The organism is Oleiagrimonas soli, assembly GCF_000761445.1.
GTDB lineage: Bacteria > Pseudomonadota > Gammaproteobacteria > Xanthomonadales > Rhodanobacteraceae > Oleiagrimonas > Oleiagrimonas soli.
Genome location: NZ_KN196470.1, coordinates 409,586 through 467,256, shown reverse-complemented (window position 1 = coordinate 467,256; position 57,671 = coordinate 409,586). Strand labels below are relative to the sequence as shown.

Annotated in this window: 47 protein-coding genes (2 of these 47 running past the window's edge); 21 read left to right on the top strand and 26 right to left on the bottom strand. The window is 66.7% G+C overall.

Annotated features, from left to right (window positions below):
• Nucleotides 1-170, bottom strand: the 5' end (the start) of a protein-coding gene (locus LF63_RS01970) for a DUF4440 domain-containing protein (protein WP_152569219.1). It extends 355 nt beyond the left edge of the window; only the first 170 of its 525 coding nucleotides appear in the window; its start codon is at nucleotides 168-170; the stop codon falls past the left edge of the window.
• A 271-nt stretch (nucleotides 171-441) separates the two neighbouring features.
• Between LF63_RS01970 and LF63_RS01965 the strand changes: the two genes are divergently transcribed.
• Both LF63_RS01965 and LF63_RS01960 read left to right on the top strand, forming a co-directional pair.
• Nucleotides 442-807, top strand: a complete 366-nt coding sequence (locus LF63_RS01965; RefSeq protein WP_152569218.1) for a hypothetical protein — start codon at nucleotides 442-444, stop codon at nucleotides 805-807.
• An 83-nt stretch (nucleotides 808-890) separates the two neighbouring features.
• Complete coding sequence (locus tag LF63_RS01960; RefSeq protein ID WP_043099253.1) at nucleotides 891-2,192, top strand: glycosyltransferase; 1,302 nt, start codon at nucleotides 891-893, stop codon at nucleotides 2,190-2,192.
• A 332-nt stretch (nucleotides 2,193-2,524) separates the two neighbouring features.
• Here LF63_RS01960 and LF63_RS01955 read toward each other — a convergent pair whose 3' ends face one another.
• Together LF63_RS01955 and LF63_RS16075 are read right to left on the bottom strand one after the other, a co-directional pair.
• Nucleotides 2,525-3,499 carry a hypothetical protein gene (locus tag LF63_RS01955; RefSeq protein WP_152569217.1) on the bottom strand — a complete coding sequence of 325 codons (975 nt, stop codon included), beginning with the start codon at nucleotides 3,497-3,499 and terminating at the stop codon, nucleotides 2,525-2,527.
• Nucleotides 3,500-4,140: 641 nt separating this feature from the next.
• Nucleotides 4,141-5,229 carry a hypothetical protein gene (locus LF63_RS16075; RefSeq protein WP_184655051.1) on the bottom strand — a complete coding sequence of 363 codons (1,089 nt, stop codon included), beginning with the start codon at nucleotides 5,227-5,229 and terminating at the stop codon, nucleotides 4,141-4,143.
• A gap of 353 nt (nucleotides 5,230-5,582) precedes the next feature.
• On the opposite strand from LF63_RS16075, the gene LF63_RS01945 reads away from it, so the two are divergent.
• The 3 genes from LF63_RS01945 (at nucleotide 5,583) to LF63_RS15685 (ending at nucleotide 7,370) form a co-directional block, all read left to right on the top strand.
• The gene (locus tag LF63_RS01945; RefSeq protein ID WP_152569216.1) at nucleotides 5,583-6,059 is read left to right on the top strand and encodes a hypothetical protein; all 477 of its coding nucleotides are present in this window, start codon (nucleotides 5,583-5,585) and stop codon (nucleotides 6,057-6,059) included.
• A 400-nt stretch (nucleotides 6,060-6,459) separates the two neighbouring features.
• A complete protein-coding gene (locus LF63_RS15690) occupies nucleotides 6,460-6,813 on the top strand; it encodes a hypothetical protein (RefSeq protein WP_152569215.1) in 354 nt (117 codons plus the stop codon).
• A gap of 32 nt (nucleotides 6,814-6,845) precedes the next feature.
• A complete protein-coding gene (locus tag LF63_RS15685) occupies nucleotides 6,846-7,370 on the top strand; it encodes a hypothetical protein (protein WP_152569214.1) in 525 nt (174 codons plus the stop codon).
• A gap of 458 nt (nucleotides 7,371-7,828) precedes the next feature.
• Here the strand turns inward: LF63_RS15685 and LF63_RS01940 are convergent, their stop codons facing one another.
• Both LF63_RS01940 and gltB read right to left on the bottom strand, forming a co-directional pair.
• Nucleotides 7,829-9,253, bottom strand: coding sequence for an FAD-dependent oxidoreductase (locus tag LF63_RS01940; RefSeq protein ID WP_043099247.1), 1,425 nt, complete (start codon nucleotides 9,251-9,253; stop codon nucleotides 7,829-7,831).
• Nucleotides 9,254-9,551: 298 nt separating this feature from the next.
• Nucleotides 9,552-14,006, bottom strand: coding sequence for a glutamate synthase large subunit (gene gltB / locus LF63_RS01935; protein ID WP_043099245.1), 4,455 nt, complete (start codon nucleotides 14,004-14,006; stop codon nucleotides 9,552-9,554).
• A 296-nt stretch (nucleotides 14,007-14,302) separates the two neighbouring features.
• On the opposite strand from gltB, the gene LF63_RS01930 reads away from it, so the two are divergent.
• Nucleotides 14,303-16,387, top strand: a complete 2,085-nt coding sequence (locus tag LF63_RS01930; protein ID WP_043099243.1) for an alpha/beta hydrolase family protein — start codon at nucleotides 14,303-14,305, stop codon at nucleotides 16,385-16,387.
• 72 nt (nucleotides 16,388-16,459) lie between these two features.
• On the top strand, nucleotides 16,460-16,882 hold the full coding sequence (locus tag LF63_RS01925) for a YchJ family protein (RefSeq protein ID WP_200877524.1): 423 nt from the start codon (nucleotides 16,460-16,462) through the stop codon (nucleotides 16,880-16,882).
• A gap of 126 nt (nucleotides 16,883-17,008) precedes the next feature.
• On the opposite strand, the gene LF63_RS01920 is transcribed toward LF63_RS01925, so the two are convergent.
• The 6 genes from LF63_RS01920 to LF63_RS01895 form a co-directional block, all read right to left on the bottom strand.
• Nucleotides 17,009-17,878, bottom strand: coding sequence for a methylglyoxal synthase (locus LF63_RS01920; protein WP_043099241.1), 870 nt, complete (start codon nucleotides 17,876-17,878; stop codon nucleotides 17,009-17,011).
• Nucleotides 17,879-17,957: 79 nt separating this feature from the next.
• Nucleotides 17,958-19,247 carry an SGNH/GDSL hydrolase family protein gene (locus tag LF63_RS01915; protein ID WP_161782311.1) on the bottom strand — a complete coding sequence of 430 codons (1,290 nt, stop codon included), beginning with the start codon at nucleotides 19,245-19,247 and terminating at the stop codon, nucleotides 17,958-17,960.
• 60 nt (nucleotides 19,248-19,307) lie between these two features.
• Complete coding sequence (locus LF63_RS01910) at nucleotides 19,308-20,939, bottom strand: glycoside hydrolase family 43 protein (RefSeq protein WP_043099237.1); 1,632 nt, start codon at nucleotides 20,937-20,939, stop codon at nucleotides 19,308-19,310.
• 85 nt (nucleotides 20,940-21,024) lie between these two features.
• Nucleotides 21,025-23,844, bottom strand: coding sequence for a TonB-dependent receptor (locus tag LF63_RS01905; RefSeq protein ID WP_043099234.1), 2,820 nt, complete (start codon nucleotides 23,842-23,844; stop codon nucleotides 21,025-21,027).
• Nucleotides 23,845-24,048: 204 nt separating this feature from the next.
• Entirely contained in the window at nucleotides 24,049-25,230 is a 1,182-nt protein-coding gene (locus tag LF63_RS01900) for a glycoside hydrolase 5 family protein (RefSeq protein ID WP_052394568.1), read from the bottom strand.
• Between the two features lie 144 nt (nucleotides 25,231-25,374).
• Nucleotides 25,375-26,481, bottom strand: coding sequence for an aldose epimerase family protein (locus tag LF63_RS01895; RefSeq protein ID WP_200877523.1), 1,107 nt, complete (start codon nucleotides 26,479-26,481; stop codon nucleotides 25,375-25,377).
• A gap of 573 nt (nucleotides 26,482-27,054) precedes the next feature.
• On the opposite strand from LF63_RS01895, the gene LF63_RS01890 reads away from it, so the two are divergent.
• The 8 genes from LF63_RS01890 to LF63_RS01855 all read left to right on the top strand — a co-directional run bounded on the left by LF63_RS01890 (nucleotide 27,055) and on the right by LF63_RS01855 (nucleotide 34,738).
• On the top strand, nucleotides 27,055-27,771 hold the full coding sequence (locus LF63_RS01890; RefSeq protein ID WP_052394566.1) for a FadR/GntR family transcriptional regulator: 717 nt from the start codon (nucleotides 27,055-27,057) through the stop codon (nucleotides 27,769-27,771).
• Between the two features lie 4 nt (nucleotides 27,772-27,775).
• Nucleotides 27,776-28,705, top strand: coding sequence for a 2-dehydro-3-deoxygalactonokinase (locus LF63_RS01885; RefSeq protein ID WP_043099232.1), 930 nt, complete (start codon nucleotides 27,776-27,778; stop codon nucleotides 28,703-28,705).
• 3 nt (nucleotides 28,706-28,708) lie between these two features.
• Nucleotides 28,709-29,347, top strand: a complete 639-nt coding sequence (locus tag LF63_RS01880) for a 2-dehydro-3-deoxy-6-phosphogalactonate aldolase (RefSeq protein WP_043099230.1) — start codon at nucleotides 28,709-28,711, stop codon at nucleotides 29,345-29,347.
• Nucleotides 29,344-30,492 carry a galactonate dehydratase gene (dgoD, locus tag LF63_RS01875; RefSeq protein ID WP_043099228.1) on the top strand — a complete coding sequence of 383 codons (1,149 nt, stop codon included), beginning with the start codon at nucleotides 29,344-29,346 and terminating at the stop codon, nucleotides 30,490-30,492. Before LF63_RS01880 ends, dgoD begins: the two co-directional genes overlap by 4 nt.
• Nucleotides 30,493-30,509: 17 nt before the next feature.
• Nucleotides 30,510-31,274 carry an SDR family NAD(P)-dependent oxidoreductase gene (locus LF63_RS01870; RefSeq protein ID WP_052394564.1) on the top strand — a complete coding sequence of 255 codons (765 nt, stop codon included), beginning with the start codon at nucleotides 30,510-30,512 and terminating at the stop codon, nucleotides 31,272-31,274.
• Nucleotides 31,275-31,282: 8 nt separating this feature from the next.
• On the top strand, nucleotides 31,283-32,176 hold the full coding sequence (locus LF63_RS01865) for an SMP-30/gluconolactonase/LRE family protein (RefSeq protein WP_235205256.1): 894 nt from the start codon (nucleotides 31,283-31,285) through the stop codon (nucleotides 32,174-32,176).
• 97 nt (nucleotides 32,177-32,273) lie between these two features.
• Entirely contained in the window at nucleotides 32,274-33,662 is a 1,389-nt protein-coding gene (locus LF63_RS01860; protein ID WP_043099225.1) for a sugar porter family MFS transporter, read from the top strand.
• Nucleotides 33,659-34,738 (top strand): glycoside hydrolase family 43 protein, encoded by a 1,080-nt coding sequence (locus LF63_RS01855; RefSeq protein WP_052394562.1) that lies wholly within the window; start codon nucleotides 33,659-33,661, stop codon nucleotides 34,736-34,738. Before LF63_RS01860 ends, LF63_RS01855 begins: the two co-directional genes overlap by 4 nt.
• Here the strand turns inward: LF63_RS01855 and LF63_RS01850 are convergent.
• The 6 genes from LF63_RS01850 to adh all read right to left on the bottom strand — a co-directional run bounded on the left by LF63_RS01850 (nucleotide 34,720) and on the right by adh (nucleotide 42,004).
• On the bottom strand, nucleotides 34,720-35,949 hold the full coding sequence (locus LF63_RS01850) for a nucleoside recognition domain-containing protein (protein ID WP_043099224.1): 1,230 nt from the start codon (nucleotides 35,947-35,949) through the stop codon (nucleotides 34,720-34,722). The genes LF63_RS01855 and LF63_RS01850 overlap by 19 nt on opposite strands.
• A 39-nt stretch (nucleotides 35,950-35,988) precedes the next feature.
• Complete coding sequence (locus tag LF63_RS01845) at nucleotides 35,989-36,636, bottom strand: MarC family protein (protein ID WP_200877522.1); 648 nt, start codon at nucleotides 36,634-36,636, stop codon at nucleotides 35,989-35,991.
• A 343-nt stretch (nucleotides 36,637-36,979) separates the two neighbouring features.
• Nucleotides 36,980-37,363 carry a DUF779 domain-containing protein gene (locus LF63_RS01840; protein ID WP_043099222.1) on the bottom strand — a complete coding sequence of 128 codons (384 nt, stop codon included), beginning with the start codon at nucleotides 37,361-37,363 and terminating at the stop codon, nucleotides 36,980-36,982.
• Nucleotides 37,364-37,418: 55 nt separating this feature from the next.
• Nucleotides 37,419-38,621: a c-type cytochrome gene (locus LF63_RS01835; RefSeq protein WP_043099220.1), complete on the bottom strand. Its 1,203-nt coding sequence runs from the start codon at nucleotides 38,619-38,621 to the stop codon at nucleotides 37,419-37,421.
• Nucleotides 38,622-38,632: 11 nt separating this feature from the next.
• The gene (locus tag LF63_RS01830) at nucleotides 38,633-40,330 is read right to left on the bottom strand and encodes a methanol/ethanol family PQQ-dependent dehydrogenase (protein WP_043099219.1); all 1,698 of its coding nucleotides are present in this window, start codon (nucleotides 40,328-40,330) and stop codon (nucleotides 38,633-38,635) included.
• Between the two features lie 153 nt (nucleotides 40,331-40,483).
• Complete coding sequence (adh, locus tag LF63_RS01825) at nucleotides 40,484-42,004, bottom strand: aldehyde dehydrogenase (protein ID WP_043099217.1); 1,521 nt, start codon at nucleotides 42,002-42,004, stop codon at nucleotides 40,484-40,486.
• Between the two features lie 248 nt (nucleotides 42,005-42,252).
• On the opposite strand from adh, the gene LF63_RS01820 reads away from it, so the two are divergent.
• Complete coding sequence (locus LF63_RS01820) at nucleotides 42,253-44,151, top strand: sigma-54-dependent Fis family transcriptional regulator (protein ID WP_043099216.1); 1,899 nt, start codon at nucleotides 42,253-42,255, stop codon at nucleotides 44,149-44,151.
• Here the strand turns inward: LF63_RS01820 and LF63_RS01815 are convergent.
• A complete protein-coding gene (locus LF63_RS01815) occupies nucleotides 44,137-44,907 on the bottom strand; it encodes an NRDE family protein (RefSeq protein ID WP_043099214.1) in 771 nt (256 codons plus the stop codon). The genes LF63_RS01820 and LF63_RS01815 overlap by 15 nt on opposite strands.
• 107 nt (nucleotides 44,908-45,014) lie before the next feature.
• On the opposite strand from LF63_RS01815, the gene LF63_RS01810 reads away from it, so the two are divergent.
• Together LF63_RS01810 and LF63_RS01805 are read left to right on the top strand one after the other, a co-directional pair.
• A complete protein-coding gene (locus LF63_RS01810) occupies nucleotides 45,015-46,172 on the top strand; it encodes a murein hydrolase activator EnvC family protein (protein WP_052394558.1) in 1,158 nt (385 codons plus the stop codon).
• Nucleotides 46,173-46,198: 26 nt separating this feature from the next.
• Entirely contained in the window at nucleotides 46,199-47,545 is a 1,347-nt protein-coding gene (locus LF63_RS01805) for a S41 family peptidase (RefSeq protein ID WP_043099212.1), read from the top strand.
• 17 nt (nucleotides 47,546-47,562) lie between these two features.
• Here LF63_RS01805 and tatC read toward each other — a convergent pair whose 3' ends face one another.
• The 4 genes from tatC to LF63_RS01785 all read right to left on the bottom strand — a co-directional run bounded on the left by tatC (nucleotide 47,563) and on the right by LF63_RS01785 (nucleotide 49,773).
• The gene (gene tatC, locus LF63_RS01800) at nucleotides 47,563-48,324 is read right to left on the bottom strand and encodes a twin-arginine translocase subunit TatC (protein ID WP_043099211.1); all 762 of its coding nucleotides are present in this window, start codon (nucleotides 48,322-48,324) and stop codon (nucleotides 47,563-47,565) included.
• Nucleotides 48,314-48,739, bottom strand: coding sequence for a Sec-independent protein translocase protein TatB (tatB, locus tag LF63_RS01795; protein ID WP_043099209.1), 426 nt, complete (start codon nucleotides 48,737-48,739; stop codon nucleotides 48,314-48,316). Before tatB ends, tatC begins: the two co-directional genes overlap by 11 nt.
• Before the next feature lie 18 nt (nucleotides 48,740-48,757).
• Complete coding sequence (locus tag LF63_RS16390) at nucleotides 48,758-48,994, bottom strand: twin-arginine translocase TatA/TatE family subunit (protein WP_043099208.1); 237 nt, start codon at nucleotides 48,992-48,994, stop codon at nucleotides 48,758-48,760.
• Nucleotides 48,995-49,077: 83 nt separating this feature from the next.
• Nucleotides 49,078-49,773: a lipid-binding SYLF domain-containing protein gene (locus tag LF63_RS01785; RefSeq protein ID WP_043099206.1), complete on the bottom strand. Its 696-nt coding sequence runs from the start codon at nucleotides 49,771-49,773 to the stop codon at nucleotides 49,078-49,080.
• Nucleotides 49,774-49,883: 110 nt separating this feature from the next.
• Between LF63_RS01785 and hemH the strand changes: the two genes are divergently transcribed.
• From hemH to LF63_RS01770, 3 genes are all read left to right on the top strand, one after another.
• Entirely contained in the window at nucleotides 49,884-51,002 is a 1,119-nt protein-coding gene (gene hemH, locus LF63_RS01780; RefSeq protein ID WP_081945043.1) for a ferrochelatase, read from the top strand.
• Nucleotides 50,999-51,844 carry an alpha/beta fold hydrolase gene (locus LF63_RS01775; protein ID WP_043099204.1) on the top strand — a complete coding sequence of 282 codons (846 nt, stop codon included), beginning with the start codon at nucleotides 50,999-51,001 and terminating at the stop codon, nucleotides 51,842-51,844. Before hemH ends, LF63_RS01775 begins: the two co-directional genes overlap by 4 nt.
• 61 nt (nucleotides 51,845-51,905) lie before the next feature.
• Nucleotides 51,906-52,397, top strand: coding sequence for a GFA family protein (locus LF63_RS01770; protein ID WP_235205254.1), 492 nt, complete (start codon nucleotides 51,906-51,908; stop codon nucleotides 52,395-52,397).
• A 453-nt stretch (nucleotides 52,398-52,850) separates the two neighbouring features.
• Here the strand turns inward: LF63_RS01770 and LF63_RS01765 are convergent, their stop codons facing one another.
• From LF63_RS01765 to LF63_RS01750, 4 genes are all read right to left on the bottom strand, one after another.
• Nucleotides 52,851-54,602 (bottom strand): dipeptidyl-peptidase 3 family protein, encoded by a 1,752-nt coding sequence (locus LF63_RS01765; RefSeq protein ID WP_052394556.1) that lies wholly within the window; start codon nucleotides 54,600-54,602, stop codon nucleotides 52,851-52,853.
• 99 nt (nucleotides 54,603-54,701) lie between these two features.
• Entirely contained in the window at nucleotides 54,702-55,877 is a 1,176-nt protein-coding gene (locus tag LF63_RS01760; RefSeq protein ID WP_043099202.1) for an ABC transporter permease, read from the bottom strand.
• Nucleotides 55,874-56,608, bottom strand: coding sequence for an ABC transporter ATP-binding protein (locus LF63_RS01755; protein ID WP_043099199.1), 735 nt, complete (start codon nucleotides 56,606-56,608; stop codon nucleotides 55,874-55,876). The genes LF63_RS01760 and LF63_RS01755 overlap by 4 nt, the downstream gene beginning before the upstream one ends.
• Nucleotides 56,605-57,671 carry the 3' portion of an alpha/beta hydrolase gene (locus LF63_RS01750; protein WP_043099198.1) on the bottom strand. 499 nt of this gene lie beyond the right edge of the window, so the window shows 1,067 of its 1,566 coding nt (coding positions 500-1,566); its start codon lies off the right edge, out of view — the gene reads right to left on this strand; it ends in the stop codon at nucleotides 56,605-56,607. Before LF63_RS01750 ends, LF63_RS01755 begins: the two co-directional genes overlap by 4 nt.

Genomic DNA, 57,671 nt, shown 5'->3' with positions numbered 1-57,671 from the left:
GAGCTGCAGTGGTTGAAGGAATCGAACAAGCCGGTGTCGAGCTTCGACACCGTGGCGTATAGGGGCGATTGCTCGGACACCTGACCGTCGTGTTGCGCAGGCGCGGCGAGGACGATGCCCGACGCGAGGCATGCCAGCGTGAAACCCATCCGTGATGCGATCTTCTTCATGTCCACGTCCTTCGGCGCAAAGCATCATCCTACCGGCCGCATCCCACCGCACGTCAGTCACCAAAGTCATGCCCTCGCTGCACACCGGAATCGACCCGCGCGCATAAAAAAGCCGCCCGAAAACCGGGCGACTCAAGGCGCGTCCTGCGCCGGATGCGGATATCGGCATACGACGCCGAGCGCAAGCCGAAACGATGACAACGGCGTTTGGTACATTCATGCGGATGTCGAACGAACCTGTTCTCTCACCTGCCCACCGGGATACCCGATCATGAAAAGACTTGTCGTTATGTGCATCGCCGCATTGACGGTGCTGGGCGCACCCCTTTCCGCCCACGCCATGACCATGCGCCAATATCACCAACTGATGAAGCAACATCCGGACAGCGCCAAGCTGTACATCCTCGGGGTCGGGGAAGGTCTTGCACTGGCTAACGCGGCGCTGATATCCAAGAAGCGTCCGAACATCTTCTGCGTGCCGAACAAGCTTTCTCTGAACATAGACAACTACACGCGCATCCTGGACTCCGAATACGAGGAATTCCGCAAGGCCGCCTCCGAGGATGTCGCCGACTCGAGAACCGTCAGCATCGTCCTCTACATGGGACTGGTCGCGACCTTCCCCTGCAAGAAGTAACGCGCCCCCCCTGCCGTTCGCTCCGGCGACATGCAGCCGATTTGCCAGCCAGTGCATGCCCGTCCAAACGGCAGAACGAATCCATGACACGCACCCGCAACCCTCCGCACATTGTCCTCGCCACGTTCGGTACGCACGGCGACCTGCATCCGTTCATGGCGCTGGCGCTCGCGCTGCAGAAGCAAGGCGCACGCGTCACGCTGGCGGCGGCGAGCGAATACCGCGAGAAGGTCGAGGTCGAGGGTCTGACGTTCGCGCGGATGCGGCCGGACATGCAGGCGGTCGTCGACAGGCTCGGCATGGACGAACACGCGTTGACGCTGCGCATCGCCCGCCAACCGCAATTCCTGCTGACCCACATCGTGATGCCGGCGCTGCGCGACGCCTACGAGGACATCATGGCGATCAGCGCCGATGCCGACGCGCTGGTCACGCACTCGGTGGCCTACGGCGCCAAGCTCGCCGCCGAGAAGCGCGGGCTTCCGGACTTCAGCATCGCGTTGCAGCCCATGGTCTTCTGGTCGATCTACGACCCGCCGATCGTCGCCAATGCGCAACGCTTGTCGCGCTGGGTGTATCGCTGCGGCCCGAGGCTGACGCGTGCCTTCATCGACCTCGGCAAGCGCGTGGGTCGGCGTTGGGCGCGACCCATCGACGCCCTGCGGCGCGAACTCGACCTGCCGCCCGCCGACGCGCACCCGCTGTTCGAGGGCGCGTTTTCGGACGATGGCGTGCTGGCGCTCTACTCGCCGTTGTTCGGCGCACCGCAATCGGACCATCCGGCACGCACTGACATCGTCGGCTTCGCCTTTCACGACGGCGAACAGGGCGCGCCGGCCAACCTCGATCCAACCACGCAGGCCTTCCTCGACGCCGGCCCGCCGCCGCTCGTGTTCACCCAGGGCACGTCCGCCGTGCATGACGCGGAAGTCTTCGTGCGCGAAAGCCTGGCCGCGGTGCGCACGCTGGGCATGCGCGCGGTGTTCGTGCTCGACGACGAACGCGCCGCGCGCTGGGCGGCGGAGGCTTCGGAGCGCGTGCACATCACCGGCTACGCGCCCTACGCCCGACTGTTTCCGCAGGCCAGCGCCATCGTGCATCACGGCGGCATCGGCACCACCGCGCAGGCGCTGCGCAGCGGGCGGCCGCAGTTGGTGGTGCCGCATCTGGTCGATCAACCCGACAACGCGGCGCGCGTGGTGCGGCTAGGCGTGGGGCGCTCGCTGGCGCGGCATGCGTATCGTGCGGAGCGGGCTGCGACCACGCTTGGGGGGATGCTTCGGGATGACGCGGTTATTCGGCGTGCGATGGACGTCGGTGAAGTGGTGGCGCGAGAGGATGGGGCCGAGATGGGGGCGCGCCGAATTCTTGATTGGTTGGGTTGAAGCTGCTTTTCGAGCAGTTGAAAAGCGGTTCCGATCTGCTGGCTCCGGCCGGGTTCATTTTCTTGCTCGCTGTGCAGACCGGTCACATGCGTCACCCATGTAACCGGCCTGCACACTTGTCCCATAGAAGTCACCAAGACAAGGACACCCCAGCATCCGCGCCCTACGCGCCTACGGCGCTACGGGTTCGCTCCGGGCTCCGGGGGTTCGTCGACAGGTCATCCTGCCCTGACGACGAACTGGCGCACGTCCCTGTGCGCCACCCTGCGGGCCTGATCCTCCACCCTCCGCCGCTACCGAAGGGGATGAGGTCGCAAACCGGGCGTTTCGGATTACTGCAAAAACACCGGCTGGAACGAGAACACGTTCTTCGTGTCGGGATCGACCGTCATCTCCACCCAGCTGTTGTCGGCGTTGCCGAACACTTCCACGCGGGTGAAGTTCGGCTGGGTCTGACCGTCGTCCTTCACCATCGCCTTGTCGATGCGGAAGTAGTGAGAATCGCCATGCACCAGGACCACCTGACCGTCGAAGTGCTGGGTCTCGTCGATCATGGCGTGGAAGAAATCGGCGAAACCGTTGTAGGTCGGGTCCAGCGTCGGCAGGAAGGCGTCCTGGTAGTTGCCATCGGCCACGTCGATGCCGCCGTACATGTCCGCCTGGATGGCGATCACGACGCCGGCCAGGTGCCGTTGCCGCGCCACGGCGAACGAATCCGACAGCCACTGCAGGTTGGCTTCGTTGCGCGCGCGGTATTCGGCGGTCGCTGCCGCGCAATCGGCCGCGGTGCGCAGGGACTTCTTGGTGCACTCCGCATCCGTGGCAACGAAGTTGTTGTTGCTGCCAATCACGTTCAGTGAAATGAACATCACGCGATCGCGGATCCAGCGGCTGTTCTCGCTGTAGGCCTGACCCGGCGCGCCCTGACGGTCGAGCCGCATGGGATGCAGGCCCTGACTGACGTTCTTGCTGAAGAATGCCTTGCGCAGATAGGCGAGTCGTTCCAGCGGGTCGTAACTGCCGTTGTTGGTGCGATGGCAGTCGGTCCACTCGTTGTCGCCCAGGCTGTAGACCGTCGGCGCATGCACGCGGTTGAAGCGCGTGATCACGTCCTGGCCGATGGCCTGGTCGGTGCACAGACTGTGACCGTTCTTGGTGTCGCCGACGAAGATGGTGAAGTCCAGGTCATGATCGTTGAGCGAGTCGATGGTCTGGGTTTCCTGCGCGGCCTGCACAGCCGGATCGTCGGCGTAGAACTGATCGCCCCAAAGCGCGACATGCATCCGGCCGTGGTCATGGTCTCGCATGGGACCGTGTTCGTGCCCGTGGGCCTGAGCGAACAGCGGCAGAGTCAGCGCGGCTGCCAACATCACAACGTTCAGCTTGCTTCGAGAAAGCATCGTCATTCCCTTCCGTGTGGGTCATTGAGTGATGGAACCTGAGGTGCTCGGGGACCGTATCGACGGCGCGTGACAGGTCGATGAACTTCGCGCGCGACTCGGGCTGGGTGTGAACGGATTCACACGCTTCGGGAGGGATGTAGGTGCCCGGTTGATATGAGCGGTTCCGACCGGCTGCGCCGGCCGGGTGACTTCTATGGCTTGTCCCATAGAAGTCACCAAGACAAGGAACCCCGGCGCCCGCGCCCTTCGGAGCTACGCTCCTACAGGTTCGCTCCGGGTTCCGGGGGTTCGCCGACAGGTCATCCTGACCTGACGACGAACTGGCGCACCTCCCTGTGCGCCACCCTGCAGGCCTGATCCTCCACCCTCCGCCGCTACCTAAGGGGTCTGGATTGAACAGCGGACATTCCTTGTATGCGCCTCCGCAGGCTCTAAAGATGCGATGGATGCGGAGGCCCGGAGAACCAAGCCAGACGGTCGTACGTGAACCTGGAATCGTTCTTTTCGTGGCGCGCGCAAGCATTCCCTTGCGCGCGCCACCGTACTCACTGCACTTGCACGTTCACATCGTCGATCACGAACGAGGTCTGGTACGAACCGTCCTCGGTGCCCGTGAAGCGCAAGGTCACCGTCTTGCCGATGTACGGCGAAAGATTGAAGGTGTGCTGGCTGTAGCCTGAATTCGCGTTGAGGTTGGAATACGTGTACAGGTTGGCCAGCACGTTGCCGCTGCTGTCGAGGAGCTGCAACTTCAGCGTGTCGTACTTCGTGGATGTCGTCGTCTCGGCCGTGTCGATGTGCATCCAGAAGGTCAGCGTGGCCGACGTCATGCCCGACGGAATGGCGATCTGCTGACTGAGCGTGTCGGTATGGCTGGAGCCATAACCGTCCATCCAGGCGAACCACGATCCACTGTGCGCCGTCTCACTGCTGCAACTGCTGTTGCTGCAGAGCACGCTGCTGGAAAGCGACCACGGCGTCGCCGTACCGGATTCGAAGCCGGGATTCTGGACCAGCTGCGAGCTTCCGCCGCCGCCACCGCTGGACGGATTGAAGATGATGTTCAGCACCGGGTGCAGTTCAATGGCATTCGGCGCCACGCCCGTCTGCCCGTGGTCGTAGTCGAAGAAGCCCACACCCTCGACCTCGACCGGGATGCTGGTGCTCTGGAAGGACGTCGTGGCGTTGAACTTGGCGTCGAATTCGGATCGGGCGTTGGTGATATCCGCCTTGAACGGACTGCTCGATCCCACGCAGGCCGGGTCCGGAATCTCGGCGATCATGGTACGGCCCTGGCTGTCCTGCAGGATCAGGTGGTAGTCCGAGTCGCTCTCCAGCTTGTACCCGGTCAGCGTGGCGTCGACGATGAACGCCGTGGTCTCCGTCGGCTGCACGCGCGCGTTGGACGGAATGGTGGTCGGCGCCGGCAGCGAGGTCAGGTAGGCGATGGTCTGCCGGACTGGGTTGTTGAGATCGACCAGACCGGCATCCGGATCGGTCCCGGTCTTGACCGACCAGCGCTCGACACCGCAACTGCCGGTGCTGGCGGCACTCGCCTGCCACGTTGAAAATATCCCCAGGGTGAAGATCGCCGCGACGACAAGCACACGGCGGACTGCAATGGTCCCATGCATGATGTAACGCTCCTTGAAATAAGCCCGATCAACGCGCGCCGGCGGCAAGAACTTGCCCATCGTGATCCAGCGCGCACCTCCCCCTGTACGGGCGAGCATGCGCTTGTTCCATGGACGTTTTGCGTCAGTGGGAAGTCAGCGATGTGTGTTCTGTCGCTTGCGTCACATTCGCGATTGGTTGACGCTGGCATCCGGACACCACGTGCCGGCCCGCTGATGCCTCGATACGGAATGCAGGCCACATTCGCCCTGCCATAACGGGTTCGACGACGATGCGACCTTTTGCTTCTGTGTGGTGAAGAGCGGTTCCGACCGGCTGACGCCGCTTACTCGATTAAACACAAGGAGGTTTTATGAATCACGCCGATGAAAGATTCGTCGCAGCACGACCACCTGACCACGATGATCCGATTGTTTACCGCGTTACGAAGTGGGCTCGCGGCTTCACCATAATTGCGGCACTGACTCTTGGTTCAGGATGGACATATATGACATTTTTTCCTCCTTATGCGCATGGCCGGCTTGTCTTCAACCCCCTCATGATCAGCACTGATGTTCTGTTATTGGCCGGATTCGCATACGCCATCATATGGTCGCTTACTGCACGTATATATTTGTACGCAGATCAATTCGAGCAGCATACACCGCTCATTCACAGGGTACTCAAGCTTGATGACATCGCCGGACGCATGTACACCAAAGGCAGTGGAGCGCACTATCCGATGATCGTGCCGAAATCTGGAAGGCCATTCTCCATCGACACCGCTGCGTATGGACTCGATGAACGCTTCAATCACTGGTTCTTGCATCTGCGAGACCTAAATAGATAGATCTCGAACAATCCCCCATCATTTAGCGTGAATCTACATCCGTAAAAATTGTCTCTGACACCATTTTTCTTTCATTTTTCTTTTGAGAACGGTGACTGGCGCGATCCTCGCGAAAAAACGCAGCGGAAGTCGGCCCCATGGCTACGTGGCACCGATCTCCCCGGCAGCGGGGCGATGGGCGCTTATGGCTCTATTGACAGGCGGCGGCGAAATGGTGACACCTTTTCCATTTTCCATGTAGGACATCCCCTACACGAGAAATCGGCATCACCCTATTCTATACATTACAATAGTCATATACGGTAACGAAGCAGGATTAAGTGGTAAGCCGCAGGATTTTTCTCGAGCCACCACTAGACCTAGCAAATCCAGCAAACTCAAACACCCAAGGAATATTTCGATGATCAAGAAAATTGTCGCACTTAATGCCATTATTCTCGCATCAATTTTTTCCGCCACCGCAGCTCACGCCCAGAGTACCAGCACCAGCAACATCTACATCACCAACATTTCAAGCGGATGGAGCGCAAACACATTTAGCATTGGAACCGCGGAAACGGTAATCAACCCAGCCGGCTGCCCGCATACAGATGTGTATTCTGTGGACGGAACTGCTCCAGGATTCAAGCTTCACGTCATGGCAAGCATCACAGCTTTTCAAAACAACCAAAAAGTTCAAATTACTGTTTCAAATACCGAATGCGCCTCTAATGGACGTCCAGAAATTATTGGTGTCCGAGTCTATGGAAACTAAGAAACCTAGGACACCACAAAAGGAGAGCATTCATGAAAATGCTTAAGTGGAAACTTTTCATGGCGACTGCACTTGCACTTGCAGCTGCCTGCGCTCAAGCAAAGTCGACCACAGTCACCTCACTATCAATTGACGGAAAAACAATTCCAGGGCAAACGATCAACCTGCACATTATTTTGACTGGAAAACATCTTGTTTATGCTGGAGGCTGCTCATTTTACCCAGGGGAAATAAAAACATCTAAAGACAACACAAACATAAACGTAACAAATCCGACAACGCAAAATAGCAACACAATCTCGACAGAAACAGTTCCCGCGGCGTCTGGAACAGGCTGCTACGATTCCACCACAGGATTATGGTACGCAGTCAAAGTTTATGGCGACCACACAGATTTTTTTGTCCCATACAAGCTACCAACTGGCGTAGCCACCTATCAATTTAGCGCAACATTTTCGGGCGATAGCGATAGCAATGGATCCAACGCATCTCCAGTGACCGTGCATGCACGCTACCCTAATAATGCGGCAGTAATGAATTTTTTTCTATCTGACTAAAAATCGTAAAACCACCTTCCCAAAAAATAGGTGGAGACGGAGACAATTAAATTTCCTCATTAACCTCATACCCCCTCCCCTTTTAGTAGGTGGCAGTGAAAGGCAGGACCAAATCGCAGGGGTAAATAGGGGACGGAGACAATTAATTGGTGCTGTAACGCCCCAAGCTGCAACCCCTCCCCTTCGGTAGCGGCGGAGGGTGGAGGATCAGGCCCGCAGGGTGGCGCACAGGGATGTGCGCCAGTTCGTCGTCAGGTCAGGATGACCTGTCGGCGAACCCCCGGAACCCGGAGCGAACCTGGAGGCCCGAAGGGCCGGAAGGCGCGGACGCGGGGTGCCCTTCTTTTGGTTCGTTTTCTTGGGCAAGCAAGAAAATGAACCCGGCCGGCGCAGCCGGTCGGAACCGCTTTTAGCGATCAGCAAGCAACGGAAAACGCCGAACGAAGCCGCCCAAAGCCTCAGGCCGCCTGCAACTCCGCCCGCAACATCCGCGCCATCGCATGCCCCGCCTCACGCCCGTCCAGCACGGCGCGCACCACAAGATCCGCCCCCCGCACCATATCCCCACCGGCAAAAATCCGCGGATGCGACGTCTGATGCGGCAAGCGCCCCTCGCCGCCGGTGATCGTACGGCCGGACACCAGATGCTCGATGCCCGCCTGATCCATCCATTCGGCCGGATCGACCTGGAAGCCGAAGGCGATGATGACCACGTCCGCCGCCAGCACTGTCTCGCTGCCGATGACGTTCTGCGGTCGGGCGCGGCCGGTGCCGTCGTCGACCAGGCGCGTTTCGACCAAGTCGACGCCCTCGACCTGGGTGTCGCCGACTACGCGCAGCGGCTGACGATGGAACAGGAAATTCACGCCTTCCTCGCGCGCGTTCTGCACTTCGCGGCGCGAGCCGGGCATGTTGGCCTCGTCGCGGCGGTAGACGCAGCTGACTTCGGACGCGCCGAGGCGAATCGCGGTGCGCACGCAGTCCATGCCGGTGTCGCCGCCGCCGAGCACGACCACGCGCTTGCCGGCCACGTCGAAACGCGGGTCCAGCGGCTGGTGGTGCAGGATGCGACGCACGTTGGCGATCAGGAACGGCAGCGCGGCATGCACGCCGCGCAATTCGCGACCGGGCAGCTCGCCATCGATGGCTCGGTATGCGCCGGTGCCGAGGAACACGGCGTCGAACTGGTCGAGCAGGTCCTCGAAACGGCGATGGATGCCGATCTCGGTGTTGAGGTGGAAGTGCACGCCCATGTCTTCGAGCACGCGACGGCGCATGCGGATGACCTGTTTGTCGAGCTTGAACGGCGGGATGCCGAAGGTGAGCAGTCCGCCGATTTCCTCATGGCGGTCGAACACGTGCACCTCGACGCCGTTGCGCACCAGCACATCGGCGCAGGCCAGACCGGCCGGTCCCGCGCCGACCACCGCCACGCGGCGGCCGATGGAGCGCACGCGACTGAGGTCGGGCCGCCAGCCCTGGCGCAGCGCCTGGTCGGTGACCCAGCGCTCGATGCCGCCGATGGTGACGGCGCCGAAGTCGCCCTGCTCCAACGTGCAAGCACCTTCGCACAGGCGGTCCTGCGGACACACGCGACCGCACACTTCGGGCAGCGGGTTGGTCTGGTGCATCAGCTCGGCGGCGGCGGTCAGGTGACCGTTGCGCACCAGCTTGAGCCAGTCGGGAATGTAGTTGTGCAGCGGGCAGGCGTGCTCGCAGTACGGGTTGCCGCAGTCGATGCAGCGACCGGCCTGCTCGCCGGCGTCGTCGGGCAGGAAGTCGCCGTAGATTTCGTCGTGCCCGGTGATACGCACCTTGACCGGCACGCGCCGTGGCATCTGCCGCGGGATGTCGATGAAGCGGAACAGGGATTCGTCGCTCATGCGCGCGCCCTCCTGTTCTGTGCGGTGTGAACCGATGCTGTCGCCGCACGAACGCTGCGGACCGCTTCGCTCACACGCGGAGAGCTTCCTCTATCCGTCATCCCGGCGAAAGCCGGGACCCAGTGCCTATGGACGCCACGGAAGTCACTGGGTCCCGGCTTTCGCCGGGATGACGGCCGTTGGGAGTGCCCGTGGTACGGCGTTGCAGCGTGTGGACCAAAGCCAAAGCGATACCGGGAAAGCGGCCTAGCGAGGTTTTCGCATACGGAATTCCCGCGCACGAGTGGGTGCATCGGCATCATGCGGCCCTCCGCAGTTCCTCGGCCAGCGCTTCCAGACTGGCGGCGCGCGGCTTGACCAACCAGAAGCGGTGCAGCACGCCGCGGAAGTCGTCGTACAGACGCTTGCTCCAGGCGCTGCCGGTGAGTTCGGCGTGGCGGCGGATCAGTTGGCGCAGGTGCTGCATGTGGTGCTCGGTGCCTTCCGGGGTGATGTGGACGATGTCGACCAGCTCGTGGTTGTAGCGGTCGACGAAATCGCGGTCGAGGTCGAGCACGTAGGCGAAGCCGCCGGTCATGCCCGCACCGAAGTTGAGGCCGGCGCGACCCAGCACCGCGACGACGCCGCCGGTCATGTATTCGCAGCAGTGGTCGCCGGCGCCCTCGGTGACGGCCAGCGCGCCGGAGTTGCGCACCGCGAAGCGCTCGCCGGCGGTGCCCGCGGCGTACAGTTCGCCGCCGGTCGCGCCGTACAGGCAGGTGTTGCCGAGAATCGGCGCCTCGTGACTGGCGTAGCCGGCGTCCTCGGGCGGACGCAGCACGATGCGGCCGCCGGCCATGCCCTTGCCGACGTAGTCGTTGGCTTCGCCGGTCAGCTCGATGTGCAGGCCGGCGGCGTTCCACGCGCCCAGGCTCTGCCCGGCGCTGCCGGCCAGCGTCAGGGTCAGCGGCGTATCGGCCATGCCGGCATCGCCCCACTGCCGCGCGATGGCGCCGGACAGGCGCGCGCCGACGGCGCGGTCGGCGTTGCGGATGGCGTAGGCGAAGCGTCCGCCGCTGCCGGCGGCGACCGCGCCGGCGGTGTCGGCCTGGATCGCCTCGACCAGGGCCGAGGTTTCGCGCACCGGATTGCGGGTGCGAATGCAGTACGGCTTCATGTCGCGCGCACCGCCTTCCTGCGCCAGCAGCGGCGCCAGATCGATCTTGTCCAGACCGGCCAGCTGCGCGTCGATGCGCTCCAGCAGTTCGGTGCGGCCGATGATCTCTTCCAGGTTGTGTGCACCGAGCCGCGCCAGCCACTGGCGCACGTCCTCGGCGATGAAGCGGAAGAAGTGCTCGACCATTTCCGGCAAGCCGACGAAGTGGTTGCGGCGCAGCAGTTCATGCTGGGTGGCGACGCCGGTGGCGCAGTTGTTGAGGTGGCACACGCGCAGGTACTTGCAGCCCAGCGCGACCATCGGCGCGGTGCCGAAGCCGAAGCTCTCGGCGCCGAGGATGGCGGCCTTGATGACGTCCAGGCCGGTCTTCAGACCGCCGTCGGTCTGCAGCCGCACGCGGTCACGCAGGCCGTGCTTGAGCAGCGTCTGGCGCGTTTCGGACAGGCCCAGCTCCCACGGCGTGCCGGCGTACTTCAGCGAGGTCAACGGACTGGCGCCGGTGCCGCCATCGTGGCCGGACACGGTGATGAGGTCGGCGCCGGCCTTGACCACGCCCGCGGCGACGGTGCCGACGCCGGCATGGCTGACCAGCTTCACCGAGATCAGCGCGTCCGGATTGACCTGCTTCAGATCGTGGATCAGCTGCGCCAGATCCTCGATGGAATAGATGTCGTGATGCGGCGGCGGCGAGATCAGGCCGATGCCCGGCTTGGCGAAGCGCAGCTTCGCGATCATCTGGTTGACCTTGTGACCCGGCAGCTGGCCGCCCTCGCCCGGCTTGGCGCCCTGCGCGATCTTGATCTGCAGCACCTCGGCGTTGACCAGATAGGCCGGCGTGACGCCGAAACGGCCGGAGGCGACCTGCTTGATCTTCGACATCTTCTCGGTGCCGTAGCGCGCCGGGTCCTCGCCGCCCTCGCCGGAGTTGGAGCGTGCGCCGAGGCGGTTCATGGCGATGGCCAGCGCCTCGTGCGCTTCCGGCGACAGCGCGCCCAGACTCATGCCGGCCGAGTCGAAGCGACGCACGATGGACGACAGCGGCTCGACCGCCTGCAGCGGCAGCGGCGTCTCCGCCTCCACCGGACGCAGCAGGTCGCGCAGCGCGGACGGCGGACGCCGGTCGACGTGATCGGCGTAGCGCCGGTAGGCCGCCGCATCGCCGGTGCGCACGGCTTCCTGCAGCGAGGCGATCACGTCCGGGTTGTACATGTGGTACTCGCCTCCGTGCACGTACTTGAACAGACCGCCGGCGCGCAGCGCCACGCTCTCGTCCCAGGCTTCGGCGGCGAGCTGGCGCTGGTCGCGGTCGAGGTCGTCGAAGCCGGCACCGCCGATGCGCGCGGGCGTGCCGGGGAAGCACAGGTCCACCACCTCGGGCGCGAGACCGATGATCTCGAACAATTGCGCACCGCGGTAGCCGGCGATGGTGGAGATGCCCATCTTCGACAGAATCTTCAGCAACCCCTTGCGGATGCCGCGACGGTAGCTGCGGCCGACCTCGAACGGCGCGGCCTTGTCCTGGCGGATGAAGCCGGCGCGGCCGAGGTCGAGCAGGCTCTGGTAGGCCAGCCACGGGTACACCGCCGTCGCGCCGTAGCCGATCAGGCAGGCGAAGTGGTGCGCGTCGCGCGCGGTGGCGGTTTCCACGATCAGGTTGCAGCGGCAGCGCAGGCCGGCGTCGATCAGCCGCGCGTGCACCGCACCGGTCGCCAGCAGCGCGTGCACCGGCACGCTGTCGCGGCGCGGGTAGCGGTCGGTCAGGAACACCAGCGCGGCGCCGTTGCGCACCGCGTTCTCGGCTTCGTCGCAGAGACGACGCAGCGCCGATTCCAGCGCTTCGTTACCGCTGCGGCACAGGTCCAGCGTGACGGTGTGTCCGGCGAACGGCTCCACCGCCAGCAGCTGGCGCAGCTTGCGCTGCGAGAGCACCGGCGAGTTCAGCAGAATCTGGCGCGCGTTCTCCGGCGCCAGCTTGAAGAAGTTGCCCTCGGGGCCGATCTGCGTGGTCAGCGACATCACCAGCCGCTCGCGCAACGGATCGATGGGCGGATTGGTGACCTGCGCGAAGCCCTGACGGAAACGGTCGTACAGCGCGCGCACCTGGCGCGACAGCGCGGCGATGGGTGTGTCGTCGCCCATCGAGCCGGTCGCCTCGCTTTCGGTCTCGGCCAGCACCTTGAGCACGGACTCGCGCTCCTCGCGGCTGAGGCCGTACAGCTTCTGCAGGCGGCGCAGTTCGTCGACCGGCAGCGGCTGCGCGGCCAGGCTGGGATCGATCAGATCCGATTCCAGGTATTCCACACCGGCGCGCAACCAGTTGCGGAACGGCGCGCGCGCGGCGTTGATGGCGTCGATGTCGACGTCCTGCAGCAGGCGGTCGGCCTTGAGGTCGACGGCCAGCATCTGCCCCGGCCCGAGCCGCCCCTTGGCGACGATGCGCGAGGCCGGCACGTCGCGGATGCCGGTTTCCGAAGCGACCAGCAGCACCTGATCGTCGGACAGCGACCAGCGCGCCGGACGCAGGCCGTTGCGGTCGAGCGCGCAGGCGGCGTAGCGCCCGTCGCACATCACCAGACCGGCCGGGCCGTCCCACGGTTCGGTGTGCAGCGCGTAGTACTCGTAGAAGGCGGCCAGATCCTCGTCGAGGTTGTCGTTGGCCTGCCACGCCGGCGGCACCAGGATGCGCATGGCGGCGAGCATGTCGATGCCGCCGGCCAGCAGGATTTCCAGCGCGTTGTCGAGGCTTTCCGAATCGGAGCCGTGCTGGCGCACCAGCGGTCCCAGCTCGGTGAAGTCCATGTGCGGCGAAGCCAGCACCGGCGCGCGCGCCATCATCCAGCGGCGGTTGGCGCGGATGGTGTTGATCTCGCCGTTGTGCGCCAGCACGCGGAACGGCTGCGCCAGTCGCCACTGCGGCGTGGTGTTGGTGGAAAAACGCTGATGGAACACCACGGCACGGGCGCGCAGCGCCGGATGGCGCAGATCCTCGAACACGTCGCGCAGACGACCGGGCGCAGCCATCGCCTTGTAGGCGACCGCATGCGTGGACAGCGAGACCACGTAGCAACCGTCGTCGTCGTAGACGGTCTCGGCACGTCGGCGGGCGCGCAGCAGGGCACGCTCGAAGGCGGCCGTGTCCATGTCGTCCGGCGCGTCGACGAAGATCTGGCGGATGCGCGGCATGGTCGCCGTCGCCATCGGTCCGCACGGTTCGGTGTCGACCGCCACGTCGCGCCAGCCGGCCACGCGCAGGCCGCACTCGGCCAGCTGCGCTTCCAGCACCTGCGCGTGGCGCAACGCGTCCTCGCTCTCGAAGAACACCAGACCGGCAGCGAAGCGCGGCGCCGGCGCGATGCCGTCGGCCTTGGCCAGCGCGCGCAGCCAGTCCTGCGCGCCGTGGATCAGCACGCCGCAGCCGTCGCCGCTGACGCCGTCGGCGTTGACCGCGCCGCGGTGGGACAGCCGCGCGAGGGCGACGAAGGCATCGTCGACCAGCTCCGCGCTGGTGCGGCCGTCCACATGCACCAGCAGGCCGAAGCCGCAGGCATCGTGCTCGAAGGCGGGATCGTAGAGCGTGCGAGTGCGGGATGCGGTCAAGCGATACCTCGAATGGGGCGGACCACCGCGTGCGTCCGGCCGTAGAGGCAAGTCGCTCCTGAGCACGTGCGTCGCGGTACGTGAGGGGAATCACCACTAAAGCACAGGCCCCGGGTTACGTCAAAATTCCAAATAGACGTATAGATGGGCGTATGAACGGTGTTTTTTGCTGAACGGACGCGTCCGCGAAGGGCGCATCCGTGCCCGGGGCGACAGCCCGGGAAACCCGACCAATGGCACAGGAGCGTCCCCCGGGGGTGTGCTAGCGTCAGTCGGTCATGTCCCCGGGAATCCCCATGAAAACCAGAACCCTGCTTGCCTGCATGCTGGCGGCCGCCTTCGTGCCCGTCGCCGCCTACGCCGACGCCCCCGCCCAGCACGCCTCGGATGCCACCAGCGCCAAGATCGCCGCGATCCTGAAGACGCTGGGCAAGACCACCCAGTTCGGCGGCGTCTCCGTCTCGCCGGACGGCAAGACGCTGGCCTGGACCTTCCACGACAAGGACGGCGACCACCTGCAACTGGCCGACGCCAAGGGCCGTCACGTGCGCAGCGTGAAGGTGACCGGCGCCGACAAGGGCTGCAGCGACATCGCCCGCCCGCTGTGGTCGCCGGATGGCGGCCGCGTCGCCTTCCTCGGCAACTGCGGCAACGACAAGCATCCGGATCAGGCCGACATCTTCGTCGCCGACGCCGCTTCGTCCGCACCTACCGCGCATGCGGTCACGAAGCTCGACGGCTACGCGCACGAGCTGAGCTGGGCGCCGAACGGCAAGCAGTTCGGCCTGCTGTACGTGGCCGGCGACCGTCACCGCGTCGGCGCCACCGCCGCCACCAAGGCGCGCGTGGGCGTGATCGGCGTCAGCAACATCTCGCACCAGCAGTTCAACGTCGTCGGCATGGACGGCGTACCGCATGCGATCACGCCGAAGTCGCTGTTCGTCTATGAGTACAGCTGGTCACCGAAGTCCGACGCCGTGGCGTTCGTCGCCGCGCCGCCGCCGGGCGAGAACAACTGGTGGGTCGCCAAGCTGTACGCCCAGGACACCGCCAGCGGCAGCGCGCCGCGCGTGGTGGTCGATCCGGGCACGGTGAAGGGTTCGCTGCACGGCCTGCAGATCGCGCTGCCGCGCTGGTCGCCGGACGCTTCGCGCATCGCCTTCATCGGCGGTCTGATGAGCGACCAGGGCGCGACTGGCGGCGATCTCTACGTGGCGCCGTCGAAGGGCGGCGCGCCGGTCGACGTGACGCCGGGCATCCACACCTCGCCGTCGTGGCTGACCTGGACCGGCAACGACCGCCTGCTGGTCGCCGCCATCGCCTCGGGCAAGACGCGCATCTTCAGCTTCACCCTCGACGGCGACAAGGCCGCGCACGAACAACCGCTGCTGACCGACGATTCCGGTCTCGGCGACGGCAGCGTGGCCTCGGCCGTCGCGGTGGCCGCCAACCACACCCGTTTCGCCTTCATCCGCAGCACCTTCGCGCATGCGCCGGAGATCTACAGCGGCCGTTTCGCCACCGACCGTGATGGCCAGCCGACGCGCGTCGCTCAGGCCCCGCGCGCCGTCACCCACGTCAACGATGGCCTCAAGCCGCTGTGGGGCAAGGCCGTGTCGGTGGAGTGGACCAACGAAGGCTTCCACGTGCAGGGTTGGCTGCTGCTGCCGGCGAACTACGATCCGCACAAGACCTACCCGATGATCGTCAACGTGCACGGCGGTCCGGTGTGGAACGTGCGCTCGGGCTGGGGCGGCAACGGCCTGTACTCGGCGTTGGGCTACTTCGTACTGATGCCGAACCCGCGCGGCAGTCTGGGCGAAGGCGCGGCCTACACCCAGGCCGTGCGCAAGGACATGGGCTACGGCGACCTGCGCGACATCCTCGCCGGCGTCGACAAGGTCGAGAAGCTGTACCCGGTCGACGACAAGCGCCTGGGCATCAGCGGCTGGAGCTACGGCGGCTTCATGAGCATGTTCGCGCCGACGCAGACGCATCGCTTCCGCGCCGCGGTGGCCGGCGCCGGCCTGTCCAACTGGCAGAGCTACTACGGCCAGAACATGATCGACCAGTGGATGCTGCCGTTCTTCGGCAAGTCCGTGTACGACGACCCGGCGGTGTACGCCAAGAGTTCGGCGATCAACTTCATCAAGCAGAACAAGACGCCGACGCTGGTCGTGGTCGGCGAGCGCGACGCCGAATGTCCGGCGCCGCAGTCGTTCGAGTTCTGGCATGCGCTGCGCGCCATGGGCGTGCCGACGCAGCTGGTGGTCTACGCCGGCGAAGGCCACGGCTTCCACAAGAAGGAAGACCGCATCGACGTGCTGAAGCGTTCCGCCCACTGGTTCGCCAAGTACCTCGGCGACGGCGCCGACAAGTAAGTCCGGACCGCGAGTCCTGCGCCGCCCGGCGCAGGACTCGCCCGACCGCGGCAAACGCGGCATGATGCGCGTATGGCCCGCGCCCACGCTCTGAAAGCCGTCGACACCTCCACGCCCTGCCCCTGCGGCAACCCGCTCGGCTACGCGCAATGCTGCCAGCCGCTGCACCGCGGCGAACCCGCGCCCAGCGCCGAAGCGCTGATGCGCTCGCGCTACAGCGCCTACGTGCTGCGCGATGAAGACTACCTGCTGACCAGCTGGCACCCGTCCACGCGCCCGACTTCGCTGCGCCTGGGCGTGCAGCAGCCCGCGCCGAGCTGGCTGGGCCTGAACGTGAAGGCGCACGAGGACGGCGGCGACGACCGCGCGACGGTCGAATTCGTGGCCCGCTTCCGCGTCGGCGGCGGCCGCGCGCAACGCCTGCACGAACGCAGCCGGTTCCTGCGCGAGGACGGCCGCTGGTACTACGTCGACGGCGACATCCTGAGCGACTGACTACTCGCAGCGCGCACGCCGAACGCTGCCCGCGCAGTCATCGCGTGCGATGCATGACGCATGCATCGCGAACGCCTTCCGTTCGCCACCTACCGCAACCGGTGCAACTCGCCCGGCGACCTGCGCTCAGAACGCCTCGCGCTTCTTCACCGCCTCGATCCAGCGCTGCGCGACGATGGGCGTGGTCATGCACATGGCTTCGTCGGTGACGGTGGTCACCGCGCGTTCCAGCAGGCGGATGTCGGCTTCGTGCTGGCGCGCCACGTGCGGGTCCTCGAAGAAGATCACGCGCTGGCAGCGCTGATCGAGAATGCGGTCGGCGATCTGCGCGTCGCCGCCCAGCGGGCCGCTGTTGTAGCGCACCACCCACTCCTTGTCCTTCGGCCAGCCGCGCGACCAGGCCAGCTCGTTGAGGCCCTGGCCGGTGGTGCCGGTGGCCACGCGCGTGGCGAAGCGCGACAGCAGATCGAAGTGTGCGCCGGCGAAGTCGAACATCTCCTGCTTCAGCGCGTCGTGGGCGATCAGCGCCACGGTCTGGCGCTCGAACGCGAACAGGCGGTCGGCGGCCGGCAGCGGTTCCAGCCCGGCGTGCATGCGCTGGCATTCGATGAAGTCGATGGCGCCGGCCACCGTCGACACGAACGGTTTGTGGTGGATCACGCACTGGCGCTTGAGCGCCGCGGCCTCGGGATAATCCGACGACGGATCGACCGGATCGATCAGGTAGATCGCGCCGTCCAGCGTGCGCGTCTCGCCCAGACCGACCACTTCGGCCACCAGCTTCATCAGGCCGCCGTGGCGTCCATACGGATAGCGCTTGAGCGGCGGATAGCCCTGCAACATGCCCTCGCCGAGCATCGCGTCGTAGGTACGACCGACCACGTGCAGCTCCATCTGCAGCTCGCGGATGCCGTCCGCGCACACGCGCAGCCAGCGGTACAGTGCGGCGTCGCGATTGGCGTGATGGAGCTGGTTGACGGCGAGACCGATGCGCATGGAGATGCCTGCTGGATGACGACCGGCTCATCCTAGCGCAAGCGCATGCCCACGCCATGACGCGCGCATGGCGATTCCGCTACCCGCGCATCGATCTACGGCAACCGAACCAGCGCAGCGGAATGGCCTCGCCCATCGCGCGGTAGCCGGCGTCGTTGGGATGCAGGTGATCGTCGCTGTCGAACGCCGGGCGGAGGTGCTTCGGATGCGCCGGATCGCGCATCAAGGCGTCGAAATCGACCACGCCGTCGTAGCCGGCGCGATGCCGGATCCAGTCGTTGATCTGCTCGCGCGCGCGCTCGCCCTGCGCGGAATACGCGCCGCCCAAGGTATCGGCGAACGGCGTGATGGTCGCGCCGTAGACACGCAGCTTCGCGGCGTGCGCCTTGCGGACGATCTGTCGCAATCCGGCAATCACCTGCGCCGCCAGCGCGTCGCCGTCGACGACCTTGCCGGCGACCTTGGCGACCATGGTCGGCTCGCCGATGTCGTTGATACCGCCCAGCACCAGCACCGCGCGCACGCCCGGCTGCCCCAGCACGTCGCGGTCGAAGCGCGCGGCCATGCTCGGTCCGTTGCCGTAGGTACCGGCGTAAGCCGCCGCCTCGTTGCCGTCGATGCCGGCATTGAGCACGGCATGCGCACAGCCCTTCTTCCCGCGCAGGCGCTCGAACAGGACGTCCGGGTAACGCCGGTCGCGGTCGGGCGTGGAGCGGTAGCCGTTGGTGATGGAGTCGCCCAGCACCACGATGGCCGAGGTCGCGCGCGACGACCACGTCTCGACGCCGGCCAGCCAGTAGGTCGACGACGACGTGGCCGCCACCGGCATGCGCGTGCGGGCAGTGAAGTCGCCCGTGGAGGACACGTAGTTCGTGCGGCGCGCGTCCAGATGCCAGGTGCTTGGCGTGACCGTGCCGTCGATGTACAGGCTGACCGCCAGCTTCTCGCCCACCCGCACCTTCATCGGCAACGCGTCGCTGTAGAAATCTGCACCGGCGGGAATCGTCACCGATACGCGGCCGCCGAAGCGCAGCGCGTGCAGCGTGTCCGTCACGGCGACATCGCCGTCACGCTCTTTCCATGTGCCGACGCTGGCCGCCGCGATGGTCAGCGGCGCATCGCCGTAGGCGTTCGACAGCCGGATGCGCAGCTTCGTCCCCGCGGCGGTCACGCGCACGATCTGGCGCAGGGTCTGGTGCGCGATCCGCTGGGCGGCGATCGGCTTGGCCCGGTAGGCATTGGCCGGCACCGGCGCGGGAATCATCGCCGTCATCCAGGCGCCCAACCAATGCCCTTGCGACCTGTCTGGCGTTGCCGCCGGACAGGTCGACACGACCATGCCGAGCACCACCGTCAACAGCGCGGACATAGCGTGAGCCTGGATTCGACTACGGTCGCGCATGGACTCTTCCTCTTTCAAACACCGTGATTATGGATCGGAAACGGCGTCATCCGCCGCCTCGTTGCTGGCATGGAAATGACGGTAGGCGGCGCGCACATCGACGACGACCAGCCCCGGCTGGCCGTTGACCAGCGACACGGTGCGCCGCTGCTCGACCTGATCGTCATGGCCTTCGTCGACGCTGAACGTGAACGACTCGCCGTGTTTGCGACAGTCCAGCGCATGCCATGCCGCAGGATCGAAATCCGACGGCAGCGGCGTGTTGCGCCACCCCTGATCCCGACCGTGGACCACCGCGTGCGTCGCCAGCACCTTGTACACCGGGTCGATGAACATTTCCGCATGATTGCGGGCGTCGTCGTAAGCGCAGTAGATGCCGTACTTGGGAAACGCCTGCGTCGTGCCTTTCGCTTGCATCGCTACCTCGACGTGGGTGTGCAGATCGGGCGCGTTCGGATTGCTGCGCCGAAACGCCTGATCCCAGGCGCCGCCCAGCGCACTCAACGCCGAGAGTCCCTTCGGATAGCTCCACGCACCGACGACCTGCCCGGCCTGCGGATGACCTTCGGCCGCATCGCCCCAGGCCGGCCCGAACGGCCGCGCCTGCAGGCGTCGCGGACCGTCGCCGCCTTCGCCGGACGGACGCGCCAGCGCCACGCCGGGGTCCACCGGATAACCCAGCATCGGCGCGCCGTGCGCATCGAAGAACATCTGCTGCATGCGGATATCGCGGCAATCGTAGGCCGGCGTGCAGTCGAGACGGTCGATGCCGTGGTAGAGATTCCAGTACTGCCGGTCGTCCGGCGAGGGCACGAAGACCACCGAACCCGGACCGTACACGCGGCCGTGACGGTCGAAGATCGGCCCGCGCTTGCGCCACGACGACGCCTGCAGCGGATCGGCGCCAGGCCGGAGCGACAGCAGCCCGACGGCGTAGTCGTTGGCGACCCAGCTGGCGCTGCCGGAATAGGTGATGTACGTGCGTCCGTGACGCGTGTAGCCGACCGGACCTTCCTGAATCGCCGCGCCGCGCGTTTCCCAGGCGCGGGCCGGCGTGGAAATGAAGGCGGTCCTGCCGAGGGTCAGCGGATCGCGCATGCGGGCCAGGCAGATGCGCTGCGGAAACGTCGAGTCGGCCTGGTTGGTGCACGACCAGGTGAGGTAGCGCTTGCCATCGGCCGCCATGAACACGTTCGGGTCGATGGCCCAATGACCGCTCGATTCGACCAGCTGACCGTGCGGCAGGCCGGTGTCGGCCTCGCGGAACGTGCCCAACTGCCCGTCCGTCCCGCTCGATACCAGCGCGAACAGTCGGTGATGATTGTTGTCGCCATCGTCGGCCGCGTAGTAGATGAACCAGCGCCCGTCGATGAAATGCAGTTCCGGCGCCCAGATGTCGCGGCCGTTGGAGTCGGTGTCCGCATGATGCGTCCAGACGCCGATCCACGGCGCGGACGCCAGACCGGTCAGCGAGCGCGAACGCTTCACGCAGATGTCCGCGACGCCGCAGCCGGACTCGATGTAGTAGTAGACGCCGCCGACCCGCGTGATCCACGGGTCCTGGCTGCGGAACACCGGGTTGGTGAAGGTCTCCGCCGCGCCGGCCTGCGCCAGTCCGGTCAGACCGAGCAGCAGGACGGCCAGTCGCAGCGCATTCATGACCACCACGACCTCCTCCGCGACACGTCGGGCGACGCGCCATGCCGGCGCGCCGCCTTGTTCGTCGCTGCCATGCAGCCTCGCGTCACAGCTTCAGCCGCACGCCCAGTCCCACCGAGCGATCCTGATAGCGATAATCCTGCGGCAACCCGGTGCCCGGACCGGCATAGGAATGGAAGTTCGCATGGTTCAGGTTGGTCGCATTGAGCACCACGGTCAGATGCTTGTTGACGTCGTAGCTCAGCGAGAGGTCGAGCATGTTCGCCGGCTCGTCGTACATCTGCGCGTTGTTGCCCAGCACGCTCGAGGCCGCCAGGAAGAATTCCGGATAGCGGCTGCGGTAGTTGTAGGCCAGACGCGCGGAGAAGCCGTACTTCTCGTACATCAGCACCAGGTTGTAGTTGTTCTTCGAGACGTTCTGGAACGAGGTCGTGACGAACCCGTCGTCGATCTGCGAAGGCGTCTTCAACTGACTGTCGATGTAGGTGTAGTTGGCCTGCACGCCCAGACCGCTCCAGGCGCCCGGCAGGAAGCTGAAGAACTGCGTGTAGGCCAGCTCCACGCCGTCCAGATGTCCCTTGCCCGCACTCTTCGGACCGGAGATCAGGTAGTTGGTGCCGTTGATGTTCTCCTCGAACGTGTAGTTCTCGATGTAGCCGGTGATGTCGTGATAGAACACGCCGCCGGTCACCGAACCCACGTCACTGAAGTACCACTCCAGGGTCGCGTCGTAGCTGTTGGACTTGGTCGGCTGCAGGTTCGGGTTGCCGCCGCCGCCGGTGGCGATGGTGTTGGCCGTTGCCGGACTCAGCGTCAGAGACGGATTCAGCTGCCCGAACGCCGGGTATTGGATCGTCTTGCCCGCCGACAGGCGCATCTGCAACTGGTCGGTGAAGTGCAGGTTGAACGTGGCGTTGGGCAGCACGTTCGTCTCGTCGGTGTTCAGGCCGATCGGCGAATACAGACTGCTCGCCGTATCGAACGTGTAGGCGTTCAGATTGCGCTTCACCTTCTCCACGCGCACGCCGATCAGGCCGTCATACGGAATACCGAACAGCTCGTTGGCGTAGTTGATCTGGGCATAGGCGGACAGGGTCTTTTCGCCGATGTTGAAGTATTGCCCCTTCTGCGCGGGCAGCTTGCCGGTGGGCAGACCGTAATAGGTGCGCAGCGCGTCGGCGTTGTTCTTCAGGTAGTCGTAGCAGCCGGTGATGGCCCCGTCCGGCACCACAGGGATGCGCGGAATCTGGCAGAAGTACGAGTCGCCGAACAGGTTGTAGACATTGTTGGCCGGGTTCGGCGAACCGTCCGCCAGGTACGCACCGCCCGGGGGACCCATGCCGAGCGACGCGCCCGTCGCCTTGACCTCGGTGTCGGCGTAACGCAGACCGAAGTCGAGCGAGCTGACGAAGTTGCCGCCGAAGTAGTAATTGCCGTCGCCGCGCCACGCGGTCTGCGTGGCCTTGTTGTTGTTCCACTGCTGGTACAGACCGTTGAGGTAGAACCGCGACGGATCGAGCTGTGGATTGCCGGGGAAGTTGAAGCTGTTCGGCGCGTTGTAGTTGAAGCTGAGCGGCGTGTTGTACGCATCCATGAACTGGTCGACGACGAAGTTGTCGTTCTCGTAGCTCGATGCGTTGTGGCTGAGGTCGCTCGACAGCGTCAGGTTCTCGCCGTGCCACTTGATGCCGAAGGCGTTCTGACTGTTGTGGCCCCAGTCCTGATGCGCCTGCGTGCTGGTGAAGGCGTAGAAGTTGCCGTTGAACTGCGCGCCGGAAAGCGGACAGATCGTCTGCCCGGCGTACGGTGAACTGGTCAGACCGATCGGGAAGCACGGCGCGCCGGCGGTCACCTGCGTTGGCGTGACCACATTGACCGGCACCGTGCCGTAGAACGGCTGGTCGTACTTTTCCGAGAGCCAGGTGTACATGCCCTCGAGGTACATCTCGGTGCTGTCGTTGGGCTTCCACTGCAGCGCGTAGTTGGCTTCCGGACGCTTGCGCCAACCGGTGTTGTAGTTGGCGCCGAAGGAGTTCGGGCCGACGATCAGGTTGCCGTTGCTGGTGCGCACCGGATTGCCGCTGCCGTCGGTCAGCACGCGTGTCAGGTTGTCGTCGACGAAGGCCGCGTTGTAGTCGTAGTGCATCGTCGTGATGCCCATGTTGAGCAACGCGCCGAATTCACCGTGATCGGCGGTCTTCCAGCGATTGCTCACCAGCAGGCTGGCTGTCGGATCGGTATGACCGCCGTATTTCTGATGCACGCCGGTCAGCGTCGCGGCGATCTTGCGGCCCTTGAAGTCGAACGGACGGAAGGTGCGGATGTCGACGGTGCCGGCGATGCCGCCGGTGACCATCTGCGCATCGGTGGTCTTGTAGACCTTCAGTGCGCTGACCGCGGTCGCCGGCAGATCCTGGAACGAGAACTGGCGCCCGCCGGCATTGAAGATTTCGCGGCCGTTCAAGGTGGTGACCACGTTGGGCAGGCCGCGCACGACCACGGTCGAGGTCTCGCCCGTGAAGCCCTGCGCGACCTGCACGCCGGTCACGCGCTGCAGCGCGTCGGCGACGGTGTTGTCGGGCAGCTTGCCGATGTCCTCCGCCACCACCGAGTCGACCACCATGCGCGCGTCACGCTTGATCGACTGCGCACTTTCCAGACTCTGCCGCAGCGGCGTCACGGTGACGGCCTGAAGCTCGGTGAACGATTCCGATTGCTTTTTCTTGTCCCGGGTCTTCTTCTTGGCCTGGGTGTCGGGCGTGGACGTCGACTGCGCCGTCGCATCCGATGCCGCGCGCGTCGTGGCGGTCGATGCGGCGTGTTCCGGCGTCGCGGCCTGCACCTGGGCAAGCGCCGCGGCGATCATGGCCGCCAGCAGCGTGACGGTGTAGCGGGTCTGTTTCATGGTGTGCCTCCCCTCTCTATCTGGATGATCCCGGTATTCCGGTTGTTTTCTGGGTGTTTGCGGGTACCGACCGGTGTTGCGGCCGGCTCGAAATCCGTCGGGTCGATGCGCGCCGCGTCCACGCGTCGCTGCCTGCGGGCCTTCGCGGGCGAACAAAAACTCGCCGCGCTCCACCGGGGGCGCGCAGCGATGGGGGAAATCGGTTCAGCCGGGGTGGTCGAGCCGCACCGGCAGCATCAGCGCCGCCGCCGGCACCACGCCGCGCGGGGACGTCGCGAGGTCGTGGATGATGTCGATCTCACGCTGGCGGTAGGGCGTGCCGTCCTTGCGCAGCAGATCGTGGAACCAGATCGTCGGCGGCTGCAGGGTGTAGGGCCGTTGCCACGAGTTCCACGGCAGGTCGGTCTGCGTCTTGCCCTTGACGAAGCCCCAGTTGACCATGCCCACGTCGAGCTTCTTGGCCAGCGGCAGGATGCCGTCGATGGTCGAGCCGGCGCTGCGCGCCATGTACTCGGTGCAGATCATCGGCCGTCCGTAGACCGCCAGTTGCTGCACGCGGCGGGCGAAGGTTTCCGGCCAATCGTAGGAATGGAAGGTGATGATGTCGGACTGCGTTAGCTGCGTGCGCTCGACGGCGTTGAGCTTGTCCAGCTTCGACCAGTCCGGGTCGTGCCACACGCCGCTGGTCAGCGGCTGATCCGGATGCTGGCTGCGCGCCCAGGCGAACACCTGTGGCAGCAGCTTGGCGACCAGGTCGAACTTGTGTTTCGGCTCCTGCGCGTCGTAGTCGCCGCCGCCCGGATTGTCCGGCTCGTTCCACACGTCCCACGCCAGGATGCGCTTGTCGTGCGCGAAGGTGCCGACGATGTCCTTCACGTAGGCCTCGAAGCGCGGGTACTGCGCCGGGTCGGTCATCGCCACGCCTGGGCTCTGCACCCAGCCGGAGTTGTGCACGCCGGGAATCGGCGGATGCTGCGGGCCGAGCTTCGGCTGTGGATCCCAACACGAATCGAACAGCACGAAGATCGGCTTGATGCCGTGCTTGTGCGCGATCGTCAGGAACGTGCGGATGCGCTGCTTGAAGCCTTCCGGATCCTGCTTCCACAGCAGGTCGTGCAGGAACACGCGCATGGTGTTCATGCCCATCTTCTGCGCCCAGCCCAGCTCCAGGTCGATGCGCTTGGGATCGAAGCTGTCGGCCTGCCACATCTCCAGCTCGTTGATGGCGTCGGCCGGAACGTAGTTGCTGCCGACGATCCAGCGCTGCTGCATGTACCAGGCGTGCGCCTGTGCCTTCGACCATCGGCCCGTCTCGGCACCGTGCGCCGGCGCGACGCCGAACCAGGTCGCGAGCATCAGGGTGCATGCCATCAGTAACTGCTTCATGTCTCCTCCGCTTTGCGCTGTATCCGGGCAGGACCCACTCCCCCGGGTCGTCTGCCTCGCATGGCCTGCATCCGTGCCGCGCTATTTGTCATATAAAATACAAAGGTGCTTCCAAAACACCCTCGGTGTGGAAACGCGGATGGTTCAGTGACCGCCCTGCGTCGAGAATCGGTACACGATGTGGTTGCGATACGTCTGCCCCGGCGCCAGTCGCGCAGAGCCGAATGCCGGCTGGTTGGGCGTGTCCGGGAACAGTTGCGGTTCCAGCACGAAGGCGTCGCCCTGACGGTAAGTGCGACCGGACGGACCCTGCGTGGTGCCGTCGAGGAAATTGCCCGAATAGAACTGCAGTCCCGGCTGGCACGAATACAGCGAGAGCACGCGACCGGAATCGGGATCGCTGACGCGCGCGATCAGTCTCGGCTTCGCGCTCGCGTGCCGGCTGATGACCCAGTTATGGTCGTAGCCGTGGCCGTACAGCAACTGCTGCGAAGCGCCGTCGCGGATGTCGCGGCCGATCGGCTTGGCGCTGCGGAAATCGAACGGCGTGCCGGCCACGGGCGCGAATTGCCCGGTCGGAATCGCCGTGGCGTCGACCGGCAGATACGTGTCCGCCGCGATCATCATGCGCTGGTTCATCACCGTGCCCGAACCCTCGCCGCCCAGATTCCAGTAGGCGTGGTTGCTGAGGTTGACGATCGTCGGCTTGTCGGTGGTGGCGCGGTAATCGATGGTCAGACGATTCTTGGTGTCCAGGCTGTAGATCGCGGTGACCGTCAGCGTGCCGGGATAGCCCATGTCGCCGTCGGGGCTGACATAGCGCAGCGTGACGCTGGCATGATCGGCATCGTGCTCGACGCCGACGACCGTCCATAGCACTTTGTCGAAACCCTTGGTGCCGCCATGCAGCGAGTTCGGCCCGTCATTGACGGGCACCTGGTAGGTGTGACCGTCCAGGGTGAAGCGCCCCTTGGCGATGCGGTTGGCGTAGCGCCCGACCGTCGCACCGAAGTACTGCGGCGTGTCGAGGTAGCCCTTCATGTGCGGATGGCCGAGCACGATGTCGGCTTCGTGGCCGTGGCGGTCCGGCGTGCGCAGCGACTGCAGGCGCGCGCCATAGGCGAGCACGCGGGCGGTGATGCCGTGCCCGTTGTCCAGCGTGACGGCCTCCACCGCGCGACCGTCCGGAAGATGCCCGAAGGTGCTGCGCACCGCGCTGGTGGCCTGCGCCGCGAACGGCGCCGACAACATCAGAACGCATGCCAGCTTCGCTATCCGCTCCCCTCGATTCATCGCCTTCCTCGTCATCGTGCAATGCGGCCGAGCCGTCGATGGCGCGTATTGTCAACATATAGTATGACAATATGCAAGTGCTTCGATGGATGACTTTCGACCCATCCACGGAAGCGATGGACAAGCCATCCACGCGACGCGCATCATGCTCAAAGACGCGCATCACATGCATTCCGATACTAGCCGCGCCACACAGGATCGAATGAAAAGAAGGGTGGATATATTTTTTAAATATATGTTTTCAAACATATTTACTTCCACACACCGCGACTTTGTGCGAACAAGACACTCCACTTCCTGCCAACAAGAAAGGAACAGCCAGCCACATCCGCGCACCAGACCCACACTCCGCGTGCATGCATCGCCACTTGATGATGACGACCGAACCGTGGTCTGCTATAACCTTCTTGTATGACAAATAAAAAGGACAGCGAGACGAAACCCCCACGCCGCGCGGCCTCCGCGACCGGCACGGGGAAGGACGCCTCGCCTGCCACCAAGACCACCCGTGGACTCAGGGGACAACCGCGCATGATGAAGACCAAATCCGCACGCAGCCTGCACGGTCACGTCGTCCAGGAACTCGGCCAGCGCATCGTCGGCGGCAAGCTGCGACCCGGCGACCTTCTGCCGCGCGAGGAACGTCTGGCCGAACACATGGAAGTCAGCCGCACCGCTTTGCGCGAGGCCATGAAGGTGCTGTCCGCCAAGGGCCTGGTCGAATCGCGCCCCAAGGTCGGCACGCGCGTGCGCGAACCGCGCTTCTGGCATCAGCTCGACGCCGACGTGCTGGCCTGGCGCTGCGCGTCGATGCCGACCGAGGATTTCGTGCAGAAACTGCTGGAAATGCGCGAGATCATCGAACCGGCCGCCGCCGCCAGCGCCGCCAGACACTGCAACGCCGAGCAACTCGAACGCCTGGAGATGGCCTTCGCGGCCATGGAGAACGCGGCCAACCTCGACGAATGGGCCGAGGCCGACCTGGACTTCCACGAGGCCGTGCTCACCGCCACCAACAACGAATTGCTGGTGTCGCTGTTCTCGGTCATCGAAACCGCACTGGGCACCTTCTTCGTGCTGTCGGCGCGCACGGCGAAGAACTTCAAGTACTCGCTGCCGCACCATCAGAAAGTGCTCGAGGCGATCCGTCGCCGGCAGCCCGAGGCCGCGCGTCGCACCATGCAGCGCATGGTCGCGGACTCGCGCAGCAACATGAATCGGCAGTCGCGCGGGTCGGGCAAGGGCTGAGGCGATGGCTGGCCTGATCGGTCTGGACTGGGGCACCTCGAGCCTGCGCGCGATGCGCTTCGAGGCCGACGGCCGCCTGCTCGAAACGCGCCAGCGTCCATGGGGCATCCGCGTCCTGCCCGAAGGCGGCTTCGCCGCCGCGCTGGCGCATATCTGCGAAGGCTGGCCGACCTTGCCGATCCTCGCATCGGGCATGGTCGGCAGCCGCCAGGGCTGGTCCGAAACCGGCTACGTCGATACACCCGCCGGTCCGGCCGACCTCGCCGCGCACTGCGTGACGCTGGATACCCATCGCGACCAGCGCGTGCGCATCGTGCCCGGCGTGCGCGACGCGCAGGGGCCGGACGTGATGCGCGGCGAGGAAGTGCAGGTCTTCGGCGCCCTGAGCGCGCACCCCGAACGCCGCGCCGACACCTGGCTGGTGCTGCCCGGCACCCACAGCAAATGGGTGCAGGTGCGCGAAGGTCGCATCCATCGACTGCACACCCTGATGACCGGCGAGCTGTTCGCCCTGCTGCGTACGCATTCCATCCTCGGCGCGGGCGTCCCCGATGATGCCGGCGCAGACGAGACCTGCTTCCTGCAAGGCGTCGAGACCGCGCGCGCCAGCAGCGCGAGCGGCGCGTTCAGCCGCCTGTTCGCGGCACGCGCGAACGTGCTCGACGGCCGCATGCCGGCCGCCGGCGTGCCCGACTTCCTGTCCGGCCTGCTGATCGGCGAGGAGCTGCGCGCCGCCGAGGCTGCCGGCTGGACCGACTCCGCACCGCTGCTGGTGGGCGATCCGTCCTTGTGCGAGCGCTACCGACGCGCCGCCGACGTCTTCGGCTGGCGCTGGTCCGACACCTGTACCGATGCCGCCGCGCGCGGCCTTTTCCTGTTGGCTGGCCTGATCGGCGATGCCGCATCCGTCCCCCCTGCGCAAGGAGCCGCCTGAACCATGCACGCCTGGCTTTCTCCCCTGCCCCTGGTGGCGATCCTGCGCGGTCTGCATCCCGATCAGGCCGCCGACGTCGGCTGCGCCATCGCCGATGCCGGCTTCCACATCCTCGAAGTGCCGCTGAACTCGCCGCGCCCGCTGAAAAGCATCGCGCGACTGACCGAAGTCCTCGGCGACCGTTGCCTGATCGGCGCCGGCACCGTGCTGGATGCCGCCTCGGTGGCCGAGGTCGCCGCCGCCGGCGGACGCATCATCGTGATGCCGCATACCGATCCCGCGGTGATCGCCGCGGCCAAGGACGCCGGTCTGCGCTGCGTGCCCGGCGTGGCCACGCCCAGCGAGGCCTTCGCCGCGCTGCGCGCCGGCGCCGACGCGGTCAAGGCCTTTCCCGCCGAACAGATCACCCCGGCCGTGTTGCGTGCCTGGCGCGCGGTACTGCCGAGGAATACGGCGGTGCTGCCGGTCGGCGGCATCACGCCGGACAACATGCCCACCTACATCGAAGCCGGCGCCGCCGGTTTCGGCATCGGCTCGGCGCTGTTCAAGCCCGGCCGCTCCATCGACGACATCCACCGGGCCGCGCAACGCTTCGCGCAGGCGTGGCCCGCGACGGACGAAGCCCACGGCGACCGCCCATGAAAATCACCCAACTCCACACGTTCCTGGTGCCCCCGCGCTGGCTGTTCGTCCGCATCGAGACCGATGCCGGCATCAGCGGCTGGGGCGAACCCGTGGTCGAAGGCCGCGCGCAGACCGTGGCCAGCGCCGTCGACGAGCTGTCCGACTACCTGGTCGGCAAGGATCCGCGCCACATCGAGGACCTGTGGAGCGTGATGTACCGCGGCGGCTTCTACCGCGGCGGACCGATCCTGATGAGCGCCATCGCCGGCATCGATCAGGCGCTGTGGGACATCAAGGGCAAGGATCTGGGCCAGCCCGTGCATCAGTTGCTGGGCGGGCCGGTGCGCGAACGCATCCGCGTGTACTCGTGGATCGGCGGCGACCGCCCGGCCGACACCGCACGCGCGGCGAAGGACGCGGTCGAACGCGGTTTCAGCGCGGTCAAGATGAACGCCACCGAGGAACTGCACTTCGTCGACACCTTCGCCAAGGTCGAGCGCGTGCTGGAGAACGTGCAGGCCGTGCGCGAGGCGGTCGGCCCGAACATCGGCCTGGGCCTGGACTTCCACGGTCGCGTGCACAAACCGATGGCCAAGGTGTTGATGCGCGAACTGGCGCCGTACAAATTGATGTTCATCGAAGAACCGGTGCTATCCGATCATCTGGAAGCCATTCCCGAACTGGCCGCGATCACGCCCGCGCCGATCGCGCTGGGCGAGCGCCTGTACTCGCGCTACGACTTCAAGCGCGTGCTCGCCACCGGCGGCGTCGACATCGTGCAGCCCGACCCCTCGCACGCCGGCGGCATCACCGAGACACGCAAGATCGCGGCGATGGCCGAAGCCTACGATGTGGCGCTGGCGCTGCACTGCCCGCTGGGCCCGATCGCGCTGGCCGCGAACCTGCAGCTGGACGGCGTGTGCCACAACGCCTTCATCCAGGAACAGAGTCTGGGCATCCACTACAACGCCGCCAACGATCTGCTCGACTACGTCAGCGACCGCCACGTGTTCGCCTACGAGGACGGCTTCGTCGCCATCCCGAACGGTCCCGGCCTCGGCATCGAGGTCAACGAGGCCTACGTCGCCGAGCGCGCCGCCATCGGCCACCGCTGGCGCAATCCCATCTGGCGCCACGGCGACGGCAGCGTCGCCGAGTGGTGAGCACGGAATTCCCGAACATGTCCGACTTCGCTTCCTACCCCAGCCTGTCCGGCCGTGCGGTGCTGATCACCGGCGGCGCCACCGGCATCGGCGCCGACTTCGTCGCGGCGTTCGCGCGTCAGGGCGCGCGCGTGGCCTTTCTCGACATCGACGTCGACGGCGCGCAGACGCTGCTCGGCTCGCTGGAGGACTGCGCGCACGCGCCGGTCTTCCTGCCCTGCGACGTCACCGACCTGGACGCGCTGGCCGCCGCCATCGACGCCGCGCGCGAGCGCATCGGCCCGATCGGCGTGCTGGTCAACAACGCCGCCAACGACGTGCGCCACACGCTGGAGGACACCGACGCCGCCTACTTCGAGCGCAGCGTCGCGGTGAACCTGCGCCACCAGTACTTCGCCACGCGCGCCGTCGCCGACGACATGCGCACGCACGGCGACGGCTCGGTGATCTGCCTGGGTTCGACCGGCTGGATGATCAAGAACGAGGGCTATCCGCTGTACGCGATGGCGAAGTCCGCCGTGCACGGCCTGGTCAACGGCCTGGCGCGCACCCTGGGCCGCGACCGCATCCGCATCAACGCGCTGGTGCCCGGTTGGGTCATCACCGAGAAACAGCGCCGCCTGTGGCTGGACGCCGATGGCGAGACCGAGATCGCGCGCCGGCAGTGCATGCCCGGTTTCCTGCAGGGCGACGACCTGGCGCGCATGGCGCTGTTCCTGGCCGCCGACGACAGCCGCATGTGTACTGGCCAGAGCTTCATCGTCGACGGCGGCTGGGTGTGAGCACGGCCGTGGTCAGGACCCAGCTGGCCACCGCCAACATGCTCGGCGAGGGCATCGTGTGGTGCCCGCGCCGGCAGGCGCTGTACTGGACCGACATCCCCGCCGCCACGCTGTGGCGTCACGATCCGGCCACGCAACGGACCGACGCCTGGCCGATGCCCGAGCGCCTGGCCTGCATCGCGCTGTGTGCCGATCCGGACTGGCTGCTGCTGGGGCTGGCCTCGCGCCTGGCCTTCCTGCATCTGCCCGACGGCGCACTGGAACCCATCGCCGAAGTCGAACCCGACCTGCCCACGCGTCTCAACGATGCCGCCTGCGACCGTCAGGGTCGTTTTGTCTTCGGCACCCTCGACGAAAGCGACCCGCAGCGGCCCATCGGTTCGTTCTATCGCCTCGACGCCGACCTGTCGCTGCATCGGCTCGATCTGGAACGGATCGCGATCAGCAACAGCCTCGCCTTCAGTCCGTCGGGCGACACGCTGTACTACTGCGACACCCCGACCGGCCGCATCCGCTGTTGCGAGTACGGCGCGGACGGCCGCGTCGGCGCACCGCGCGACTTCGCCGACCTGGGCGACGTCGACGGCGGCCCGGACGGCTCCGCCATCGACGCCGAAGGCGGACTGTGGAACGCGCAATGGGGCCTGGGCCGCGTCACCCGCTACCGGCCCGACGGGCGCGTCGACCGCCACATCGAACTGCCGGCGCGGCAGCCCACGCGCCCGGCCTTCGGCGGACCGGAACTGGGCACGATGTACGTGACCAGCGCGCGCGAGGGACTGCATCTCATCGACGGTTGCTCCGACGCCGCCGACGGCCATCTGTTCGCCGTCGACACCGGCGTGCGTGGCCTGCCCGAACCTGTTTTCGCCGGCGTGCCGCGCACGCGCAACGCGCCGTGACATCCCACATCACCACCTCGGACCGGCTTCGCCGGCCGCTCCATACGACCGCGGCGCATGCACGCCCGGCGACCACGAACACCCGGGAGGAGACACCATGAACACGCTCGCCGTCGACGCCGCGGCCAAGGCCCGCACCGCGACCATCCTCACCTGCATCATGGCGGCGCTGGCCGGCCTGATGTTCGGTCTCGACATCGGCGTCATTTCCGGCGCCACCGGCTTCATCCAGGCCGAATTCAAGATCAGCGACCGCATGATCGAGTGGATCGTCAGCGCCATGATGGTCGGCGCCGCGGTCGGCGCGCTCGGCGCCGGCTGGATGTCGGCGCACATGGGCCGCAAGCGCTCGTTGATCCTGGCCGCCGCGCTGTTCGTCATCGGTTCGCTGCTGTGCGGCATCGCCACCTCGCCAGAATTCCTGGTCGGCGCACGCTTCGTGCTGGGTTTGGCCATCGGCGTGGCCACCTTCACCGCACCGTTGTATCTGGCCGAGGTCGCGCCGCAGCGCATCCGCGGCGCGATGATCTCCAGCTACCAGCTGATGATCACCATCGGCATCCTGGTCGCGTTCGTCTCCGACACCGCCTTCAGCTACACCGAGAGCTGGCGCTGGATGCTCGGCATCATCGCCATCCCCGGCGCGCTGTTCCTGCTCGGCGTGCTGGTGCTGCCGTACAGTCCACGCTGGCTGATGATGCGCGGCCGTCGCGAGGAGGCCGAGGAAGTGCTGATGCGCCTGCGCGCCGACCGCGAACTGGTCGACCGTGAGATCGGCGACATCGCCGAGCAGCTGAAGACCCCGCAGCGCGGCTGGCACCTGTTCCTGCAGAACCGCAACTTCCGCCGCTCGGTCGGGCTGGGCGTGCTGCTGCAGGTGATGCAGCAGTTCACCGGCATGAACGTGATGATGTACTACGCGCCGCGCGTGTTCGCCAACGTCGGCTTCGGCACCCACGCACAGATGTGGAGCACGGTGATCGTCGGCGTGACCAACGTACTCGCCACCTTCATCGCCATCGGCCTGGTCGACCGCTGGGGCCGCAAGCCGATCCTGTACATCGGCTTCGCGGTGATGGCATCGGCGCTGACCGTGGTCGGCGTGATGATGCACATCGGCATCCATGGTCAGACACAGCAGATCTTCACCGTAGCAGTGCTGCTGCTGTTCATCGCCGGCTTCGCAATGTCGGCCGGCCCGCTGATCTGGACGCTGTGCTCGGAAGTGCAGCCGCTGAAGGGGCGCGATTTCGGCATCGGCGCGTCGACGCTGACCAACTGGGTCGCCAACGGTATCGTCGGTCTGACCTTCCTCAGCCTGCTCAACGGCATCGGCCACGCCGCCACGTTCTGGCTGTACGGCGGCCTGAACCTGCTGTTCCTGCTCATCACCATCGCCCTGGTGCCCGAGACCAAGGGCGTCAGTCTGGAGCAGATCGAACGCAACCTGATGGCCGGCAAGCCGCTGCGCCGGATCGGACAATGACCGTGAACACGCGCCGCGCGCCGCTGCGTTCCGCGCGTCTGGCGCTTGCCGTCGCCGCGCTGCTGTGCGCGGTCGGCGGTGCGCTCGCCAAACCACCGCCGGAGACGTTCGTCAATCCGCTGCTTCCGTCCGGCCCCGATCCGTGGGTGATCCGCCACGACGGCTTCTACTACTACATGAACACCCTGGGCAACCGCATCGCGCTGTGGAAGACCCGCGACCTGGCGAAGCTGGACCAGGTGAAGCCGGTGACGGTCTGGCGCGCACGCAAATCCGGCCCCGGCTCGATCTCGCTGTGGGCGCCGGAGCTGCATTTCATCGACGGGAAGTGGTACCTGTACTTCTCCGCCGCCGAACGCGGTCATGACGACGATGCGCACCGCCACACCCTCGTGCTCGAACATCCGGCCGGCGACCCGACCCAGGGCGCGTGGACCGAGAAGGGCATCGTCAACACCAACCGCACCGGCATCGACAGCACAGTGTTCCGCTGGCGCGGGCAGCTGTACTTCGTCTACTCCGCCTACGTCGGCGACCACAGCGACCTGATCCTGGCGCGGATGAAGAATCCGTGGACGTTGACCGGCCCACAGGTCGACATCGCGCGCCCGACGTTCACGTGGGAGATGCAGGGCGAACGGCAGATTCTCGAAGCGCCGGAATTCCTGCCCGGCACGCACGGCAGGAAGGTGTTCCTGACCTACTCGGCCAGCGCCTGCTGGTCCGACGACTACGCGCTCGGCCTGCTCACGGCCGACGCCGGTGCCGATCTCGCCGATGCTTCGTCGTGGTCGAAATCGCCGCATCCGGTGTTCGCCAAGTCGCCGGCGCACGACGTCTACGCCACCGGCCACAACGGCTTCTTCACCGACCCCGACGGCAGGCACTGGATCATCTACCACGCCAACACCGGCGCGGGCGTGGGTTGCGGCCCGAAGCGTTCGCCGCGCATGCAGCCATTCGGTTGGCACGCCGACGGCACGCCCGACTTCGGCACCCCGGTGGCCGCCGGCAGACGGTTGCACGCGCCGGCCCGTGCGGACGCGAAACCCGCGCCTCAGCCGAAGAACCAGTAGCACACGCCGATCGAGGCCAGCACGCCGGCCAGATCGGCGATCAGCGCGCAGCCCACCGCGTGGCGCGCGCGCTGGATGCCGACTGCGCCGAAGTACACGGCCAGCACGTAGAACGTGGTCTCGGTGCTGCCCTGCATGGTCGCCGCCAGCAGCGCCGGGAAGCTGTCGACACCGGAATGCTGCATGGTCTCGATCAGCATCGCGCGCGCGGCGCTGCCCGACAGCGGCTTGACCAGCGCCGTCGGCAGCGCGTCGACGAAGCGCGTGTCCAGATGCCCCGCATGCGCCAGCCAGCGGATGCCGTCGAGGACGAAGTCCAGCGCGCCCGACGCGCGCAGCACGCCGACCGCGCACAGCATCGCCACCAGGTACGGCAGCAGGCTCTTGGCGACATCGAAACCGTCCTTCGCGCCCTCGATGAAGGTCTCGTACAGCGGCACCTTGCGCCACGCGCCGGCGAGCAGGAACGCCATGATGATGGCGAACAGCGTGAGATTGCCCAGCAGCGAGGACAGCGACGACAGCGCCGCCGCCGACAGCGTGGTCAGGATCGCGATGAAGCCGCCCAGCAGCAGCGCACCGCCGACCAGCCAGACCAGCACCACCGGGTCCCACAGCCGGATGCGCTGCATCAGCGACACCGACAGCAGCCCCGCCAGCGACGACGCGCTGGTTGCCAGCAGGATCGGCACGAACACCAGCGTCGGGTCCGGCGCGCCCTGCTGCATGCGGTAGACGAAGATCGTCACCGGCAGCAGCGTCAGCGACGAGGCGTTCATCACCAGGAACAGGATCTGCGCGTTGCTGGCGGTGTCGTCGCTGGGGTTGAGCGTCTGCAGTTCGCGCATCGCGCGCAGGCCGATCGGTGTGGCGGCGTTGTCCAGGCCCAGCACGTTGGCGGCGAAGTTCAGGCAGATCAGACCGATCGCCGGATGCCCCGCCGGCACCTCCGGCATCAGCCGCCGGAACAGCGGCCCCAGCAGCTTCGCCAGCGCATCGACCAGACCGGCGCGCTCGGCGATCTTCAGGAACCCCAGCCACAGCGCCAGCGTGCCGAACAGCAGCACCATCACCTGCACCGACAGCTTGGCCATCTGGAACAGGCTCTCGACCATCGCCGCCCACACGTCGGGATGACCGCCGACCAGCCAGCTGGCCAGACCGGCAATCGCCGCCGTAAGGAAGAAACCGAACCAGAGCCGGTTCAGCATGACGCGGTCCGCACCGGTATCGTCGCCACGCGCACGCGCTCAGCCCGCCAGCCGGATCGCGCCGTGCACGCCGCCGATCACCATCTGCGTGCCGATGACCGCCAGAATCAGGCCCATCATCCGCGTGATCACGCCCAGCGCGCTGGCGCCGATCAGACGCACGAAGCGCTCGCCGGACACGAACAGCAGGTAGGTGATCGCGCACAGCACGGCGAAGGCGACGATGGTCACCAGCATCGAAGTGACGCCGCCGTCGGCCGCGAAGTTCATCGCCGTGGCGATGGTGCCGGGACCGGCCAGGATCGGCATCGCCAGCGGCGACACCGCCACCCCGAGGGCCGCCTCGCGCGCGCCCTTGGCCTCGTCGGTGCTCGGTTGATGCACCTTTGACCCGTTGCCCTGCAGCATGTGGAAACCGATCAGGAACACCAGCAGACCGCCAGTGATGCGCAGCGCCGGCATGGTCATGCCGAACAGGTCGAAGATCAGTTTGCCGGCGACCGCGAAGATCGCCACGATCACGAACGCCAGCGCCAGCGAGCGCCCCGCGACCTTGCGTCGGGTCGCGGCATCATCGCCATCGGTGAGGCCGAGGAAGATCGGCACGTTGGCGATCGGATTCATGATCGCGAACAGCCCCATGAACACCGTGACCGCATAGGCCAGTTCGTGATGCATGCCCGTCATCGCGCGCTCCCCGGAATGATCGAAACCCGCACGCATCATAGCGTGCGCTCTCGCACGCGGTGGGTCGATCCAGGGATGCACAGCATCCGTCTGCGCGGACGGCGTGACGCACGCAAGGTCGCAGCATGATGTGTGCATGGCGACACACACAGGCTGGCTGCGTGGGCATGCCACGCGCATCGTCCCGCCGCGTGGATTCCACCGCCGCGGGCTGCTCGATCTGCCCGCAACTCCGCGGTGTGCCATCTCGACAGGCAAACCGGCCAGCCGTCGCCGACGCATCGCCTGCCTATCTGCGCCCAGACAGAGCCATGGCGCCTCCACAGGCAGGTTCAATGCATGCCTAGATACGTCCGGCGGCCTTCAGGGCGTCGGCCTCGGCGTCGGAGAACAGCCGCGAACGGATGTGGAAGCGACGCCCGCTGCCGTTCTCCAGCGAGAACATGCCGCCCTGGCCGGGCACCACGTCGAGGGTCAGCTGGGTGTGCTTCCAGTATTCGTACTGCGAGGGACTCATGTAGAACGGCGCGCCGGCGACCTCGCCCAGCCGCACGTCGCGGTCGCCGACGATGAAATCGTCCTGCGGGTAGCACATCGGCGACGATCCGTCGCAGCAGCCGCCGGACTGATGGAACAGCAGCGGCCCGTGCTGCGCGCGCAGCTGCTCGATCAGCGCTGCGGCGGCTTCGGTGACCCGCACCTGTTCGGGCAGGGACGCTTCGGACATGCGGTCATCCTCCACGGGAACGGCGATCCGCATGCGGACCGCCGCCCCGGTTGTCTCACTGTTTGACGTGGTAACGCAACGGCACCGTGGACTTCATCGCGTCCTCGTAGGTCAGCTTGCTGGAGCCGGACGGGTAGCCGTTCTGGCTCAGGATGAAGGCCATGATCTGCACGTAGTCCTCGTGCGACAGGCTTCCCGGCTGCGTTGCCGGCATGTTCTGGCTGACGATGGTGAAGATGTCGCGCACGTGGAAATCGGCGTCCGCCGAGGCGAACAACGGTCCCTTCAGCGCGGGACCGGCACGGCCTTCCAGGTTCGGCCCGTGGCACTGCGAGCAGTGATCCTCGAACTTGGCCTTGCCTTCCGCCATCTGTGCTTCGGTGAACAGCGCCGGCGGCGCGGCGACGCGCGTGGCCGCATGTCTGGGCTTGGCCGATTCGCCGCAGGTTCGCGTCGGCCGCGTGTGCGGACGCAGCAGGTCCGCGGTCGCGGACGACGGCACCGGTTCGGCGTACGGCGCCAGCATCGCCTGCAGCCGACCGCTGTGCCGCAGCGACTTCAACGCGGCATCGAAGCGCTGACCCACCTTCGGATCGGCGTACAGCGCGACCAGGTCGAAATTGGCGTGCGCCTCGTGCAGCGGATGCTCGACGAAACGCGCGCCCGCAGCTCCATGCAGTCGCGCAGCCAGACTCGGCCGCCACAGCATCGCCGCCGCGACCTTGCCGGACAGCAGCGCCGACACCGCTTGGTCCTCGCCCAGATAGACATCGGCCTGCAGCTTGGGATGGTCGATGAAATACAGGTTCGGCGTGGTCTGGTACAGCACCGCGACCATGCTGCCGGCCGGCAGCTCCGACAGCTGCCGCGCGCCGCCGTGACGCGGCGTCACCAGCACGAAGCCGGTGCGCGCGTACGGCGTGCTGGCCTGCGTGCCCGGCGGCGTGCCGGCGTCGGCGGACACGGTCTCCATCGGGAAACCCATCACCAGATCGCAGTCGTCGTGCAGCAGCGTGCGGAAGTGCTTCAGCGCGAAGCCCTCGTCGTCGCCGCTGCCGTCGAACGCGTGCACGCGCAGCGGCTGGCCGAGCTGCGCGGCGACCGCGGCCGCGACCTTGCGGTCCATGTGCTGCGCCGGATTGGAACGGTCCACGCACACCCGCAGTGCACCCGACGGCGCGGCGCTGCCGGCGGCCGAAGCCGCCAGCAGGACCACGGCGATCAGACCGTGAAGCACGAAACGATGCCTTTTCTTCATGGCGACCTTCCTCACAGCGTGAACACGTACAGATGGCCGCCGGTGGGGATGTTGCGCACCGCCGGGTCCTTCGCCATGTCGCCGCCCCAGATCGGCGTGCCGCCGCCCCAGCCGGCCCAGATCGCCACGTACTGCTTGCCGCCGGAGATCCACGTGCTGGGCACGCCGATGCTGCCCGAGGTCATCTGCGGACTCTTCCACAACACCTTGCCGGTCCTGGCGTCGAAGGCGACCAGATGACCGTCCGCACTGCCCGAGAACACCAGGCCGCCGGCGGTGCTCAGCATGCCGCTGTTCCACGGCAGCTTGGAGCCGTGCCGCCAGACTTGCTTGCCGGTGTTGACGTCGATGGCCTGCACCGAACCCCACTCGTTGGGGAAGTGCTTGTCGCGGGTGACGTTGAACGATTCTCCCAGGAACGGCAGACCGGCCTTGTAGGCCACCGTGGTGCCCTTCATGGTCATGCAGGTGTGCAGGGTCGGCACGTAGGCCGCGTGCGTCTGCGGATCGACCGAGATCGGCCACCAGTTCTTGCCGCCGAGGAAGCTCGGGCAGGTGTAGATTTCCTTGCCCACCGCCGGACGCTTGCTGTCGTCGGTGTACGGCTGACCGTCCTTGAAGCCGGCCACGGAGGTGGCGGTGGCGAACTTGGTCGCGTAGATCAGTTTGCCGTCGGTGCGGTCGATGGCATAGAACCAGCCGTTGCGGCTGGCCGTGACCAGACCCTTGTAGGTCTTGCCCTGATAGTCGATGTCGGTCAGCACCGTCTCGTTGGTGCCGTCGTAGTCCCAGGTGTCGTTGGGCGTGTACTGGTAGTACCACTTCACTTTGCCGTCGTTCGGGTCCAGCGCCAGCACCGAGTCGGTGTACAGGTTCTTGCCCGGACGCAGCGTGGCCAGCCACGGGCCGGGGTTGCCGACGCCCCAGAACAGCGTGTCGGTGGCCGGGTCGTAGCTGCCGGTCAGCCAGGTCGCGCCGCCGCCGGTCTTGTAGGCGCCCTTGGGCCAGGTGTCGCCGCCCGGCTCGTTCGGCGCGGGGACCGTGTAGCGACGCCACACTTCTTTGCCGGTCTTGGCGTCGAGCGCCTGGATGAAGCCGCGCGCGCCGTATTCGCCGCCGGACACGCCGACGATCACCTTGCCCTTCACCACCAGCGGCGCGACCGTCATCGCGTAGCCCTTGTCGGCGCGCATCAGCTGATGCTTCCACACCACCTTGCCGCTGACCGCGTTCAGGGCCACCACGTAGTTGTCCAGCGTGGCCATGTAGACGTCGTCGCCGTACAGCGCCACGCCGCGGTTGACCACGTCGCAGCACACCGTGCGCAGCGCCGCCTTGGACAGGTCGTGCTTGTACTTCCACAGCAGCTTGCCGGTACTGGCCTGGAACGCCAGCAGTTCGTTCTTCGGCGTGGTGATGAACATGCGGTCGCCGTTGACGATCGCCGGCGCTTCGTGGCCCGTGTGGTACTCGGTGGTGTAGTCCCAGGCCAGCTTCAGCCGCTTCACGTTGGCGGTGTCGATCTGCTTGAACGGCGCGTAGCCGGAGCTGGTGTAATCGCGCCGGTACATCAGCCAGCCGTCGTCGCTGGCCGCATGCAGCAGGCGCGCATCGGTGACCGGCTTGTAGTCGCTGGCGCTCGCTGCCGCGGAGACCGCCAGCAGGCAGCCCAGCGCGGCCCACAGGCCGAAACGCTTGGTGGTGTTCATCGGTGTTCTCCTCCCGTTTGTTCTTGTTGTCGCCCGTCCGGTTCGCGATGCGCGCGTACAGCGTTCTTCACGACGCCGTGCGGCGCGCGCATGAATACCGGGGAGCGGAATGCGGACCGGCCGCTCGCGCGGCCGGTCCTTGCGTGACGTCGATCAGAAGAAGCCGAGCTTCTTCGGCGAGTAGCTGACCAGCATGTTCTTGGTCTGCTGGTAGTGGTCGAGCATCATGCGGTGCGTCTCGCGACCGATGCCAGACTGCTTGTAGCCGCCAAACGCGGCGTGTGCCGGATAGGCGTGGTAGCAGTTGGTCCACACGCGACCGGCCTGGATCGCGCGGCCGAAGCGGTAGCAGCGGTTGGCGTCGCGGCTCCACACGCCGGCGCCGAGGCCGTACAGCGTGTCGTTGGCGATGGCCAGCGCGTCGTCCTCGTCCTTGAACGTAGTCACCGAGACCACCGGGCCGAAGATCTCCTCCTGGAACACGCGCATCTTGTTGTGCCCGCGGAACACCGTCGGCTGGATGTAGTAGCCGTCCTTCAGCTCACCGCCGAGTTCCGCGCGCGCGCCGCCCGCCAGCACTTCGGCGCCTTCCTGCCGGCCGATGTCCATGTAGGACAGGATCTTCTCCATCTGCTCGGAGGACGCCTGCGCGCCGATCATGGTTTCCGGGTCGAGCGGGTTGCCCTGCTTGATCGCGTTGACGCGCGCCACCGCGCGCTCCATGAAGCGGTCGTAGATCGACTCGTGCACCAGCGCGCGCGACGGACAGGTGCAGACCTCGCCCTGGTTCAGCGCGAACAGCACGAAGCCCTCGATGGCCTTGTCGAAGAAGTCGTCGTCCTCGCGGGCGACGTCGTCGAAGAAGATGTTCGGCGACTTGCCGCCCAGCTCCAGCGTCACCGGAATCAGGTTCTGGCTGGCGTACTGCATGATCAGCCGGCCGGTGGTGGTCTCGCCGGTGAAGGCGATCTTGGCGATGCGGTCGCTGGAAGCCAGCGGCTTGCCCGCCTCCAGACCGAAGCCGTTGACGATGTTGAGCACGCCTTCCGGCAGCAGGTCGCCGACCAGCTCGGCCCACACCAGGATGCCGGCCGGAGTCTGCTCGGCGGGCTTGAGCACCACGCAGTTGCCGGCGGCCAGCGCCGGCGCCAGCTTCCACGACGCCATCAGCAGCGGGAAATTCCACGGGATGATCTGGCCGACCACGCCTAGCGGCTCGTGGAAGTGATAGGCCACGGTGTCGTGGTCGATCTCGCCGATGGTGCCTTCCTGCGCACGGATCGCGCTGGCGAAGTAGCGGAAGTGATCGATGGCCAGCGGCAAATCGGCGTTGAGCGTCTCGCGGATCGGCTTGCCGTTGTCCCAGGTCTCGGCGTGCGCCAGCAGTTCGAGGTTGGCTTCCATGCGGTCGGCGATCCGGTTGAGGATACGCGCGCGCTCGGCCACCGACGTCCGCCCCCAGGCGTCCTTGGCTTTGTGCGCGGCGTCCAGCGCGGCTTCGACGTCGTCCTTGTCCGAACGCGCGATCTCGCAGAACGGCTTGCCGGTGATCGGCGTGATGTTCTCGAAGTAGCGGCCGGCCTTGGGCTTGACCCACTTGCCGCCGATGAAGTTGTCGTAGCGTTCCTTGAAGGGCACCTGCACCGGCAGATGATGTTGTTCCAGTTTGGTCATGTCCTCGCTCCCGTGTTGAAGAAGGTGTACGGGACTACGCACAGGGCGTGCCAAGTGCATGCGGGAACGATTCGCAGTTCGACACATTCCGAGACAATGTCTTTCTTTACATGAAGTTACGTCAACCGACCGCATCGACCTGAGACCATCCGCCGCACGCAGCACTTGCACTGCCGGGCGTTTGTGTGATCTGTAGGGAGACAGTCGCCTGAGACACTGTCGCAGAATGCGACAGTCGGGAGTTCGCCATGCGCCGCAGCCTCTCCACCGACAGCATCCGTTCCGCGCGCCGCCGTTTCTTCGAGGCCGGCCTGCCGCCGCGCGGACTGGTATCCGACACCATCGCGCAATCGTGGAACCGCTGCCGCGCGCTGGGCCTGACCAGCGACGCGCGACTGGACACCGGTCCGCAGGAACAGGCCGCCGTGCGCGCCCTGCGCGAGCGCTACGAGGAACTGTGCCGTCTGTGCCGTCCCGAGATGGAAGCGCTCTACACCGACGCCCAGGCCACCGGCAGCGTGGTGATCCTGACCGCGCCCGACGGCCTCATCCTCGACGCCATGGGCAGCGCGGACTTCCTCGACAAGGCCGCGCGCGTGGCGCTGCGCCCGGGCGTGACCTGGAGCGAAAACCAGACCGGCACCAACGCCATCGGCACCGCGCTGCACGAAAAGCGCCCGGTCGAAGTGCGCGGCGCGGAACATTACTTCGGCGCGCATCGCGTGCTCAGCTGCTCCGCTTCGCCGATCCTCGACGGCCGCGGCCATACCGTCGGCCTGCTCGATCTGTCCGGCGAAGCCAGCGTGCATCACGTGCACGCGCTGGGCATGGTGCGCTTCGCCGTCGACCAGATCGAACGCCGCCTGCTGGAACGCGAGCTGGCCGGGCGCGAAGTGATCCGCCTGCATGCCGACGCCGCGCTGCTCGGCACCCACCGCGAGGGCGTGCTGGTGTTCGAGGATCATCACCTGGTCGCCGCCAACCGCTACGCGCTGGACATGCTCGGCGTCGACTGGAGCGAAGTCGGCCGCTGCCGCTACAACAGTCTGTTCGAGTCCGCGCAACCGCGCGGCCACGGCGTGCAGGAACTGCGCGGACCGGGCGGCACCGCGTTCCAGGCGCAACGCGACGTGATCCCGGCGCGACTGCCGCGCACCACACGCCGCGCCACATCGCAGCGTGCAGCCAATCGCGCGGTCGCGCCGGTGTTCGATGCCGCCATGCAGGAGGCGCTGCAACGCCACGCGCGCCTGATCGACGCCGACATCCCGGTGCTGCTGCAGGGCGAGACCGGCAGCGGCAAGGAAGTCACCGCGCGCGAACTGCATCGGCGCAGCCTACGCGCCGACGCGCCGTTCGTGGCGGTCAACTGCGCCGCGCTGCCGGAGAACCTGATCGAGTCCGAGCTGTTCGGCTACCGCCCGGGCGCCTTCACCGGCGCACGTCGCGAAGGCGCCACCGGCCTGCTGCGCGACGCCGACGGCGGCGTGCTGTTCCTGGACGAAATCGGCGACATGCCGGCCGCCCTGCAGACGCGTCTGCTGCGCGTGTTGCAGGAGCGAGAAGTCACGCCGCTCGGCGGCGGCCGCGCCACGCCGGTGGATTTCGCGGTGATCGCCGCCAGCCATCGCGACATCGCCGCCGACGTCGAAAGCGGCCGCTTCCGCGCCGATCTCTACTACCGCATCGCGCAGACCACGCTGCACCTGCCGCCGCTGCGCGCGCAGGCCGATCTGGCCGAACGGATCGCACAGCTATGGCATAACCTCGGCGGCGACGAGCAGGACATGCCGCTGGCGCCCGAGACGCTGCAGCATCTGGCGCAGCTGCCCTGGCCGGGCAACATGCGTCAGTTGCTGGGCGCACTGCGCACCTTGCTCGCGCTCGGCACGCCCGGCCGCGCCGTCGGCGTCGACGACCTGCCCGCCGAACTGCGGCCCGCCCCGGACGCCATGCAGAGCGCGCGCCTGCGGCTGGTCGACGGCGACGTCCCGGCGATGGAGCAGCTGCAACTCGAAGCCATGCGCGCCGCGCTCGACGCCTGCGACGGCAACGTCTCGGCCGCCGCGCGCAAGCTCGGCATCAGCCGCAGCACGCTCTACCGCAAACTCGGTGTCGACGCCGCGCGCGCCTCAGACACGCATTGACGGCAACGACAACGCGCTTTCGCCCTCGAACACGCCTTCCGGTCCGAAACGCCGCTCGGCGATGTGCACCGCGCCGTCGCGAGCCACCCGCACCAGGGTGCTGGCGCGGGTGCCGTAGGTGCGTCCACGAATGAACGCCGCCGACAGCATGCGCTCGCGCTCGATGCCCACGCCGGTATCGGGCAGCATCGCGTCGGGCCATTCGGCCGGATCGGCCAGCGCGTCCCACAGCGGCGCGACATCGTCCTCATCGCGGTCGATCCAGCGCTGCAGATGCGTCATCAGCGCCTGCGTCTTCGGCCACGGCGTGCCGAAATCCGCGTTCGACAAACCATGCACGCCAGCCTCGACCGTGCGCCGCTTGCCGCGCGGATGGTTGCCCACGTAGCAGGCGCTTTCCGCATCGAAGCACAGCAGATTGAACGGTCGATAGGTTGCCGCGCGCGACTCCAGCGCGGCGGTCCAGTCGCGGCAGGCTTCGTCGCTGCGCAGGTAGTCGCTGACCAGCAGCCCGCGCGAAGCGCCCTCGCCGCCGTGCCCCGGATCGCGCACGTTGGTCACGGTCGCCACGCGACCGCCGGGGCACGCGCCCAGCCAGGTGCCGCCGGCTTGCAGGTCGCGCCCCGCGACCAGACCCGACGCATCGTCCCAGCGCGCCAGCGGCGCGGTCGGCCGTGCGTGGAACTCGTCGCGATTGGCCAGCAGCACCAGCCGCCAGCGGGGATGCGTCTGCCAGGCGAAGGCGATCAGGCACATGCCGCAACACTCCGTGAAACGAAGCTGTATTGTCGGTGACCGCGACCGACGCCGCCACACGCAGGTCATCGCCCGCAACGACGATGGCAAGGCATAATCGGAGCGGCATGATCCTCTCGCACCGTCTCCTCCGTCGCGGCATCGTGCCGACCCTCCTGCTGCTGGCGCTGCTGGCCGGCGCATGGCCGCGCGTGTCGCACGCGGACGACGCCAAGCAGCAGCAGGCCCAAGCCAAAGCCAAGCTGGACGCGGTGAAGAAGCAGATCGCGCAGCTCACCCGCGAGCAGCGCGATACGTCCACGCGCCGCGACAAGCTCAATGCCGAGCTGGCCCGGCAGGCCGACCAGCTCAACGCCGCCGCGCGCGCGGTCCGCGAGAGCGACGCCGCCATCGCCGCCAAGCACGACGCACTGGACAAGCTCGACGCCCAGCGCAAGCCGCTGCAGGCGAAACTGCACGCCCAGCGCGCGGCGCTGGCCGACCTGCTGCGCGCCGCCTACGCGCTCGGCCACGGCTCCGACCTGCGCCTGCTGCTGGGCGACGACGACATCGCCCGCATCGGCCGCGCGCTGGCCTACTCGCGCTACTTCCAGCGCGACCGCATCGAGCGCATCCGCAGCCTGATGCAGGACCTGATCAAGCTGCAGACGCTGCAGCAGCAGATCGCCGACGAACAACAGGCGCTGCAGCAGGAACGCGCGCAGCGCCAGGCGCACCGGCAGGCGCTGAGCGACGCGCGCGACCGCCAGCGCGCCCTGCTCGCCAAGGTACAGGACCAGCTCAAGCAGCAGGGGCAACAGCTCAGCCAACTGCAACGCAACCAGAAGAACCTCAGCGACCTGATCGCGCGTCTGAGCAACGTGTTCGCCGACATTCCGCGCTCGCTGCCCGACGACACGCCATTCGCCAAGCGCCGCGGTCATCTGCCCTGGCCGGTGCGCGGCAAGCTGGTGCGCAACGGCGACGGCGTCAGCATCGACGCCAAACGCGGCAGCACCGTGCGCGCCGTCGCTCACGGCCGCATCGCCTTCGCCAACTGGCTGCGCGGTTACGGCATGCTGATCATCGTCGACCACGGCAACGGCTGGATGAGCCTGTACGGCGACAACGAATCGCTGCTGCGCGACGTCGGCGACTGGGTCAACGCCGGCGACAGCCTCGGCACCGTGGGCATCGAGACCGGCGGCCACGAAGGCGTATATTTCGGATTGCGACACCAGGGCAAGGCCGTGGACCCGCGGCCCTGGCTGTCCAAACGTCCCTGACTCCCGCGCACCGATCGGAGATCTTCATGCGCCACGCGATGTTGTTGCTCGTCCTGCTGCCGGCCCTGGCATGGTCCGGTCCCATGCGCGCCGCGCAGACGCCGGCGTCCGCGACGTCCGCACCCGCGCCTGCCGCCAGCACCGCGGCGCAGGACGACAGCGTCGATCTGCGCGACATCCGCAACTTCACCCGCGCCTACGAAATCATCCGCCAGGCCTACGTGGAGAAAGTCAGCAACCGCGAACTGATGGACAAGGCCATTTCCGGCATGCTGGCCGGCCTCGATCCGCACAGCGCCTACCTCGACCGCCAGGGCCTGGACACGCTCGACGAGGACACCAGCGGCCGCTACGGCGGACTGGGCGTGGAAGTGGCGCAGGTCAACGGCGAACTGATGGTGGTCGCGCCGCTGGACGGTTCGCCGGCCGCGCGCGCCGGCATCAAGCCGGGCGACGTGATCCTGAAGGTCGACCAGGCGCCGGTCGATCCCGACGACGTCGATGCCTCCATCGCCAAATTGCGTGGCGAACCGGGCACGAAAATCACCCTGACCGTGGTGCACGAGAAATCCAGCGTACCGACCGACATCGCCATGACGCGCGAGCGCATCGCACTGACCAGCGTCAACGTGCGCGAACTGGAGCCAGGCTACGCCTACATCCGCATCAGCCAGTTCCAGGCCGATACCGTCGACGACCTGCAGAGCAAATTCGCCGCACTGGAAAAGAAGCACGGCCCGCAGAAAGGCGCCGTGCTCGACCTGCGCAGCAATCCCGGCGGGCTGGTGACCGCCGCCGTCGGCGTCAGCAACGCCTTCCTCGATAGCGGCCGCATCGTCAGCACGCGCGGCCGCCTGGCCGACGCCAACATGAGCTTCGACGCCACCCCGGGCGACATCCTGCACGGCGCGCCGCTGATCCTGCTGGTCGACAACGGCACGGCCTCGGCGGCCGAGATCGTCGCCGGCGCATTGCAGGACAACCGCCGCGCCCTGGTGATGGGCCGACGCACCTTCGGCAAGGGCGTGGTGCAGACCGTGATCCCGGTCGACGAGAACCACGCCATCAAGCTGACCACGGCGCGCTACTACACGCCGAGCGGCCGCTCGATCCAGGCCGAGGGCATCACGCCGGACATCCGCATCGCCGACCTCGTCGCCCGCGCCGGCGACCACGGTCCCTCACTGATCGGTTCCGAGGCCGACCTGCCCAACCACCTCGCCAATGAAGCGCCGGACACCACCCGCCCGACGCCGATCAAGCCGGACGACGACGGCGCCTTGGCGCGCAGCGACTACGCCCTGGCGCAGGCGCTGAATGTGTTGAAGGGATTGGCGCTGAGCCGCAAGAACGCAGCCGCGACCGCGCACTAGACGGCTCGCCGTCGACGTCAGTCGTCCGCGTCGGCCGTATCGCCGTCAGTGCGCACCAGCAGCGTCGACGCCAGAATACCGGCCTCGAACAGCAGGTACATCGGCACCGCCAGCAGCACCTGCGACATCACGTCGGGGGGCGTCAGCACGGCGGCCAGGGCGAAGCAGACCACGACCACGTAGGGCCGCGACTTGCGCAGCTTGTCGACCGACAGCAGGCCGATCGCGACCAGGATCACCACCGCCACCGGCACCTCGAAGCACAGGCCGAAGGCGAAGAACAGCGTCAGCACGAAGCTGAGGTAGTGGTTGATGTCGGTCATCATTTCCACGCCCTGCGGCGTCACCGCCGTCAGGAAGCGGAACGCGGCCGGCATCACCAGAAAATAGGCGAACGCGCAGCCGGTGTAGAACAGCAGCACCGCCGACACCAGCAGCGGACGCGCCAGGCGTTTCTCGTGCCGGTACAGACCAGGGCTGACGAAGGCCCAGGCCTGATAGATCACCACCGGCATCGCCAGCACCAGGGCCAGCACCGCGGTCAGCTTGATCGGCGTGAAGAACGGGCTGGACACCTCGGTCGCGATCAGGTGTCCGCCATGCGGCAAGTGTCGGGTGAGCGGCTCGGCCAGTTCGGTGTACAGCCACTCGCGGAACGGGAACAGCGCCACGAACAGCACCAGCACCGCGACGATGCTGCGGATCAGCCGCGAACGCAGCTCGATCAGGTGCGAGATCAGGCTTTCCTCGGCCTGCGGCTCGTCGGCCTCAGCGTTCATCGGGGCGCTCGCTCGGTTCGGCGGTGTCGGTGCGGCGCGATGCCGGCGCGTCGGCATCGGCCTGCTCGGCGTTTGCTTCGGTTTCGGCCGGTCGCTGCGGATCGTCGTCTTCGTGCAGCGGCTGACCCTTCATCGCGTCGGCGGCTTCGCGGACGCGTTCGGCACTCTCTCGCACGCTGGCCTTGGCCTGCTCGCTGGTCGCGCGGATGTGCTCCTGCGCTTCCTTCAGTTTGCGCTTCATCTCCTCGGCTTCGATCTCGCGCTCGACCTCCGCGCGCACGCTTTCCCAGCCGTTGCGCAGACGACGCAGCAGCGTGCCGACCGTGCGCGCGGCGCCGGGCAGGCGCTCGGGACCGAGCACCACCAGGGCCACCACCGCGATCAGCAGCAGTTCGCCGAATCCGATATCGAACATGGCGCGTCGCGGTGCCGGTCAGTGACCGGAACGATCCTGCGAGGACGTCTCGCTCTCGCGCTTGGCATCCGCGGCCGGGGCATCGGCCTTCAGCTTCTCGGCCGCATCGTCGTCCTTGTCGTCGTCGCTCATGCCTTTCTTGAAGCCACGAATCGCCTTGCCCAGGTCGGAGCCGATATTGCCGAGCTTCTTGGTGCCGAACAGCAGCACGATGATCAGCACGATCAGCAAAAGTTGGAAGGGACCTACGCTCACGGGGTTTCCTCAATCAAAACAGCATAGTAAAAGGGCGACCCGCGTGACGGATCGCCCGGTCCGGACCGCATTCGCGCGCCGGGCTACTTCGCAGTGTACTCCTCCAGGCGGTCGCGGAAATCCACCACCTGATTGGGCACGTTGGTCACGCCGCCCTCGAAGATGCGGCGCGGGGTGATGCCGGCGCCGTAGACCGCCGCGTCGGCGTCGTAGTCGATGCGCAGCACGGAGCCGTTCAGGGCCACGCCCGCGAACAGGCCGCGCGAGCGCGAGTAGGAATAGATCTCGGCCTTGAACTGCGTGTCGGTCGAAACATGCGCGTTGCGACCAACCGGGCCGGCCGCGGCCGCCGCGTCCACGCCCAGGGTGAACTTGCCGTCGACCAGCGAATCCACGCCGCGCTGGGTACGGAACACCAGCACCACGTCGGTCGCGGACACGCCGGCCTGGAAGCCGACGCTGCCGCCGGTCAGGCTGATGAACACGGGATTGGACCAGGTGCCGTCGGCCGTGCGCACCGACACCAGGCCGCGTCCGTGCTGACCGCCGAACACCAGGCCGGCCTTGACCACGTCGGGCACCACCACGATGGCCTTGGCATTGCGCAACAGCTCCTGCGGAATCGCCTTGTCGGGCGCCTGCTGGATCTGCTGCAACACGGTGACCGCCTTGCTGGCGCGCTGCAGCGCCTCGCCACGATCATCCGCATGCGCCGCCGCGAGCGGCAGCAAGGCGCTGACGGCAACCAGCAGAAACGCGTGTACACGCAGCTTGGACATGAAGAGCCTCCGAACGCTTGGAATCTGATGCGCAGCACCGATTTCGCTTCCGGCCATGCGCATGCGGGCTTGTGGCAGACTGCATCGAATCCCGTGCAGAACCCGGTCCGATGCAAGCATCCACGAACTATACCGGCCTCGCCGGCTATCGACATGACAGCCTACCGGCGGCAGGTGTACTGCTGGTAAATCTCGGTACGCCCGAAGCGCCGACGGCCAAGGCGGTGCGCCCGTACCTGGCCGAATTCCTCGGCGATCCGCGCGTGATCGAGTATCCGCGCTGGCTGTGGAAGCTGATCCTGCACGGCGTGATCCTGCGCATCCGCCCGCCGCGCTCGGCCGAGGCCTACGCCAAGATCTGGACCGAACAAGGCTCGCCGCTGCGCGTGTTCAGCGAATCCCTCGCCGCCGGCATGCAGGCCGAGCTTGGGCGACGCCGGCGCGGTCCGATCCGCGTCGCCCTGGCCATGCGCTACGGCCAGCCGAACGTGGCCGACACCATCGCCCAGCTGCAACGCGAGGGCGTGCGCCGGTTGCTGGTGCTGCCGCTGTATCCGCAGTATTCGGCCACCTCGACCGGCTCGGTCATCGACGCCGTGGCCGACGCGCTGAAAATCCTGCGCTGGCCGCCGGAACTGCGCATCGTCAACGACTACCACGCCGACGACGCCGTGATCGACGCCCTGGCCGCCAGCGTGCGCGCGCACTGGGAACAGCACGGACGCGGCGACAAGCTGCTGCTGTCCTTCCACGGCATTCCTGAGCGCTACTTCCACGCCGGTGATCCGTACTTCTGCCAGTGCCAGGCCACCGCACGCCTGCTGCGCGAGCGGCTGGACATGGGCGAGGACGAACTCGTGGTCAGTTTCCAGTCGCGCGTCGGCCGCGAACGCTGGCTGCATCCGTACACCGACGAAACCGTGCGCCAACTGGCCACCGATGGCGTGCGCCGACTCGACGTGCTGTGCCCGGGCTTCGCCGTCGACTGCCTGGAGACGCTGGAAGAAGTGGCGATGCAGAATCGCGACTTCTTCGTCGAGGCCGGCGGCGAAACGCTACGCTACATCCCCGCGCTCAACGACCAGCCGAGCCACGTGGCGGCGCTGACCGACCTCGCCCTGCGCCACATGCAGGGCTGGCCCGAAGTCGACGACGCCTACGATCCGAACCGCGCCGCCGCGACGCTGACCGCCGCCCACGAGCGCGCGAACGCCCGTCGCGCGTCATGATCGAGCTGGACCTCGACGCCGCCGGCCTGGCACTGAAGGCCTGCGTGTCCGGTCCCGCCGACGCGCCGCCGCTGCTGGCGCTGCACGGCTGGCTCGACAATGCCGCCAGCTTCGAGCGGCTGGCACCGCGCCTGAACACGCACCGCGTGATCGCGCTGGACCTGCCCGGCCATGGTCGTTCCGCACACCTGCCGGCCAGTCCGTTCGTGGCCTACGGCATCGCCGAATACGTCGCCGTGGTGCTGGCCGCCGCCGATGCGCTGGCGCTGACGCACTTCGACCTGCTCGGCCATTCGCTAGGCGCGGGCGTCGCCAGCCTGGTCGCCGCCGCCGCGCCGGAGCGCGTGCGCCGGCTCGGTCTGATCGAAGGACTCGGACCGCTCGCCGACGACCCCGCGCGCAGCCTGCAGCGCTTCCGCAACGCCACGCTGCGCCGCCTGCGCCGCGGCGCGCGGAAACGCAGCGTGTTTCCCGACATCGACACCGCCGTGAGCGTACGCGCGGCCGCCACCGACCTGCCCGCGGCGCAGGCGCGCGGCATCGTCGAGCGCGGCCTGACGCGCGAAAACGACGGCTACCGCTGGTCCAGCGACCCGCGCCTGACCCAGCCGACGCCGGTACGCATGGACGAAGCGCAGATCCGCCGCCTGCTCGAAGGCATCGCCGCACCGACGCTCCTGCTGCTGGCCCGACCGCAGACGCCCTACCTGCCCGAGACCATGCTGCGCGAGCGCGCCGCGCATGTCGCCGACATCCGCATCAAACACCTCGACGGCCACCATCACCTGCACCTGGAACACCCCGACGCCGTGGCTGCGCATCTGCGCGCGCACTTCGCCTGAACCGCGTCCGTTCGTTTCCGCGTGCCTACAATGCGGACAGGCATTCCTGCGGAGCACGATCATGCGCATGCAAGAGGGCGAAAAACTGGAAGGCGGCTGCGACTGCGGCGCGATTCGCTACGCGATCGAGGGACCGCCGCTGTTCGTGCACGGCTGCCACTGCCGCTGGTGCCAGCGCGAGACCGGCAGCGCCTTCGTCATCAACGCCATGATCGAGACCGCCCGCGTGCACCGGCTCGCCGGCGAACCTCTGTTCGTGGACACGCCCTCGGCCAGCGGCAAGGGCCAGCGCATCGCGCGCTGCCCGACCTGCTTCGTGGCGCTGTGGAGCCACTACAACGGCGCCGGCCCGCGCATCGCCTTCGTCCGTGTCGGCACGCTGGACGACCCGGACCGCCTGCCGCCGGACATCCACATCTTCACCGCCTCCAAGCAACCCTGGGTGATCCTGCCCGAAGGCACGCCCGCCGTGCCGGTCTACTACGACCGCAAGGAACATTGGCCAGCAGCAAGCCTGGCTCGCCGCCGTACCTTGCTGGAACGAGGCACCTGAGCGGACTCCCGCGCCGGCGATTCATCTCGCGTACGCCGTGCAGCGCGACTCCGATGACGCGATACGCATGACCTGAGTTCCGGAACACCCCGCGTCATCCCGCAACAACATCCTCGTCATCCCGCAACACCCCTCCTCGTCATCCCGGCGAAAGCCGGGACCCAGCGTCTTGGCATGCGGCAAAGTTTGCAGGCTCTAGTTCCCGGCTTTCGCCGGGATGACGAGGATGGAGTGCGCGCTGTGATCGCGGGAAAGCCTTCCGCGTGTCCGAAGTACGTAGCTCGCGACTCGATCGAAGTACGTACCTCATAATTTGATCGAAGCACATGAATCGCACCTCGATCGAAGCATGTGGCGCATGGCTCGATCGAGGCACATGGTTCGTGGGGCGATCGCAGAATCCTCCATGCGGACGACCGCAGAACGCGCAACCATCCCCGCTGTAGTGTTGCGTTACGGACGCGCCGTTGAAGCCGCTCTCGCCGCGCCGTCATCCAACCCCAACACCTTCGCCCCCTGCTCGAAACGGATGTCGACCGGAATATCGGCCTGATCCAATCGCTTGAGATCAGACGCCAGCTGCGGCCCGACGACGCCCATCGCATCGCCCATCTTCTTCGCATCGGCGTAGTCGCCATCGCCCTGCAGGGTCAGGATGCGCGTGGTCAGCGCGGCCATGGCTGCGGTCATCTTGTCGAAGTGCACGCGGTAGCGGCCGGTGGCTTCGTCGCGGGTGATCGCGCCGTGCTGCAGGAAATAGTTGAAGCGCAGCATGTTGGCCTGGGCGTGGGCGTCGGTGGCGCCGAAGCGGACCGAACGCAGCATGCCGGCGAGGAAGGTGACGTAGTTGTCCATCAGCTTGGCCTTGTCCAGCTCGCCCATCTCGCCGAGCTTGCGCACCATGTACAGGCCGAGGATGTCGGCCTTGCCTTCCTCGAAGCTGGAGGCGTATTCCTTCAGCGCCTTGCGCACCGTGCCCTTGCCGTCGAGCGTGTTCTTGATGCCCAGGCCGTGCGCCACCTCGTGGAACATGGTGTTCTGGAAGAACGCGTCGAAGGTGACGTGGTCGAGCTGGTCCTTGGCGATCAGCGTCGCCGCGATCGGCTTCATGATCTTGTCGAACTTCGCCTGCATCACGTTCTCCAGCTGCAGGCGGCGCGTGCCCTTCTTCAGCTGCACCTGCTCGTCGTTGGGCAGGTTGATGGCGATGGTCTTGGCGCCGACGTTGGCGTCGCCGGCGTAGTACACCGCGAAGTAGGCGTTGAGGTCGGCGTCGGAACCGGGCTTCTCGGCCTTGTATTTCGCCGGCACCGGCAGGTCGCGCTGCAGCTGCGGCAGGTACTTGGCGAAGCGCTTGAGCCGCTCGCTCCAGGCCTGGTCCTTGATCAGCACGTAGGACTCGTAGGCGGCCTTGTAGCCGAACAGCTGATCCTCGTAAGTCTCGATCGGGCCGATGACGATGTCGACCGGATTGTTCTTCATGTCCATCCAGGCGAAGTCGCTGGGCTGGTAGTCGTCGGTCTGCAGCGCCTCGGCACGCAGCTTCAGGTACTTGGCGAAACCGGGGTCCTTGGCCAGCGCCGAAGCCTGACGCAGCAGGTCGGCGGCCTTGTCCAGCTGCGGCTGGTAGGCGACGTGATAGGGCACCGTGGTCAGCTCGCCGGTGCCCTCGCGATGCAGCACCGGGCGCAGCAGGGTGTACAGACTGGTCTTGTCCTTGAGCGGCGCTTTGTCGAATTCCGCCTTGGTCATGTCGGCCGGATAGAACTGCGCGCCGAGCGGGCGCGGACCGACGCCGGCGACGAAGGGATGATCGGCGTTGAGCCGGTCCCACGGGCCGTAGTTGATGTCGAACAGCTCGCGCGTGGCGTCGTCGTGGATGCGCGCGCGCAGGGCGTCAGCGTTGGCCACCGACTGCTTCCAGTAGATCGGATTCATCTCGTCGGCCGCCTGGATCAGCAGCCCGACCATCTTCTTCTGGTTCGCATCGAGGTGCGAAAGGTCCGCGGTCAGCTTCACCGTGGCGTAGTCGTCGAGGTGACGGCTGGCGTAGCTGGCGCTGCTGGAAGCCGACGCCGGTGCGGCGGTGCTGGCCGCCGGTTTCGCGGCCGCCGACTCTGGCGTCGCGGCCGGCTTGTCGTGACACGCGGTCAACAGCGCCGCCGAAGCGATCAGCAGGCCGAAAGCATGGATGGACGTGCGCATGGAACTCTCCCCCGAACATGGAGAGTCCAGTCTATCGGGATGCCGCCACCGATACAGCCGCACCCCGTCGCGCCGCAACGCGACGGGGCATGCGGACACTCAGGCCGAGATCGCCAGGCGCTCGGAGCCGTACACCCTCACCGTGACCAGCACCGCCACCAGCGCGGCCAGGAAGCCGCTGACCAGCACCAGCGCGACCTGCACCGCCGTCACCGAACCGCCGCGCAGCAGCTCGGTGATGCCCAGCTGCTGACCGAGCAACGGCACCGCATACATCCAGTTGGTCGCCTTCACCGGTGTGAAGCTCAGGATCATCGACGGCAGCATCGGCAGCAGCATCAGGATCGACAGGTAGGTCTGCGCCTCGCGGTAGCTCTTGGCGAAGGCCGAAACCAGCGTCTGCAGCGACGCGAACAGCGCCGCCAGCGGCAGCATCAGCAACAGCACGGTGCCGGCAAAGCCCAGGCCCAGATCGATGGACATGCCCAGCTTGTCGGTCGGCAGGATGTAGCCCGCCAGGTGGAACGCGACCAGACTCAGCACCAGACTGGCGGTGGCGAACGCGGCGGTCGCGCCGAGCTTGCCCAGCAGGATGCGCCAACGCGCCACCGGATTGACGAACAGCGGTTCCAGCGACTTGCGCTCGCGCTCGCCCGCGGTCAGATCGATGGCCAGATACATGCCGCCGATGAACACGCCGACCACGAAGAAGTACGGCATGAACGCGAACAGCTGCCCGGCGCGCGATTGCGGCGTGGACTGGTCGCGCTGCGCCACCACCACCGGCGTCGACACAGCAGGCGACAGGCCGCGCGCCAGCAGGCGAATCGCGCCCTGCGTGCGCGAGTACTGCTCCAGCATGGCCTTGACCCGCTTGACCGGCGTGTCCGCGTCGCGCCGCGAGGCGTCGTAGATCACCTCGACCTGCGCCGGATCGCCCTTGTTCCAGGCCTTCGGATAGCTGGCCGGAATGCGCAGCACGACGTCGGCCAGCTGCTGCTTCACCGCGGCTTCCGGGTGTTGGATGGCCGGCTCGACCACCAGGCCGTACTGCTCCAGCGCGTGCACCAGATTGGGCGCGCGCTGGGCGCCGATCACCGGCACCTTGAGCGGTTTCTCGGCCTTGTCCAGCTGCTTGTTGATGATGACGTTCATCAGCATCACGAACAGGAACGGCCCCAGCAGCGGACCCATGACGAGTGCGCTGGTGATGGTGCGGCGGTCGCGCAGGTTCTCGCGGACCTCTTTCAGGAATACGGTCAGGGTGGCGTTCATGCGGCCAGGCCCTCCTCGGTACCGATGATCTTCACGAAGGCGTCCTCGAGATTGGATTCGCCGGTTTGCTCGCGCAGCTGGTCGGGCGAGGCGTCGGCCGCCACGCGACCGTGCGCGATCACCACGATGCGGTCGCACAGCGCCGCCACCTCCTGCATGATGTGGCTGGAGAACAACACGCATTTACCTTCGTCGCGCAGTTTGCGCATGAAGGCGCGCATGGCGCGGGTCGCCATCACGTCCAGGCCGTTGGTCGGCTCGTCCAGAATCACGTGATCCGGACCGTGCACCAAAGCGCGCGCGATGGCGGTCTTGACCCGCTGCCCCTGCGAGAAGCCCTCGGTGCGGCGGGCGGCGAAATCGCCCATGCCCAGCGCCTCGATCAGTTCCTCGCGACGCTGCGCGATCAGCGCCTCGTCCATGCCCTGCAGACGGCCGAAGTAGTCAATGTTCTCGCGCGCAGTCAGCCGCTTGTACAGGCCGTGCGCATCGGGCAGCACGCCCAGCCGCTTGCGCACCGCGACCGGATCGGACGCCGGATCGATACCGTCGACCAGCACTTGGCCGCGGTCCGGCGACATCAGCGTGTACAGCATGCGCAGCGTGGTGGTCTTGCCGGCGCCGTTGGGGCCGAGCAGGCCGGTGATCTCGCCGTCGCGCGCGCTGAAGCTGACGCCGTCGACAGCCTTGACCTCACCGAAGGTCTTGTGGAGATCCTTGACCTCGATCATGGCGTGGCTCCGTTGAAAGTGACGTAAGGGGGCGTGGGGCCGAGACGGTCCAGACACTTCGCGTCCAGCGTCTTCGGATCGGGCTGGTCGATGAAGCGCCGGATCACCTTCGGCATGCACCCGCGCATGAATTCCGAGTGGCCCTGCCCCGCGAGCACCAGTTGGCGCGCGTTGTCGAGGTCGGCCACGATCTGCTTGCCCCAGGCCGGCGGCGTCACCGGGTCCAGTTCGCCCGAGAGCACCAGCGTCGGGATCTTGCCGCGCAGGGGCTGATGGAAATCGGCCGGGCGCGTACCGTGCGGCCAGATCGCGCAGTTGGCCTTGAGCTCGCGCACGAAATCGTCGCCGAGCAGCGTGTCCTTGTCCTGCGGTCGCGGCTGGATCAGGTCGGCATCCTCGGCGCAGGTCACGCTCAGACCCATGCCGGAATTGATGTCGCTGCCGAGGTCGCCGCTGATTAGGCGCTCCTGACCCATCAACGGCCCGGTGTCGCCATGCGCCGCGGCGTCGATGCTGAGCGGCAGCAGGGCGATGGTTTCCGGCGAGTAGGCGAACAGGCGCACCACCGTCGCCAGCGACTTCTGGTTGAACATGCGCTGGCTCGGCTGATACGTGCGTGGATCGCGTACCGTGACCATGCGCGGATTCGCGCGCACGTCGGCGACCAGTTTCTGCAGCGTCTGGTACGGGTCGCCGTAACGCTTCTTGCAGGCCGCATCGGCGGTGCACAGCGCGAAATCCTTGCGCAGCGCCTGCTGCAGGTGCTCGGCGATCAGCTGGCCCAGCGCGACCGTGTTCGGCACCGCCGAGTCCAGCACGATGCTGCGCACCGCGTCGGGATGACGCATCGCATACTGCTGCGCCATGCGCGTGCCGTAGGACACGCCCAGCAGGTCGAACTTTGGCGCGCCCAGCGCCTGACGCACGGCTTCCAGGTCGGCCACGGCATCGGTCGTCGTGTAGTAGCGCGGGTCGGCCTTCTTCTCGACCTCGGCCAGACACTTCTTCAGGTACGCGGCGCGCGCGTCCGGATCCTGGCTGTAGTCGATGTTCGGGTCGGTGT

Coding starts and splice junctions, on each gene's coding strand:
- LF63_RS01965 (WP_152569218.1), top strand. CDS start 442: ATGAAAAGACTTGTCGTTATGTGCATCGCCGCATTGACGGTGCTGGGC.
- LF63_RS01960 (WP_043099253.1), top strand. CDS start 891: ATGACACGCACCCGCAACCCTCCGCACATTGTCCTCGCCACGTTCGGT.
- LF63_RS01955 (WP_152569217.1), bottom strand. CDS start 3,499: ATGCGAGACCATGACCACGGCCGGATGCATGTCGCGCTTTGGGGCGAT.
- LF63_RS16075 (WP_184655051.1), bottom strand. CDS start 5,229: ATGCATGGGACCATTGCAGTCCGCCGTGTGCTTGTCGTCGCGGCGATC.
- LF63_RS01945 (WP_152569216.1), top strand. CDS start 5,583: ATGAATCACGCCGATGAAAGATTCGTCGCAGCACGACCACCTGACCAC.
- LF63_RS15690 (WP_152569215.1), top strand. CDS start 6,460: ATGATCAAGAAAATTGTCGCACTTAATGCCATTATTCTCGCATCAATT.
- LF63_RS15685 (WP_152569214.1), top strand. CDS start 6,846: ATGAAAATGCTTAAGTGGAAACTTTTCATGGCGACTGCACTTGCACTT.
- LF63_RS01940 (WP_043099247.1), bottom strand. CDS start 9,253: ATGAGCGACGAATCCCTGTTCCGCTTCATCGACATCCCGCGGCAGATG.
- LF63_RS01930 (WP_043099243.1), top strand. CDS start 14,303: ATGAAAACCAGAACCCTGCTTGCCTGCATGCTGGCGGCCGCCTTCGTG.
- LF63_RS01925 (WP_200877524.1), top strand. CDS start 16,460: ATGGCCCGCGCCCACGCTCTGAAAGCCGTCGACACCTCCACGCCCTGC.
- LF63_RS01920 (WP_043099241.1), bottom strand. CDS start 17,878: ATGCGCATCGGTCTCGCCGTCAACCAGCTCCATCACGCCAATCGCGAC.
- LF63_RS01915 (WP_161782311.1), bottom strand. CDS start 19,247: ATGTCCGCGCTGTTGACGGTGGTGCTCGGCATGGTCGTGTCGACCTGT.
- LF63_RS01910 (WP_043099237.1), bottom strand. CDS start 20,939: ATGAATGCGCTGCGACTGGCCGTCCTGCTGCTCGGTCTGACCGGACTG.
- LF63_RS01905 (WP_043099234.1), bottom strand. CDS start 23,844: ATGAAACAGACCCGCTACACCGTCACGCTGCTGGCGGCCATGATCGCC.
- LF63_RS01900 (WP_052394568.1), bottom strand. CDS start 25,230: ATGAAGCAGTTACTGATGGCATGCACCCTGATGCTCGCGACCTGGTTC.
- LF63_RS01895 (WP_200877523.1), bottom strand. CDS start 26,481: ATGTTGTCGGCGCCGTTCGCGGCGCAGGCCACCAGCGCGGTGCGCAGC.
- LF63_RS01890 (WP_052394566.1), top strand. CDS start 27,055: ATGATGAAGACCAAATCCGCACGCAGCCTGCACGGTCACGTCGTCCAG.
- LF63_RS01885 (WP_043099232.1), top strand. CDS start 27,776: ATGGCTGGCCTGATCGGTCTGGACTGGGGCACCTCGAGCCTGCGCGCG.
- LF63_RS01880 (WP_043099230.1), top strand. CDS start 28,709: ATGCACGCCTGGCTTTCTCCCCTGCCCCTGGTGGCGATCCTGCGCGGT.
- dgoD (WP_043099228.1), top strand. CDS start 29,344: ATGAAAATCACCCAACTCCACACGTTCCTGGTGCCCCCGCGCTGGCTG.
- LF63_RS01870 (WP_052394564.1), top strand. CDS start 30,510: ATGTCCGACTTCGCTTCCTACCCCAGCCTGTCCGGCCGTGCGGTGCTG.
- LF63_RS01860 (WP_043099225.1), top strand. CDS start 32,274: ATGAACACGCTCGCCGTCGACGCCGCGGCCAAGGCCCGCACCGCGACC.
- LF63_RS01855 (WP_052394562.1), top strand. CDS start 33,659: ATGACCGTGAACACGCGCCGCGCGCCGCTGCGTTCCGCGCGTCTGGCG.
- LF63_RS01850 (WP_043099224.1), bottom strand. CDS start 35,949: ATGCTGAACCGGCTCTGGTTCGGTTTCTTCCTTACGGCGGCGATTGCC.
- LF63_RS01845 (WP_200877522.1), bottom strand. CDS start 36,636: ATGACGGGCATGCATCACGAACTGGCCTATGCGGTCACGGTGTTCATG.
- LF63_RS01840 (WP_043099222.1), bottom strand. CDS start 37,363: ATGTCCGAAGCGTCCCTGCCCGAACAGGTGCGGGTCACCGAAGCCGCC.
- LF63_RS01835 (WP_043099220.1), bottom strand. CDS start 38,621: ATGAAGAAAAGGCATCGTTTCGTGCTTCACGGTCTGATCGCCGTGGTC.
- LF63_RS01830 (WP_043099219.1), bottom strand. CDS start 40,330: ATGAACACCACCAAGCGTTTCGGCCTGTGGGCCGCGCTGGGCTGCCTG.
- adh (WP_043099217.1), bottom strand. CDS start 42,004: ATGACCAAACTGGAACAACATCATCTGCCGGTGCAGGTGCCCTTCAAG.
- LF63_RS01820 (WP_043099216.1), top strand. CDS start 42,253: ATGCGCCGCAGCCTCTCCACCGACAGCATCCGTTCCGCGCGCCGCCGT.
- LF63_RS01815 (WP_043099214.1), bottom strand. CDS start 44,907: ATGTGCCTGATCGCCTTCGCCTGGCAGACGCATCCCCGCTGGCGGCTG.
- LF63_RS01810 (WP_052394558.1), top strand. CDS start 45,015: ATGATCCTCTCGCACCGTCTCCTCCGTCGCGGCATCGTGCCGACCCTC.
- LF63_RS01805 (WP_043099212.1), top strand. CDS start 46,199: ATGCGCCACGCGATGTTGTTGCTCGTCCTGCTGCCGGCCCTGGCATGG.
- tatC (WP_043099211.1), bottom strand. CDS start 48,324: ATGAACGCTGAGGCCGACGAGCCGCAGGCCGAGGAAAGCCTGATCTCG.
- tatB (WP_043099209.1), bottom strand. CDS start 48,739: ATGTTCGATATCGGATTCGGCGAACTGCTGCTGATCGCGGTGGTGGCC.
- LF63_RS01785 (WP_043099206.1), bottom strand. CDS start 49,773: ATGTCCAAGCTGCGTGTACACGCGTTTCTGCTGGTTGCCGTCAGCGCC.
- hemH (WP_081945043.1), top strand. CDS start 49,884: ATGCAAGCATCCACGAACTATACCGGCCTCGCCGGCTATCGACATGAC.
- LF63_RS01775 (WP_043099204.1), top strand. CDS start 50,999: ATGATCGAGCTGGACCTCGACGCCGCCGGCCTGGCACTGAAGGCCTGC.
- LF63_RS01770 (WP_235205254.1), top strand. CDS start 51,906: ATGCGCATGCAAGAGGGCGAAAAACTGGAAGGCGGCTGCGACTGCGGC.
- LF63_RS01765 (WP_052394556.1), bottom strand. CDS start 54,602: ATGCGCACGTCCATCCATGCTTTCGGCCTGCTGATCGCTTCGGCGGCG.
- LF63_RS01760 (WP_043099202.1), bottom strand. CDS start 55,877: ATGAACGCCACCCTGACCGTATTCCTGAAAGAGGTCCGCGAGAACCTG.
- LF63_RS01755 (WP_043099199.1), bottom strand. CDS start 56,608: ATGATCGAGGTCAAGGATCTCCACAAGACCTTCGGTGAGGTCAAGGCT.